This is a genomic window from Rossellomorea sp. FM04394, assembly GCF_041889765.1.
In the GTDB taxonomy this organism is placed as follows: domain Bacteria; phylum Bacillota; class Bacilli; order Bacillales; family Bacillaceae_B; genus Rossellomorea; species Rossellomorea aquimaris_B.
Window position 1 is genome coordinate 869213 of the sequence record NZ_CP168654.1, and the last position, 57154, is coordinate 926366.

Below are 57154 nucleotides of genomic sequence, written 5' to 3' on the forward strand. Positions count from 1 at the left end.
ATGGTTTGTTCATGGTTTGGTCATGGTTTGGTCATAATTCCCGGAAATACTGTTAGTGCAGCTGCAACCTATAAAAGGAGGAAATCAAATGAACAATAAGAAAACACTCACGTTGGCAGGCGTATTAGCAATCGGGATCGTGGGAGCTCTTCCCGCCTTTGCCGCTGAGGAGGATGGCGGAAAGTTGAACGGCTCGGCAGTTGTTAGCGAAAAGTCGGATCGGGCATTTGGCGGACACCACGGCGACGGGCACGGGAAGTTCCATCTGAATGAGGAACAATTGAAGGAAAAAGCCGAAGAACTTGGAATTGACAGCACCGATAAAGATACACGGGAACTCGCCAAAGAGATCATGGATGCTGAACTCGAAAAAAGAGCGAAAGAATTGGGTATTGAAACTGAAGGAAAAGATCATCGTGCCGTCATGGATGAAATCCGCCAGGCGGAACTGAACAAAAAAGCGAAAGAGCTGGGGATTAAAACAGAAGGAAAAGACCAGGAAGAGATCTTCCAAGCGGTGAGGGAAGCATTGCTTAAACAGAAAGCCAAAGAACTTGGAGTGGAAACCGAGGGCAAGGAACTAGATGAGCTTGCTGATGAAGTAAGGGAAGCAGCACTTCTGAAGCAGGCAAAGGATCTGGGGATTGAGACAGAAGGAAAAGAGCATCATGAATTGAAACATGAAGTCTTTGAAGCTTCCATTCTGAAAGCCGCCAAAGAACTGGGGATTGAAACAGAAGGCAAAACGTCCAAAGAACTGATGGAAGAGATTATGACCGATCATGCCGATGAAGCGAAGGAACTGGATTTCTTCCCATTCAATAAGAAAGAGGGCTTCTTTTTCCTCAAGGGCGGTAAGGGCCATGGAAAAGGTCCTCATGGATTTGCGCCTGAGGCAGAACAGAGTGAGGCACCTGCAGCCGGATCTGAAAGTGATACATTATAAAGGATGGAAATCCCCGCCAAGTGAGCGGGGTTTTTCGTTAGGATGAAACAATAGAATGAATCAGATAAAACGGCTATACTTTAGGTAGGGAGCCATGGGGACAGGTACCTTGGCACAGTCTTGTATAGGGGGCCACGGTACCTGTCCCCATGGTTCTAGGGAAAGGAGCGATATTTATGAACGTGTTGGTGGTTGAAGACAATAAGAGTGTCACGTCGATGCTTGAGATGTTCTTTATAAAAGAAGGCATTCAAGGGGAGTTTGTCCATGACGGGGCTGAGGGGTACCAGCGTTATAAGGAAGGGAATTGGGATCTTGTCATTCTGGACTGGATGCTGCCGGGGATGGATGGTGTGACCATTTGCAGGAAAATCAGGGAGGAAGGCTCACAGGTCCCGGTCATCATGCTGACGGCGAAGGACAGTGAATCGGATCAGGTGCTCGGGCTCGAACTCGGTGCCGACGATTATGTGACCAAGCCCTTCTCCCCCCTTGCCCTGATGGCCAGGATCCGGGCGGTCACGCGGCGATATCAAGGGGAGAAAAACAGTGGATCAAATGTCCACGATGTCACAACGTCCGACTTCCAAATCAGCAAGGAAACCCGGGAAGTTCTCCTGAAAGGCGTTCCCCTTACCAATCTGACGCCAAAGGAATTTGAATTGCTTTATTACCTTTCACGTCATCCTCGTCAAGTGTTCTCGAGGGAACAGCTTCTCGAACGGGTGTGGGGGTATGATTTCTACGGGGATGAACGGACGGTCGATGTCCATATCAAGAGGCTCCGCAATAAAATCGGCAGCAAGGAAAAGCCTTATCTTCATACGGTCTGGGGAGTAGGGTATAAATTCGACGAGACGGCGGTCGGGGATGAAAATTAGATATCTCTATCAACTGCTTCTAAGTCACACTAGCGTACTCATCATCGCCTTCATGATCCTCGGTCTCCTTTTTTCCCAGTATGTCGAAAATCTTGTTTACGAAAATAAGGTCACGGAGCTCCGGACGTATGGGGAGAAAATTTTGTCAGACCTTGAAAGACCAGGTCCGAGAAGACCTCTGTATCTGGAGGAATACAGCAACTTGCTTCATGCCCGGAACATCGATGTGATCACTTTCAACCGACAAGGGGAGGTATCCTTCTCCAGGGGAGGTGTGTACCCGCGGATTGAGCTCTCACAAGAAGAGTGGCAAAAAATCGAACGCGGTGAAACCGTCCCTCTGAAGAAAGATTTCGGACGGTTTGATCAGGCTGTATCCCTCGTCATCATGCCAAGGGTCATCAATGACCAGCTTGCCGGCGGACTGATCCTGATTTCCCCGATCAGCGGGACGAGGGAAATGCTGAGTGAAATCAATAAATATCTCCTGTATATCGTGCTCCTGTCACTGGCCATTTCACTTTTGATCAGCTTGTTCTTATCCAAGCTCCATGTAAAAAGGATTCAGCGGATCAGGGATGCCACTTCACGTGTGTCATCCGGTCATTACGATGTCCACGTCCCAAGCTCCAACTTCGATGAAATCGGAGATCTGGCCGAAGACTTTAATGAAATGGTGACGAAACTACGGGCATCCAAAGAGGAAATCGACAGCCTGGAGAACCGTAGAAGGCAGTTCATGGCGGATGTTTCACACGAGTTGAGAACACCTCTGACAACGATCCGGGGTGTCATCGAGGGAATCAGAAACGACATGATCCCCGAAGAACAGAAAGAGAAAAGCTTTGGTCTTGTAAGCGAAGAAACGAGGCGCCTGATCAGACTGGTGAACGAAAACCTGGATTATGAAAAAATACGCTCCAATCAGGTTGCGATCACGAAAGTAACCTTACCATTACTGGATGTATTGGAAGTCATCAAGGAACAGCTCGACTTGCAGGCTGAAGAAAAGGGGAACACCATCAATATTCTTGCAGATTCAAATGCCTTGGTGCACGCCGACTATGATAGGTTAATTCAAATATTGATAAACATCACGAAAAACAGCATCCAATTCACCTCTGGAGGAAGGATCACGATAGGCGGCTCCTCTTCCGGTACAGAAACCGTCATCGAAATCGAGGACACCGGAATCGGCATGGACCCCGAAGAAATCCGTTCGATTTGGCGCAGGTTTTATAAAGCAGATCTGTCTCGGACGAATAATCCATACGGGGAATTCGGTATCGGACTCTCCATCGTGAAGCAATTGGTGCTCATGCATGAAGGGACGATTGATGTCTTCAGTGAGAAAGGCAAGGGGACGAAGTTTGTGATTCGGTTGCCGCTATAAAGGGTTATGGGTGGGCAGGGAGGTACCTGGTTTTGTGGAGCCGCGGTACCTGTCCCCATGGTTCCCCATGAAAGTGAAATTTTTTTTAGTTGATAACAAAATCCATTCATTTTCGTTATAATAGGTAAAGAGTGAATTTTGCTACTATTAAAAATACGGAAAGTAGGGAAGAAATGCCGATGTATCATTCTGAGTTACTGACGGGTTTACTTCTTAACCTCCTTGTCATTTTAATCATTATTTTACTTATCAGCTTTCAGTATCTTTCCCGAAATAAAGTACATAAGCTTCACATTAAACCACTGTCGATCTATATAGTCAGCTCGCTACTCCTGTTGCTTAGTCTCGCTTTGAGTGTTCGATTGGAAGATGGATTCGTCTATGATTTGCGGTTCGTCCCTTTTTTACTTGGGGGGATTTACGGTGGGAACCGGGTATTACTTTGGCTAGCGATCACGATGATTGCGATCCGTGCGCCGATGCTGGGGCCGGGACTGTGGGTGACAGTGGTTATGGCGATTGTCTTCTCGGTATTGATCATTTATATGCGTCCGAGATTGGAGAACAAAGCATGGAAGACGAGGGTTTACTGGTATACGCTCTTTGCGTTCACTTACTCGGTTCTTTCATTGTGGATCCCAGCCCAGATCTTTGGTTTCGATTATTCAAGCTCGTTCCTGGTCTATTCTGCCGTTCTCAGCGGGTCGACGTTTTTTGTCTTTTACCTGTGCGAAATCATCAGAACGATTTATACTCTTCAGTTGGAAGCGATTAAATATGAAAAAATGCAGGTGGTCAGTCACCTGGCTGCGAGCATGAGTCATGAGGTGCGGAACCCGTTGACGACGGTGAAGGGGTTTCTTCAGCTGATTAATGAAGACCCTTCCAACGTAAGCACCAATAGCGAATTGTCCAAGGTGGCCGTCAGTGAAATCGACCGTGCCACAGAGGTGATCAACCAATACTTGAACTTTGCCAGGCCCCACCCGGAGCTTGAAGAGGAGGTGGAGATCCGGGAAGAAATCAACCGGACAAAGGAGATCATCATGCCTCTGGCAATCAAAAGAGGGATCGTCCTGAAGGCGAACATCCTGCATCACCATTCAATTGTAGGTGATCCCAACAAGCTTCAGCAGGTCCTCATCAACGTGATGAAAAACGGGCTGGAAGCCATGGGTACGGGCGGTACGCTGCGAATCTTCAGCTACCATGAAGGAAACAAGGTGTTCATTGTCATTAACGATACTGGAGTCGGGATGACTAAGGAACAACTCATGCGCCTCGGGGAACCCTACTTTTCCATGAAAGGAAAGAACGGGACTGGCCTCGGGATGATGACTGCCTTCCAACTCACAGAAGGCATGAAGGGCACCATCAAAGTCCTAAGCAAACCCGGCAAAGGAACCTCCGTCATCCTTTCCTTCCCGATCTATGAAGGAGAGCGAAACCCAAGTAGCCTTACACAAACAACCACGGTCCGTCCCTCACTGCGTTAATGCTTTAGTAGAGTGAGGGACGGACCTTGGTTTTGTGGGGGGGGTCATCAGTCCCGTGCGATCCCTGCGATACAGGTCCATTATTTTTCTGCAATGACCGCGACAGTTTGATACTTTCTTGAATCCGGGCCATTCACTAGTGTTATATTTTTAAAGCCGGCCTTTTTCATTAAGGGGAGTAATTGGTGGTCTACCATTTGATTTACTCCGCTCCAGGTCTTTCCATTCTTGCCGTTACAGAGTGTGATCGTTATGGAGCCGTTGTTCTTCAGGACCCTATGAATCTCAGAGATGGTTTCGAACGTCAGGTCCCAGAAATAGATCGAGTGAATACTATACACCTTCGTGAACATGTCACTGCCTAAAGGGATCTTACATACATTGCCCTGTATGAATGCAGCCCGCCCCTCATTGATGGCCAGTCTATTCCTTATCCTTGCCGAGCGGAGAATGGACTCTGACAGGTCGAGTCCTGCAACGAATTCGACATCGGCTAGTTTAAGCAATTGTTTGATGGCGTAGCCTGCTCCACACCCAAGCTCCAATACCCTTTCTTCCTTCGTTATCTTTAGTAAGTCCAGTGTCCATTGTGTTTCTGTTCGGTGTTGAATGGCCATCTTTTCCCCAAAGTATTGTCCCAATATCCCCTTAGGCAATCGATATTGATGATCAGCATACTCCATTAATTTTCTTACTATCATCTGATACATGTCCTCCCTATATAAGGAATCTTAAGATAAGAAAAGTATAGTATACTCAATTTATTAAACAAGATGATGATAGTTATAGTTAGTATAAATTTTTTTAATAGAAGAGGGGGGTTTTCTTGGATATTAATCAATTAGAGGCTTTTGATCATGTCGTACGGTTGGGGAGTTTCAGTAAGGCTGCAAGGCATCTGAATCTTTCTCAACCTACGATCAGTGTGAGGATACAGGGATTAGAGAAAGAGGTCGGAAGTGGTCTATTTCATAGAGTTGGGAAAAGGGTTGAATTAACAGATGCAGGGAAGGGGTTCTTACCGTATGCGAGACAAGCCATCGAGCTAGTAGCGAACGGGATTGAAAAAGCTCGCCTCATACAAGAGGGGAAAGCTGGTCATGTTACAATCGGAACCCTCTCTACATTCACTTCCGGGGTATTCAGTTCCGTGATGGCTCATCTCAATACACGGTTTCCTGATGTTCATGTCGAAATACACACGGGGCATAATCAGGAAATCATTGAAATGCTGTATGACGGATTTATCAAGCTGGGCTTAGTGACAAACCCCTACCATAATACAGATCTAAAAACGATCCTTACGATGAAGGAACCGCTCACTTTAGTTGCGCACCCTTCTCATCCACTTGCCTCTGTATCGGATGAAAGTCGTACATCCCTTGAGATTATAGAGAATAGTGATCCCTACATAATAGTGGACTGGAGTACAGAAAGTAAACATTGGCAAAAATCAATGACTCATCCAGGTCTGAACTTTATGGAATTACCTCCGTCTACTGCTTTCGATTTGGTTCTTTCAGAAAATGGTGTAGCACTTTTAACAGAATCGATGGTTAAAAAAGAATTGGAAACAAACCAGCTAGTGAAATTACAACCAGTGGATTTTCCCTTATTATATCGAGAGATTGCTTTGGTAAGTCTGGATTCTGAAAGGAGTTTGTCCCCTGCTGCTAAGACGATTGTAGAGATCTTTAGATCGCGGTCCGCGATAACCTCAATATGAAATAGTCTCCAATAGAAGGATTGTAAAGAGAAAAAGGAGAATGATAATGTAAGTTTGTTTCAAAGGAGGAGGGCCAATAAGTGAACTGTAAAAAGGTAAAAGAACACTTCAGATTTGTAGGCATGAAAGGAAAGGGAGCTTTTGCGGATTTCGGTGAGGAGATCCCGAGGGCAGCCCAACAATTTCTGCTTCGTTCAGGTGAAATGGAACAGAGCTCCGGTACGGAAATGGCCATTTATGAACCAAAAAGGGATGCAGCTCATCTTGAAGGCACTTATTATGTAGGCATGATGGTGAACCGGGTCCCGACAGATGTGCCGACAGGGATGGATACGATGGAATTAAAGCAAGACTATGCTACCGTCAGTGGACCTATCAGCCAAATCGGCAGCTTGCACGACATGTTAGTGAAATGGACAGTCGACAATGGCTATAAAAGAAATCCGGACGCATTTATTGTTGAGACGTATCATCCATTGGAAAATGGAGAGGAGAACGTTGAGATTTTCTTGCCGATTCATTCATGAAATCAACAAAAATTATAGGCGATGTGCTCTGTAACTCAGTTCTAATGACTGAGTTTTTTTGTGACTGGCCGGGACAGTGGGGACAGGTCCCTTGTCCCAGCACATCTACTCCGTTCGGATGTTAGTGAAGAGATTAAGAGATTCACACTTTCATGACCATTCCCACGATTTTCACCGGGCAAATGGATGTTACTTCTATGTATTTTACATAAACAAAACGGCTATTCCAATAAACAGGAAAATCATGAGGATCGATAATAGGATTACTCTTCTATTCATGGTAGCAACCTCCTCAGGTGATGAAGTTATACTCATTTTACCATAGATTCTTTGGGCCTTGATTCAGGTTTACTGATAACACATCGAAAGACGGAGGAGGGACGGTGTCATTTGACGGGTCCGGCAAGCAGGGAGCCCACAGGTTAAAACGCTGAAAGGAAGGTGCCATCTTGCAGGATATAAAAAGCTACAGTACATTCAGGAAAATTGAACCGATCAATAAGGGTTGGTCTAGCGACAAAAAATACTACATTGAAACCGATACGGGGGAGAAGCTGCTGCTCCGTACGGCTGATCGTTCAGCATACGAGATGAAGAAAAGCGAGTTTGAGATGATAAAGCGGCTCTCTGTTAAGGGCCTTCCCATGTCGCAGCCGATCGAGCTTGGCATATGCGATAACGGCCATTCTGTCTATTCGCTTTTTACCTGGTGCGAGGGAGAAGACGCTCAAGTTATGCTGCCGAAACTCACGGATACCGAGCAATATGAACTAGGGCTTAAATCGGGGCGTATCCTGAGGGAGATCCACTCGATTCCCTCGCCTGATGACCGAGAGGATTGGGAAAAGATATTCAACCGTAAAGTGGATAGCAAGATCAATCAGTACAAAGACTGCCCCATTAAGATAGAGGGGGGCGACCTCATTATTGCCTATATAGAGGCGAATAGGCATCTCCTTCGAGGGAGGCCGCAATCGTTTCATCACGGTGACTATCATGTTGGGAATATGGTCATTTCACAAGATAGGGAACTCTCCATCATCGATTTCAACCGTCATGACTTCGGTGACCCGTGGGAAGAATTCAACCGCATTGTGTGGAGCGCTTCTGTCAGTCCTCATTTTGCCACCGGCCAGCTTAATGGTTATTTTAACGGAAGGCCGCCGGAGGAGTTCTTCAAGCTCATGGCTTTTTACATAAGCAGCAATATGCTGTCGTCCGTTCCCTGGGCCATGGCTTTCGGTGAGGATGAGGTGAATGTCATGAAGGAACAGGCGAAGGAAGTGATGAGCTGGTTTGACGGGATGAATCATCCGGTGCCGACCTGGTATTTGGAGAACTTTTCTATTCAGTACATCAATCAGATCCCATACAAATTAAAGTCTCCCTTCGACCTCTCGTTCATCGAAAAATACGGGGAGGTTTTCAAAGTCTACGATGATCAGGATTCAGGCAATATCTGCTTTGGGGTGAAGGACGGAGATGAGAGGTATTTCATTAAATTTGCCGGTGCACCGACAGAGAGGTATGCAGGCAAACCGGAAGAGGCCATAGTGGATCTTAAATCCGCCGTTCAGGTTTATCAAGATTTGGCACATCCTCATTTGATCAGGTTGATCCGAACGGAGGAGGTCGGCGGAGGGTTTGCCGCCATCTTTGAATGGACAGATGGAGCGTGCATGGGGAAGATGTATCCACTATCCAGGGAGAGGTTCTTGCAGATGCCGGACAATACCAGGTTCGAGGTATTCGCCGACATCCTGGACTTTCATATCCACGTGATCAAGCAGGGCTATGTAGCCATCGACTTTTATGACGGCAGCATCCTGTATGATTTTGACAAGGAGGAGACCTTGATCTGTGATATCGATCTCTATTCCAAAAGACCCTACATCAATACGATGGGAAGGATGTGGGGTTCGTCGCGCTTTATGTCGCCGGAGGAATTCACACGTGGTGCAGAGATTGATGAAGTGACGAATGTGTATGGCATGGGGGCTACCGCCTTTGCTTTGTTTGGCGGGGAAAAAGACCGGTCCATGGAAAAATGGCGGTTGAGCAAGGAGTTATATGAGGTAGCGTTGAAAGCGGTCAGTGATGAGAGGGAGATGCGCCAGCAGTCGCTAGCGGAGTTTAAGTATGATTGGAATCGGACGAGGATTGTTAGGCGTTAGGATAGTAAATACAAAAGAAACCAACAGGGGGACGCTTGTGGGGCAGCCCCATTCCTTCATCGCCCATTAATCGTCACATTTAACAAAAATCCCCTAACCAACTACCCGGACCTTCCTGTTATAGTTATAGTACAATGAAGGTTGAAATAGAGTAGAGAATGAATGTCTATTAATATAGCGATGGTAGGGGAAATCACTCATGACACTAAAAAAGGTGAAAAGCATCCTGTTCATGCTTCTTGGATCGGTATCCCTGGGGCTCGGGATTGCCGGTACTGTGTTACCCGTTCTGCCGGGCGGCCCGTTTTACCTATTCGCGGCTTACTGCTTTGCAAAAAGCTCCAAGCGGATCGATCGTTGGTTTAAGGGCACAGTCATATATGATAAATATGTTCTAGCCTTCCTTCAAAAGAAGGGGATGACAAGGAAAGAGAAGATCAGGATCAACGTGACGGCCGATTTCTTTATTCTGCTTTCAGTCGTGTTCGTGGATATCCTGTTCGTCCGGATCATCTTGATTGGACTCGCTTTGTATAAACATTATTATTTTATCAAGAAAATCGAAACGATCTATCCGGAGTCGTATCAGGTGGGGAAGAGCCAGTAATCAATGGGGATTACTGGCTTGCAATGAGCCGAGGAGTTACTAAAGACAATGCTGAAAAGATATCAATTAAAAAGCGATTTCAGAGGGTTCACAAAGGGGTCCGAATTTTATTTGATTGCTGAATCTGAGTATATTGGCATCAAGGAATTTGTTTTGCGAACGAAAGATCTATCCATCAGAATGATTATCTCTGAAAGGGAAATGGAGAAATATTTTTTTCCTTTGAAATGATGCAGCTTAAAAGATTCGTCGATGAGACGAGTCTTTTTTTATGGCAAGATAAAGAACCTTTGAACCTGGCATGATTATGAAGGAGCCAAGGGACCTGTCCCCCTGGTCCCCCTAATTCACCCTTTCACCAAACCATCCAAAAATCCGCGAATCTCCTTATAAGCTTTCATCTCATTCCTCTTCTTCGAAAATCCATGTCCCTCATCCGTAAAAAGAAGATACCTCACATCAATCCCTTTTTCCTTCAGGTGGTTTACGATACGCTCGGATTCCTCCGTTTTCACTCGGGGATCGTTCTGTCCATGAATGATGAACATAGGTGTATTCATATGATCTATATACGTAATTGGAGAATCCCTTACCAGTTTGTCGTAATCTTTCTCGGGGTTTCCCACCAACTGATTCATGAGGGGCTTCCAGCTAGCCGGAACGTTCTGTAAGAAGGTGAGTAGATTGGATATGCCAAAGATGTCGACGATGCCACAGAAATACTCCGGGTGTCTTCCGGCAAGGAGGAGGCTCATGTATCCGCCGTAGCTTCCACCTAAGGAAAAGATCCTGCCTTTTTCCGCGATTCCTTCCTGCAGCAGCCAATCCATTCCTGCTACACAATCGAGCCTCGGTCCATCCCCCCAGTTCTGTTCCACCATCTTTTCAAAGGAGGCACCGTAGCCCTTGCTGCCCCTGAAATTCGGGGCGAAGAGTGTGTATCCGCTTTGTACAAGGTATTGAAATAATGGTCTGTACTTCATGCGCACTGCCTGCTGGGGACCCCCATGAGGCAATAAGATTGTATAGCCGTTCGGATGTTGAGGTCTGAAAAGCAATGCTTCGATAGTGAGTCCATCATAGCTTTCATAGTGGACGATGTCCGGCTTGATCAAACTTCTTTCCTGTATGCCAAGCACTTTGGTATTGGTCACCCGGGTCCATTCACCGTCTGGATCCCTTTTGAAAATCGTATCGGTCCTGTCGGCGGACTGACCTAAAACAAAAAGCATTCCTTTCCTTGTGACCATCATTTTTTTGATGATATCACAGGGCGTGTCGATGGGTTCCAGCTCCCCATTCGTAACATCATATTCATATAGCCGATCACTCACACCCTTTTCCGTGGAAACGACCAAGGAATTCGCACTGAACTGGATGGAGGTGACTTCCTCCTTTTCCAAGGTAAAGACGGGCTGAAATTCGTAGGTTGAGAGATTAAAAGAAGCGAGATATGAAAATTCCTTTTCGTAGTTGGTCGTAAAATATACGGTATCGTCAGCAATCAGAACATCACGGATGATATGGGTGATACCGGGATCCGGGACAAGTGGGATTCTTCCTTCAGTGGATTGATAGAATGCTGCTACATGGGTGTTGGAGTAAGTCTCCGTAAACATATATGTCCCATCGGGAGAAACGGCTGCAACCACGATTGGAGCGCTTTCCCCTTTTTGGATCAGGGTGGTTTGGTTGGTTCGTACATCCGTTTTGTAGATATTCAATAGTTGGTTTTCGTGATTGGTAGAGTAGACGATTTCATGATTCGTGGTAAAGCAGGCATGATAACAGGTGGAACTTGATTCTCCTTCATTGAGAGGCAGGGGCGTTCCTCCTGACATGGGCAAATAATGCAGCTGATAATTTTCATCACCATCCTTCTCAAAGGTAGCGACTATGTAATCTGAGCCGATATGGATGAGGCTGCTGTTCTGGTTGATGGTCGTCAGCGGATAGGGAAATGAATGGGGCAAATCCATGGCCCACAGGTTATATTCCCCGTTCAGGTTGGTGCTGAAGACTAGCTTCTCCCCGTTTTCATTTACACTAAATGTGTTGATTTCAATGGTTTGAAAGTATTGTTCAACTTCAGGTGATGGCATACGGATAGGACATTCCTCCAGATGGATTAGGTATAGGTATATTATTCCATTTATAAGTGAGGGATTCAATCATTAATAGGTGTTGCCCAACACCTGAATATTTGAAATAATTGACATTGAGGGAACATAAAAAGTAAGGAGGGGAGGAAATCCAATGATGTATTTTTTTATTTTTGTCGGAATTCTGGTCCTTTACTTTGCTATCAGGATTTGGATCGGTTCCAGGAAGATGGAGTTTTACGGAGATAGCATAAAGAATACGTCCCGAAATCCAAGGGATGAAGCATACGAAAAGTCCGCCCGGCATTCCCAGCAGGCCATGAATCAGAATCACCATTCAGGAGGCGGACCGAATGTTTGACGGGTATGGGAAGTTTCATTTAAAAAGAAGTATGATGGCCGTTGTAATCTTTATAGCCATCCTTTCATCATTAGGCTGCCAGAATGATGGAACGGGAGTCATTGAAAGTGAGAAAGCTGAAGCCATTGCCATGGAACAATTTGAAAAAGATGTACAGGAACATAATGATTCAAGCTTCAAAAAAATCAGTTTGGATAACGTGGAACTCCTTTCGAAAGAAACCCATTTCAGCAGTAATTCAAAGGCTTGGGAAATCACGTTTAACTACAAGGATGGGCTTACGGGAGAAGGGTCCGCGACCAACTCGATTGCTCATTATAGTGTTGGACCTGGTGGAGAAATCATAGAAAAGTCAACTTCATTCCAGTGAATGAACGCAAGAACCACTCCTTTCATGAGTGGTTCTTGCGTTCATTTTTTTTCTAAGCGACCTGCCCCATGTGATAGAAAATCCGACACGCAGGCTCAATTATGACTGGAAGTGGCCCGATTATTTAAATCCGGCAAGATTTAAAAATGATCAGGAGTTCCTATCCCTGATCATTTTTTATAACCCCAACCTAACATGACGATTGGACCAAAAATGATTCTCTTTTGCAGGCAAGTGGGGAGAGAGGTCTTGGATGGCCCTATTTCTATCGGTAAGAAGTGCGGAATAAAAACCCCAATTGTCCCACGTGCTAAACCATTATAGAATTCTACTAACATCATTCGTTTTGAGTACGATCACTTCTTGCTACTTATCTATCTTCTATCATTCTACATCACTGCATCATCGCGAAGACCTGCTACTTCTTTATCTATCGACATCATACATACCTTCAGCGAGACTAATTTATTATTTTTCATGAAATGAAAAGTGAATGTAGGAAGAGGAGGATAACTGATGGAGAGCCAATGAGAGGTACGCACCGATACAAAACAAAGTCAATCCAATCGAGAAAGGAAAGATGGAATTGAAACCATTCAATGCAGTCACAACGAGTTTCCTGGCAACGAGTTTACTGGTAGCGGGGATTACGCCTGCGTTTGCCGAAGGGAACTCAAAAGCGGAGGACAAGCTGGAACAGTATTTGCAACATGCGACACAGGAGGATCGCGAGCGTATTCATGAGGGGCAGAACCAAGCGGGAGAGAAATTCGTTTCTCCGGAGATCAATGTACATTCCAATGAAGAGATTGCAGTCATCGTTCAGTTTTCACAAGATCCTGCAGAGGTGGAAGTGAAGAAGAAAGAGATGAAGGGGGAGAAGGTATCTCTTCAAGCAGCCAAAGTGAAAGTACAGAAAGTTCATCAACAATTTAAGGAAAAGGTGAAGAAGAAGCAGGCGAAAGCCAAAGGAAAGTCTCCGGTTCAAATCGGTACGGAATACCGTCAGGCCTTTAACGGGGTCGCGATGAAACTGCCGGCCAGTGAAGTGAAGGAGCTACTAACATACGATGAAGTCAAAGCGGTCTATATAGATGCGGAGATAAAGGTGGATCCCGTTCCTTTTAGCGGGGAGACCACGGATTCTTCACCAGCGATGGATAGCCTTTCACAGATATCCGCACCGGCTGCTCACGCTGAAGGCTTTACAGGGGAAGGAATTAAAGTGGGGGTACTGGATACGGGGATTGATTACCACCATCCTGACTTGAAAGAAGCGTACAAAGGTGGATATGATCTCATCAACAATGATGATGATCCGATGGAAACGACGTATGAAGACTGGCTGGATTCAGGTCTATTGGAGTACCATCCACTGGGGGGATCAACGTATTACACCTCGCATGGCACCCACGTAGCTGGAACGATTGCCGGTCGTGCCGGGAATCAGGATGGAATCGGGGTCAAAGGAGTGGCTCCCGATGCAGATATTTATTCGTATAAGGTATTAGGTCCTTACGGAAGCGGGGCTATGTCAGTAGTCATGGCTGGAATCGAGAAGGCCGTAGAAGATGGGATGGACGTCATCAATCTATCACTTGGCGGTTCCTCCTTCAGTCCATTGGATCCTACTTCGATTGCCATCGACAATGCCATGCTGTCAGGGACAGTAGCCATTGTGGCATCAGGAAACTCCGGGGATGACCAGTATACGTTGGGCGCACCCGGTACAGCGAGTCTCGGAATCACCGTAGGGGCAAGCGATTATTCAGTCACCGCTTCCAAAGCGGAGGGAGCTCTTGTAAATGGATCAGATAGCATGGAACTTTCAGATATGCGTTTACTTGGGAAGGATTTTGGCTCTTTAGATGAACTCCTGGGCTCAGAAGCTTCCATTACTTACGTAGGGATAGGACAGGCAGCTGACTACGAAGGGAAAGATGTAGAAGGTAAAATCGTCTTGATTTCAAGGGGAACCAACGGTGTGAATGAGAAGATTTATATTGCCAAGGAACATGGAGCGAAGGCAGCGCTTATTTTCAATAACAACCCCGATGAAGGGCATATCCCATATTATTTTGGGGAAGAAGTGAAATTCATTCCGGGATTCTCTCTCACATATGAAGATGGACAAGCCATCCTGGAATCTATAAAAGATGACAGCACTTTCTCCTTCAACCATTTCGAAGAGTTTCAATCTGAAGGGGACCATCTGGCTGGATTCAGTTCCAGGGGACCGACGAGAATCACCCATGATATCAAGCCGGAAATCGTTGCACCGGGTGTCGGTGTTTATTCCTCTGTTCCAAGCTATATGCAGGGAAGCGAGAATATCGGCAATTATGATGTCGCATACAAACGGGCGTCCGGAACATCGATGGCAGCGCCACACGTAGCGGGAGCAGCTGCTTTACTTCTTCAGGAAAATCCTGACTTGAAGCCGGAAGATGTGAAAACTGCCCTGATGAATACAGCGGATGAAGTAAAAGGGGACACAAGTGTATTTGAGCGGGGTGCCGGGCGGATCGATGTGTATGAAGCCATGCATGCCGATGTGGAAATCGAAGTGGAGCATGAGATCCTGACGGCATCTCCTCATTCCGAGGAAACTCATGAGGATGAAACGCACGATCACACAAGTCACTTGGTGGACCAGATCGTCGAGCATAGCGGTGACCTGAGCTTTGGAGGTATAAGCAAAACAGGACAGAATCTATCTGAACGTCTATCGGTCACCCTTCATAATAACAGTGAGGAGCAGAAAAAGTTTGCCATCTCGTTTGAAGAGAATGGGATCGAGGGAAACCAAAGCATGAAAGAAAATGGTGTCAGTCTGTCGTTTCCTAAAGCTGTGAATGTGAAAGCCGGAAAAGACAAGGATCAGAATGTGTTCTTGAACATCCCAAAAACGGCTAAGCCGGGATTCTATGAAGGGATGGTGACGTTCACGAATAAAGAGAACCCGGATGAGGTGTATCAGCTGCCGGTGGGGTTCCGCCTGCTGGATACAGGAATCAAAGAAGTTACGGCCCACTTCACTTCCTTCACGACTCGACGCGATTTCAATCATGGTTATATGGGGTTCTCACCGATTACCTTCTCACTGAATAACGGAATGGAGAAGGTGGATATTGTCCTGAAGGATGCAGATACCGGAGAGGGCCTTGGGGTGATCGATTCATTCCCATTTTATTTACCGGAAGACTATCTCTATGGAATTGAATTTGGATTCGTCGGTCTGTACTACCCGTTCACGGGAAATGCAGATAACCCGGTAGCCTATTCAAAAACATTGGCTCCTCCCGGAAATTATGAAGTCGAAATCGTCGGGACGGATTCCAATGGGAAGACCTATCGAAAAAACGACAATCTGTTTATTGAAAACACGCTGCCGGAAGTGAGCACAGAACAAAAGGGCGGAGTGTACGAAGTATCAGATGAAGGTCTTGTGATAAAAGGGAACATCTATAATGAACAGATCGATAAGATGAAAGCATACGGGGAAACCTTTGATCAGTCCACGAATACAGTCAATATGCTGTCTTCCAGTCCGTACAGCATGACTCCTGTAAATGTGGATGGGGAAGGAAACTTTGTAGCTCCACTGCAACTGCCTGAAGGAAAAGAGACAGGGAAATTCACCCTGCATCACTATGACCAGGCCGTGAATGGAATGCAGGATCATCCGGATCAGACGTATGATCTGATTAAGGAAGGGACGCCATATGCAAAATTGACGTCTTCCAAGAGCGATGTGAAATACGGGGAATCTGTCACCTTGCACCTTTCCTCTCATCACACTTCCATTCATGGAGGTACCTTTGATGTCCGTTATGACAATACGGTCTATGAAGGATTTGACGTAACCATCAGCGAAGAACTTCGGGCATTTGCAGATGAGCAAGGAGTAGAGATTGTGACAGAAACAAACGATTCCGTTGTATCGGGAACGAGAACGACCATCCCTGTGACCTTGACGGTAAACGGGGAACTGAATGAAGCGATACCAAACGGGATGAACCTGCTCGACATTCAAGTGAACGTGAAACAAACACCGGATACGTATAAAAAATGGATCTATCCGATCGAATTGACGAAATCTGAAGTCACTTCTTCACAAGGGGAAACCACCATCATTCGATCATTCGGCAAGGGAATCAACATCCTTCCGACCCATTCCCAACTTGAAGGCGGGTTCTTACCGGAAGGATTCACCAATGGCGTTTGGTTCCGACCTGGCCTGGATATGTCTTCAGTTGGAGCCAAGGTAAGCTTATCGGATCAATCGGGGAATGTTCGTGATGGCAGCATCAATCAAAGGGCTAGATATACCTTTAAAGAACTCCCGGATACGGATGAGGAATATGATATCAAGATTACCCTCCCCGGGCACTTTACACGTCATGCAACCGTCAGCCACTTAGGAGACGAATTCAACGGTGAGCCGACTGGACGGATGACCTATATCTTCTACGCAGAAATCCAAGCGGGGGATGTCACCCAGGATGATGTCATCGACGTGATGGATGCCATCGAGGTCCAGAAGCATTTTGGAACCGACCACCGCGCGGCAGATATCAATTATGATGGCACCGTGGACAAGGCCGACCTGCAGTATATCATTGACAACTACCTGGTGCAGAATCCGGATGTTCCACATCCTCCTGCAGCAAAGACAGAAGTGGATGGGAAAACATTAGATGATATCGTTGCAGAATTGAATTAAGATACGTTAAACGTTTTTTAAATTAGCTTTCTAGAATGAAAAAGAGGCTGTCGATCACACATTGACAGCCTCTTTTTCTGTTCTTCCTTTATCTGAGGAAGGGGGCAAGTATCAAGAAAATTCGACATCAGGGATCAATTATGTAACGAAGTGAATCAATTAATCAAATTAAGGTTCAATAAAACTAAAATGGGATTAATTATCTGAGAGAAGGATTGAAAATCATCCAAACCGGATTAATTACTGGTCTTGTCCTTGAAAGGGAGGGGAGATTTCAGACTTTTATTGAGATGGACTCTTCATATAAGGCAAGAAAGAAGGAATTTTTTCTTCAAAGGGAGTATATATGCCATAGAAATAAGAATAAAACGCTTAAATAGGATGTGAAACATGTTAAAAAAATGGATGCTCCCCATCCTGATCGTACTAATGTCTGCCATCTACCTATTCGTCATTCCACCAGAACCTTTGTCATTGAAAATCGTCTTTAAGCTGATCCCGATGGTGCTCATCATTCTCTACGCATTACGTCAGCTGCCTGCCAGACCAGCACCGGCCATGCGCCTCATCGTCATTGGCCTGTTTTTCTGCATGTTGGGTGACGGGTTTATTGCCTTGTCATTTATAGCGGGTCTCGGAGCTTTCCTCATCGGACACGTCTTCTATTTGATGGGCTTCATCAAAATGTCCCGTATCAACAAGTCACGCCTCACCGCTTTACTGCCGATTGGGATGTATTCCTTCATCATCGGCCGACAATTGATTGCCGCGCTCCAAACAAATGGAAATGAGGGACTCGTGCTCCCCGTCGTTGCCTACATGCTGATCATTTCCCTGATGGCCCTATCCGCGATCCTGACCGGCAACCTATGGGCAGCTGCCGGAAGCATCCTGTTTGTCATCTCGGACTCCATCCTGTCATGGAATATGTTCGTGTCAGCCATCCCTTATTCGGATGTCTTGATCATGACAACCTACTACTCGGCACAGTTCCTGATCGCCACCAGCCTCGCAAGCATAGGGGATACGGTCAGGTATGAAGATGGAAAAAGGATCTCCATGTAATCAACGCGTGCGTCTGGCGAGAAATTCCGTCAGGCGTGTTTTTATGACAAATTGTGAAATAATCCAAACTTTTTCTAAATAAGAAACGTCTTATTTAGTGAAGATACATACAAAGCAGGTGAGCATTTGATATCCGGAAATATCTCCAAATCGGAAAAGGATCGACTACTAGAGAAAGCCATGACCGAATACGGAAATGATGTTTATTACATTGTCTATTCCTATGTGAAGGAACATGGCCTGGCTGAAGACCTGACACAAGAGATCTTCATCAAGTTTTATCAAAAGATGGATACCTTTCGCGAGGATTCCACCCTTAAAACATGGATCATCAGCGTGGCTGTCAATCACTGTAAGGATTATTTAAGGCGCTGGGATACACGTATGATCAGCATATCCAATAAAATCAATGACATGGTGAAAGGAAGGATGGGGGCTCCGGAACAAACCGTGATCGAGAAGGAAAAGAATTCCGAGCTGATCCAAAGCGTGTTGTCCCTGCCCATAAAATATCGGGAGGTCATCTTTCTTTACTATTTTGAAGAAATGAAGCTATCCGAGATCGGGGCCTGTATGGATCTGAACACAAATACCGTCAAGACCCGATTGACAAGAGGAAAAGCAATGCTCGGTTCAGCGATTAAACGGAACGAGGTGTATAACAATGGATGAACTTAAACATTTGCGGGGTCTGATGAAAGAAGAGACCTTCAAAGACCGTGGTTTTACCAATAAGATGAGGGAAAATATTATGAATGAGATCCATTCGAAACGGTCAAGATCGTTCACTTTCAATAAAAAACCAATCCTGGCTCCTTTCATGTCCTTTTTATTCGTTGCCGTATGTCTCTCTTTATTCGTTTATTTCGGTGGAACCCAATTGGGACTCATTGACGGAAATAACGCCAGTGCCCCTTTTTATCAATACGAAGCCAAAGATCGTCCTAAATCCCTAAGCGCAGAATTCAAGTTTCTCACCAAGGCCCCATTTGAGGTAGCGGAGGTTACGACCAAGACAAGTGAGGATTCTTCAGGGAAAATAGAATGGGTGACTTTGACGGGAGAGGAAAGGCAAACGATCAGACTGTCGTTTCAATCCATTGATCCGAGTGAAGAACTGACCTTGTCCCAGGACCCAGTGGAAGTCGGCGGGTCCAACGGAAGCTATTACGAGTCAGAAGGCCCGGCAAAGGTCAATCGACTGATATGGATTGAAGGGGGGACCATTAAATATGAAATGGAATACCTGCCCGGGGGATCTGACGTCACCTTGTCCAAAAAAGATATGATTAAGATGGCGGAGTCGTTTCGTTAAAGGCTCTCGAATTGTATATAAGTAGGTCCTGCACCACTAGCAGGCAGACAGACCTTTGGAGGTATATCTCATGTACTATTTTATCGCTTATATTGTCTTCTTCCTGGCCTTGTACTTTATTGTTGAAAAGATTGTCAGGAGATGGTGGAACATCCCGTATAACAGAAAATCCCACTTAGAAAGGGCTGGACCGATTCACACTTGGGTTATGAGAATCAGTTGGACTATTTTTTTTATATGTATTGTGTTTTTTCAAGCAGAACTGGTTGGGGCGCTGATTATTTTCTTCATTTGGGGATTCGAGGCCATTATACAATGGAGAATGAATAGAGACGAAAGAGAGTATATTATTACACTTCTGGGTCTTGTATTCTTCATCCTATTTTTAACGGTTGGTTATACATTTGATTTCTTAGTGTAGAAATATTCGATTCACTTGAAGAAAAGGATGACGGATCCAGAATCCATCATCCTTTTTGATAACTAGTATGTTCCATACAAAACCTTAATGATGTATCCATATTGATTATAGGTCACTTCCTTCCACTGATTCCCACCGTTTGCACTTCTATACATGATGATGGAATAACTGCCTGAATATTTCCGATAATACTCCGTCCAGGTGACGCCCCCTTGGTCGCCGCCATCTTCTATGACCTTTGTACCGTCATTCTCTGCGCTGAATGTCTGCGTCACCCCTGCGGCAGCACCAGCAGAAAGAACCAGTGAACACGCAATCACATACTTCACTGAAGATTGAATGAAATCCACCACTATCGCCATCTCCTTTTGTTAATAAATGTAATTATGTAGTCAATCATACTATGGATATCCTTATTAGGTATAGGTCATATTCTCTATTGTATGTAGATAAATACCTCAGATTAGGAACATATCTCTAGAATTCTTGGTAGGATATAAATATTTTAATAATTTGTTGTTATATAAATGTAACAAACGTAACATTGAAGGTGAGGATATTAATCTGGATGTCTACCTATTTATCATATATAGGCTTTATTTAAGGTTCTTTTAATCATGCTTACTCTCCTGTTAGAATTGTTTTTTAACCTGAAAATGAGACTCTTATCATGGTTAAGCTTGATTTAAGCCGTTGGGTTCAGGTGCGTTTCTTCCTGTGAAATAATCTATTTGTAAAATAGTAGAAACAAGGGAAGATATTTTCTTATATATAATGGAAGTATCACATTTTGACAGGGGAGTTAATGATGACAGAAACGGTTAGAAATTACGGGGATTTAATGAAAGTCCTGGATTCACTACTGCGGGATCCGGCCATATTTTGGGATGGCTTCTATGCAAATCGGGAGAAGGAAATCCCCATTTTTGTCAATTTACCAGATGAAAATTTAGTGAGCTACCTCCGGGGAGGAATCATACCTCCAGGGAAGGTGTTGGATCTCGGATGTGGAGCGGGAAGGAACGCCATTTTCTTAGCTGAAAATGGCTTTGAGGTTGATGCCGTGGACCTATCGATCAATTCACTGGAATGGGCAAAAGAGCGTGCGGATGAAAGGTCACTCTCGATCAATTTTATTCATAAAAATATATTTGAATTGAACGTAAAGAAAGAAGAATACGACTTCATCTATGACTCCGGGTGCTTTCATCACCTGGCCCCTCATAGAAGGATTACCTATCTCGAACTATTACAAAAAGGTTTGAAAAAAAGAGGACATTTTGGGATCACTTGTTTTCTTGTAGGCGGCAGTCTAGGCGGGGCTGACCTAACCGACGTAGAAGTGTACAAAAAAGGTACATTAATGGGTGGATTGGGATATACAGAAGAATCCCTGGCTCAAATCTTCAGCGAGTTGGAGCTGGTGGAAATCAGAAGAATGAATGAAGGCAGTGAGGAAGAGGGGACATTTGGTTCCAATGAACTTCTGGCCGGTTTATTTGTTAAATGAGATTTTCGTGAAGGTTGTTACTCTTAAACGATCATAAATAGTAGTCAGGAGGTAATTGAATGTACCAAACGCGGTGGGCTATCAATGACGAGATTCCTATTATGGCAGATTACTGGTACAGAATGGCTTGTGAAATGGGAGAAACAGATGGGATTCCGAAGCCGGATTCACAGAGGGTTGAGGAAGTGAAGGGCATATTTTTAAAAGAATCTAAAGCAGGTCATCTAAAGTTCAGAGTTGCTGTTGATAGCAATGATCGTATCGTTGCTTGTGCAGGAGGCCTGATCCGCATTGAGTATCCCTACCCGCTTGCAGAAGAACAAAGCCTTTTTGGCTGGGTGATCGCAGTATATACGCTGGAGAATCATCGTAATAATGGCCTGGCCTATACATTGGTGGATGACGTTTGTGTATGGCTTAAACAAAAGGGGGCAAAGCGGGCAAGATTGTGGTCGAGTTCGACGGGGAGGAAGGTTTATGAAAATCTCGGATTTGAACAAATGATGGATATGTCGAAGCCACTGTCTTAAATGTGACTGGAAGGGCCTCTTGCTCTTTTGCACTATATGTTTCCTCCAAAAAAGCTTATCCAAAGGGGTAAGCTTTTTTTGGAGGAAATTTTTCTTGAGTATGATTCAATGATTTGAAATAATTGGAATTGACCTGGACGAGTTTCCCATTGTGTAAGTAGAAACGTCGGGTAGTATGTCTAAAAGGAATGGTGATAAATGGTGGGGAAAATAAAAGAAATACCTGAAAAGGTGGCCTTTACAATAGGGCTATCTTTACTATTAGTCAGTCCACTAATGTTTCTAGTATTATCTACAGGCACCTTAACCATGATACTACAAGCAATTGTCATCGGGATTGCCACCTTATTTATACTAAGTGCTGCTGATCAGCGACATGCGCGACTGAGAAAGGATAAGTGAAGGATTACTTAATATGAAGGGGAAAGTTTTATACGAAAGATGTTTCATATGAAATGATCATTAATAGAGTGGACACCAATAAAGTTCCTGTAAGGGTGAAAAGAGTGAAAGAAATAATCCGTGAAACCGATTTTTTTAGCTTATGTATCTTAAGTGACGGAGTTTATGCAGCTATCGCCAAGCCGGGCCAAGGTGCCTGGAGTAATGCCGGTATCGTTGACCTGGGAGAGGGATTGCTGATTTTCGATTCATTTGCCACTCCTTCCGCTGGTTATGAGTTGAGGAAACAAGCGGAAGATCTGACTGGGAAAAAAGTGAGGTATCTGATCAACAGTCATTATCATGGGGATCATGTATTCGGAAATCAAATATTTTCAGATACAACGATCATTTCCACTTCCCTTACAAGGAAATGGTTTGAAGAGAACAATAAAATAGTAGATTTGAATCAAGAAATAGAAGAAACAGAAGAATATTTGAAGAAGCTAAAAGAACAAATAGGGGTAACTGCAGACAGATTCATGAAAGAAAGTCTCACAAGTCAGTATAAAGAAATGTCGGCCATTCTAAAAGACTTACCAACTATGAAGCTCGTGTTCCCAGCCGTTCTTTTTGAAGAAAAACTGGTGATTGAAGGCTCTAAAAGAAAGGTGGAACTGAACTGCTTTGGAGGAGGCCATACCCCAAGTGACACATTTCTGTACTTGCCAGAAGAGAAGGTCGGGTTTATGGGTGATCTGGTCACCGTTGATTTACATTTACCCATTTATGATCCTGAAGAATTTAGTACCATTCTAGAAAAGGTGAAGCTATTGGATATGGAGACTGTCGTACCTGGTCACGGATATCCAGGTGGGAATGAATTACTTTGTACCATGGAAAAATATTTGGCCTTTTTGATTGGAAAAACGAAAGAAGCAGTGAAGAATAACGTGTCTTTGGAAGACTTTGTTTCTAACTTGGAAATACCTGATCCGTATACTGAGTGGAGAGGAGTTAACGGAATTAGAGGTAACTTATCTAAAGTCTATGCGTATTATTCAGAGTAGAATCTGCAGGAATGATATTTATAGAACCGTCACTGGACATCCGGATTCCATAAATTGAAAGGGAGTATTCAAATGAGTGACATTAAACTGCTTATTACTTTCAAAGATGACCTTTACAATTATTCAATAGAACAGCTAAGGTATATTCCGGTAGAAGGGGTGTGGTCAATTGGCCAGATGTATGACCATTTGATTGTTGTTGCCCATGAGTATCTTGATCGTATGGAAGAATGTGCTGCATTGAATGAGGAACAGCCCTTTGGGAAAACCCAGTTTGGTGAGCAATTATTTGAGGACGGAGGGTTTCCACCTATCAAAATAAGGTTACCAGATGAACTGAATGCTCCACCAAATAATTCAGACAGCAAGGAAGAACTCATTAGCAGGATGGAACAATTAATTCAACGAATGACGCATTGGGAAACGAAAGTGGATTATATTCACCCAACTAAAAAGAGTGAACATGGGGGATTCGGCTGGTTGAATGCAAAAGAATGGTATGATTTGGTCGGAATGCATTTTCGTCATCATTTACGTCAAAAAGATGAGTTGGAACGTTACTTGGCATAGGTGGTAATTACATAGCGCTTGGGTGCATCTCGTGCTTCTCTTGCATTCAATTACTTGAAAAAATAAGTGAAAGGAGTGAGAACCAGTGAATTTAGGAACTCCTATTGCAATTGGAAATACAGCAAAGGTATATCTTTGTGAAAACAAGGTGTTTAAAGTTTTTAATGATTCATTACCAGATATGGAATCTACTAATGAAGCTTATAAGCAAAAGTATGCTTATTCGTGTGGACTCTCTGTGCCGGAAATATTTGATGTAACCACAATAGATGGTAAACAGGTCATCATAATGGAACATATAAAAGGGAAAACGATGGGGGATCTTCTAACTGACAACACGGAAAAAGCGGAATATTATCTTAACATGTCTATTGATGTACAAATGAACATGCATAAGATGAAAGCTAAATCTATTGAACCTATGTCCGAAAAATTACGTAGACAAATAGAATCTGCACCAGGACTGGATAATAAACGTAAGTCTGCATTACTAAAAAAATTAGATTCGATGACCTTCGACGAAAAACTCTGTCATGGGGATTTTCATTTGTTTAACTTAATTCTGTCCCATCATAAGGTCACCATTATCGACTGGGTGGATTCTAGTGCAGGGGATATTCGTGCTGATGTATATCGAACGTATCTTTTGTATTCACAGGTTTCGGTGGAATTGGCTGATATGTATATGCGTGTTTACTGTCAAAAAAGCGGTTTGTCTAAAGATGATATTGATCAATGGGCGCCAATCATAGCTGCAGCAAGGTTATCTGAATGTGTTACATCAGAAAAACCTAAGCGTCTATTGGAGATTGTCAATCAGCATTGTCCTATTTAACAGGGAAGAGCCATTTCATCAATTGTACTGTAATCGGAAGTGATTCAGTAAAAAAGATGGGAACTGAACATGGGAAGTAATAACATATGAAAAGATAGGTGGTGCAAGAACAATGAGTGACCAATGGTTAGAATGGGCCAAAAGAATTCAAGCATTATCTCAATCAGGACTGGCCTTTTCAAAGGATGTTTACGATATTGAGAGATATGAAGAATTACGGTCGATCAGTGCGGAGATCATGCAGGAATACACAGGCTTAGAGATGAGAAAAGTAAGGGAACTGTTTACGAATGAATCAGGTTATCAGACACCGAAAGTGGATGTGCGCGGTGTCGTATTCAAGGATAATAAAATCCTGATGGTCCGAGAGAAAGTTGATGATAAATGGTCTTTGCCAGGTGGGTTTTGTGATGTTGGCCTGTCACCAAGTGAAAACATCGTCAAAGAAATAAGAGAAGAATCAGGCTTTGATGTAACCCCTGTAAAATTACTCGCAATACTCGATATGAACAAGCATCCCCATCCCCCGCAACCTTACCATTACTATAAGCTATTCATTCAATGTGAGGTGACGGGTGGAAGGGCAGAAAGTGGAATCGAAACAAAAGGAATCCATTTTTTTGAAAAAGATCATTTGCCTGAGTTATCAGTCGGAAGGAATACAGAAACTCAGATCAACCTGCTGTTTGAATTCTTGAGGAATCCATATAAAGAAACGGTTTATGATTGATGGTCATGAAGTTTGCTTTTTTATTAGAACAATGGAGTGAGTAAAGAATCTGAAATATTCCTACTAAGGGGCAGTTTTTTTAAAATAGATAAAAGGGGATGAGGCAAATGAAAGAAGATCAATTATTTAATCAAATGAAACTGTGGCGCAGTTGGACTGTTGACTTCCTGCGCACCATACCGGAGGAAATCGCCGATCAGGTCCCTCATGGTCATAATAATAGTATCCGATGGAATGCCGGTCATATTTTAGTGGGTTGGGATCACACCATGTTTCCAGCTGTTGATCAGGAAAGGCAAATGCCGCAGTCGTATCACAAGATGTTTCCGAGAGAGAGTAAACCACAAGAGTGGACAGAACAGCCTCCCTCAATGAATAAGCTTATTATGGAATTGGAAGCACAGCCGCTTCTTATCGAACAAGCGTGTAAGGGTCACCTTGAAAAACCACTGAAGGAATCATTTTTGGGAATGAACACAGTAGGGGACATGGTTGTATTCCATATGAACCATGAAAGTCTGCATATGGGAATAATTAAAAGTATGAAACAGGCACTTGCAAGTAAATCTTTCAATTAAGGGGTGTTAATGCTGGAGTATACAATTCGCAAAATGGAGAAAACGGACATAAATCAAGTTCAGGAAGTAGCAAGAACTAGCTGGAGTACGACATACGAGGGTATCATTCCACTTAAAATCCAAGAAAGTTTCTTAAACTCTGCTTATAGTGATGAAATGATGCGAAAGCGCTTAGAGGTTTCTTCGCTGTACGTTGCTGAAAAGGACGGAAAGATTGTTGGTTTCGCTAATTTCTCTCCTGTAAAAGAAGAGGGGGAAGTGGAATTGGGGGCCATTTACTTAGATTCGGAACATCAAGGTGGAGGAATTGGGACTGCCCTGCTTCAGGAAGGGATAAAGGACTTGAGTGGTGCAAGGTCAATCTACATAAGTGTTGAGAAAGAGAATAAGACAGGAACCCATTTTTATCGTGCAAAAGGTTTCAGAGTTGTTTCTGAGTTCGATGATGATCTTGAAGGTCATATAACAAAGATGTTTAGAATGGTATTGAATGTATAAGGTTGACTATTTAGTTATAGGGCAAATCCTGAATTGGGGGGATTTAATTGAAGAATGAAAACGAAGAAATGCTAACAGGCGGGAATGTCTCGAACGTATACCGTTCGGGAGACACAGTCAGACGGGATGTAAAGCCGGACAGTCCCAAAATTCACAAGCTATTAAAGCATTTGGAGAGTAAAGGGTTTGGTTATGCACCGAAGCTTTTAGGCATCGATGAAAAAGGTAGAGAGATATTATCATTCATTGAAGGGGAAGCCGGCCATTATCCTTTAAAAGAGTACATGTGGTCAAATGATGTATTGATAGGAATAGCGAGGATGCTTCGTCAGTACCATGATGCTGTTAGTGATTTTCCTTTAAGTGATGAATGGCAGCCCATGGACAATACTCCACCGAACGTGGAGGTGATTTGTCACAATGACTTTGCCATCTACAATATTATCTTTCATCACGAAAAACCAGTAGGAATCATAGATTTTGATGTTGCCGGCCCCGGCCCGAGACTTTGGGACATCGCCTATACCCTTTACACCTGCGTCCCTTTAAGCAGGCACTATCATAGCGAAGCGGGTGAAGCCGTTCACTATCATCCTACACATGATGCGGACCGTATCAAACAAAGAGTGAGACTGTTTTTTGAATCCTACGGTATGCCGGGAATGGAAGAAGGGTATTTGGAGATGGTATTGCTGCGCTTGGAAGGGTTGTGTAAATACATGAAGAGAAAAGCCGGTGAAGGTGACCCTGCTTTTCAAAAGATGATTGATGAAGGGCACCATGAGCATTATCAAACAGATATAAAGTTTATTCGTGAACATGGGAAAGAGTGGGTTTATTAAGAAGTTTGGCAATCGGGCGCGATTATTTGATATCACGCTTTTTTGCTGGATGCAATCATTGCTGATTGGTAGGTAGCTTAAGCAGGATATTACCGAGGTTTCACCGAATATATAGGTAAAAAGTGGAATATGGGTGATATGAATGAGTAAGATCATTGAGTATTACAATCAATTTGATGAGTGGGGAAGACTTGAACGTGAGCCAGTTGAATTTCAGGTGAATTGGCACTATATAAGGAAATATATGCCCAAAACGGGATATGTACTCGATAATGGTGCCGGGCCGGGGAAATATTCAATGGAACTTGCCAAAGCCGGTTATAAGGTAACACTGACCGATTTGACCCCAAGATTAGTTGACATTGCTAAAGATAAAGCGAAAGAACTTGACTTAGACGAACGATTTGAAGGGTTCCATGCAGCAGATGCCAGAGACCTTTATATGCTTGAAGATGAACAGTTCGACTCCTCATTCATGCTCGGTCCCATGTATCATTTGCAGGAAGAAAATGACCGTATAAAGGCAGTGCAAGAATTAAAGAGAGTGACTAAACAGGACGGGCTGGTCTTTGTTGCCTTTATGCCCAGAATCAGACACATCCTTAACTCGCTCCTATCTCCTGGCAATTGGAAGCCGAACAATGATATGGATACCATTTTGCAATTTTCCCAATCGGGCTGCTTTAATCATGCAGATGAAGGACGTTTTACAGGAGCGTATTATTTTAATATAGAAGACATCAATCCTTTTATGGAAGCAAACGGATTTGAAACGATTGAGCTGATCGGATCCAATGCAGGAACGGTTTTGAATAGTGGCAATTGGGATTACTGGAGAGAAAAAGGGGAAGAGGAAGTAACGAAAATAATTGACTTGATTATAGAGAAGGCAACAGACCCTTATATTCTTGGTATTTCATCTCACTTGCTTTATGTGGGCAGGAGAAAGTAAAACGGGTTATTTTTTAGGATATACAAGGTTACGTACTTATCATGTCGGAGGGGATTATACATGAACGAAAAATTATTAAGGATCGGTACCACTTATATCCCGGTCACAAATGTGGAGCTTTCAACTGAATGGTATGTCAATAAATTGGGTGCAGAGTTAAGCTATAAAGATGAAGATAAAGCGATCTTGAACCTTGCAAACCAAAGTGTTTTTCTTGTTAAATCAAAAGCAGATCAACGTGCTAATTTCATAGATATTCATGGTGAGGAACGTTTTTCGTTAACATTCGAAGTGAATGGTTTGAATGCTTTAGAAACCATGCATGGGGACTTTATCGATAGTGGGATTCGGGTCGGTGAAATTGAAAACAGGGGTCACTCCGGAAGGAATTTTGTTTTCTACGATTTAGATGGGAATAAATTCGATGTGTGGAGTGAGCTTAGTCAGGTTTTCAGAGAGAAATATTTGAGTTCCCATAAGAGTTAAAGGGAAAATTGGATGAGGGCCATACATATCATATGTGTGGTTTTTTATTATCAATGGGTTCTGGTTTAGGTATGTCGAAGCGTGGGACCAATAAGAACCACGCATCCATGGTGAGAGTAAAAGAAGCGCCGGGCCCGTTCGACAAAGAGGAGAAGGTAGTTGGAGGGAGATATGTATGACTCTTACGTTTGAAACAATGACTCAGGAACAAGCAGAAGATATTGCTTATAATTGGCACTATGATGGTGAATATTCTTTTTATGATATGGAAGCCGATAAAGAAGATTTGGATGAATTTTTAGACTCTGACACTAGAGGTGACTCTGTGTTTGCCGTTTTGAAAGAAGATGAACTTATTGGATTTTTCAGTGTTGGTATAGTGGGTCCGAACATATGTGATATTGGATTAGGGATGAGACCGGATTTGACTGGTCAAGGAAAAGGATTAGAGTTTCTGAATTCTGGTATTGATTTCGTCCAGTCAAGATTCAGTCCTGGTAAGATTACCTTATCAGTCGCAACTTTTAATCAAAGAGCTATAAAAACCTATAGAAAGATAGGGTTTAAGGATATCGATACTTTTATGCAAGATACGAATGGAAGCACGTATGAATTTGTGAAAATGGGGTTTGAGTGCTAACTTGAAGAACGTTTGGAGGTGAATGCAGAGTTGCATTTTCTCCTTGGAATAAGTTATGCCTATAAGTGTTTAATAAGCTATTGCGAGTTTAATATATTGAGAGGATGAAACAGATTTGGAAATTATCACAGGTAATAAAAGCTTTGATCTCGATGTATTTCTTAAAAAGCCTTTATTTGCGCACCTTTCTACATTATCCAAGGAAGGTCCGCGAGAGTCACCTGTTTGGTTTTACTGGGAAAATGAACATATCTATATCATTAGAACCCCTTCTTCAGATACTTTTCCCGGAAGAATCAAAGAAAACCCTGAGTGTGCCATTGGTATCGTAGATCTCGATCATACTACAGGAAAAGTATTACATGCAGGGTTTAGAGGGAAAGCCACGGTGGAGGCTTTTGATAAAAAGATCGCCACACGGTTACTCGAGCGTTATCTTGGAACAGAAGAAGAGAAGTGGGATCCAAGATTTCGGGGGTTAGGCGATAGCAATATTTTAATAAAGTTTGTGCCTGAAACAGTGGTTGTAAGGGATCAATCTTTTATACCAAGCATTTAAGTTTTATATCTTGCATTTTTAAGAATGTCAGGCAAGGGAGGTGCACCGATGATAGATTTATTTGAAAGAATGAAAATGGGAACAAAAAAACAACAAGACGCTTATACGGTAATCATGGAACTGGATATTATGAACGAATTGAGTACCTACACTCCTGTTCTATGCGGAACGTTTCCCATTGGCATAAACATATCGGGTTCAGACCTGGACATTATTATGGAAGTACAGGCATTAGAGCCATTTGAGGAATTGATCCAAACGTTATACAACAAACAAGATGACTTTACAATCAAAAGGAAAACGATTAATGGAAAAGAAGTCGTAAAGGCGAATTTTACCTTTAGAGATTTAGAGTTTGAGCTGTTTGGCCAAGACCAACCGGTACATAAGCAACGTGCCTATCTCCATATGATGGTTGAACATGAACTGTTGCAAAGATATCCTGCTCTTAAACAGGAAGTGATACATGTCAAAAACCAAGGTTACAAGACAGAGCCGGCATTTTGTAAGATTTTTGATATTACGGGAGATCCTTATGAAGGTCTGATTCGGTTGGGGGTTGAAGAAGGGATTATCATGGGGTAGGTTGTTGAAATCCATTGAAGAGGTGAGCTTAAATGAAGAATAATCTATTACATATACTAGAACTCATCAAACTTGGAGAAAAGTTAAAATCTGAGATGAGGCACAGCTGGCTGTCCAATGGCAGACAAGAAAGCGTCGCGGAGCATACGTGGAGAGTTTCCCTGATGGCGATGTTGATCGAACCTTACTTAACGCAGAAGGTGGATTCGGCCAAATTATTAAAAATGATCATCATACACGATCTGGTTGAGGCTGAAGCAGGGGATATCCCGGCTTTCGATACGATGAACGATCGATTAGCTAAGGAACAAAAAGCAATCAATGAGAGAAAATCCATTGAAAGAATGAGAGATATGCTTGGGAATGCTTTAGGAGAAGAGCTATATAATCTTTGGTTCGAGTTTGAAGAAAAGGAGACCTATGAAGCTAAAGTAGCTAATGCATTGGATAAACTGGAAGCCCAGATTCAACATAATGAAGCTGACATCTCCACCTGGATAGAGATTGAACACGGGATGAGTTTCATGATGGATAAGCATGTTGAGTTTGACGGGACGCTTCAGGTGTTTAAGAACATCATTGAGGACGAGGCGGACTTGAAATTAAAGGATGCTGGGATTGATACAAAGAAATTAAAAGTCTGATGAAAACTAATTGACTTTCCAACTCCAAAAGAAAACGATGAAACCAAAATAAAGGGGGTGAACAACTCATGATAAAAGGAAATCTTATCACTAAGAATCACATTGTAAAAGATTTAAAGGAACTAGGTGTCACGAAGGGAAAGACCGTCATAGTCCACTCATCCTTAAAATCACTTGGAAGGGTCATAGGCGGACCGGTTTCCGTAATCCTGGCACTTGAAGAAGCAGTCGGTGCCGATGGAAACATCGTGATGCCGACCCAGACCGAGCATCTTTGCGACCCAGCTGAATACGGAAGTGGATATACCGATGAAGAACTGGAGCTCTTCAGGGTGAACATGCCGACTTTTCATCCTGATTTAACCCCGACCTCATACATGGGCTTCATCCCTGAGACGTTCAGAAAGCAAGACGGGGTGCACCGGAGTCCGCACCCTCACACCTCTTTTGCCGCATGGGGGAGAGATGCACTTTTTCTGACACAAGAACATGGTCTCGACTTCTCCCTGAATGAACTTTCCCCATTAGGGAAAATGTATGAGCTTGGTGCCTACATCCTGCTTTTGGGTGCGCCAACAAATTCAAATACCTCTTTGCATCTCGCTGAATATAGGCAAAACAACTCCTTTGTAAAGGAGAAGATTTGGGATGTGAAGGTGAAAAGAGGGGACCAAGAAGTGTGGACAACGTACCGCGACATCAACAATGAATCCGATGATTTTGACCGGTTATTTAACGATTTCCATAGTGAAACGGACTATGTGAAAATGAGTATGGTAGGGGATGCACAGAGCTATTTAATGCCGATGAGACAGATGGTGGACTATGCTGTCGGCTGGATGGACAAAAACAGGAAATGACCGGGAGGGATTGAATGGTTGCATTCAACTTACTGGTCGGGGTGGTCGCCGCTTTTGTTTTACAGGCTTTACAAAAATACGGGAAAATCCATTCTTTTTTTAATGCGAAGCTCTTTTTCGTTCTCATCCTTTTATCTACCGCATGGTGGTTGGTCGGTTTAGCGATTGGTGGGTGGGGTGGCATGAGCCTTAACAAAATGGGACTGGTTGCGTTGTTTATATCCTTATCAGGTTTGATGACTTCATTCCTTTTAAATATGGTTATGGGGGAATGAAGAGATTCAAGCAAGTGGCAGAAGAACAGGTTTATTGGGGTGATTTGAAAAAAGCCACGGTACCTGTCCCCGTGGCTTCCAGGATTATTCTATAATGTTTTTTTCAATGACAAGTGATAGGCTATCAGCTATTTGCTGATAAGTAGCATCATTTGGATGGAAGTTGTCACTTGAAAGATCGCGTTTGGCATCCGTTACCAAATTGAAGGTATCCACAACTTGAACTTCGTATGTTAAGCCTAATGTGCGGGCGGCTTCATTCCATTTTTGGATGACAGAATCAAAGGAATCCCCGTCCGACAATTCCTTAAAGGGATTATATAGTCCCATATAGAGGATGACGGCATCCTTATTAATGTCACGAATGGTTTCAAACGTTTTTTCCAAGTTCGGAATTTCGGTTTCCAGAATTTCAAGGGCGGCAGCTTCCGAATAATTATTTAAAATCTCACCAGAATTAAAGAGATTGTTTCCCCCAATCGTGATGGAAATGATTTTGGCGTCCTTAAGAGATCTCTTGACATCCTTTTGCTCTAACTGGGCCAGTAAATCTTCAATCCTTGCACCTCGTATGCCTAAGTTTTGGTACCGCTCCACGGTATTCGTTTCTTTAAGTGGATTTCCGACCAGCGGGACAAAACCTTCTCCTTTTGATGATCCTACCCCCCTTGTCAATGAATCGCCAAGTGCAATATACGTTTCTCCAGGAGTGACAGGGGCTTCTTCTGCTTCTGCTACTATCTTCTCTTGGGGAGGGTTGGTGACATCCCAATAGGCTCTTGTAAATCCATATCCAAATAGGACTGTCAGTGCAAGGGAAAGGGTGATAAATAGTTGCCACATCCATTTTTTCATCTCTTAATCTCTCCTTCTATTATGATTGTACCAACTTTTACTCCTGCTGAGTATTTAAAAGAGCAATTGAGAAAAAAGTTCGCTAGAATAGATATAGGGTGATGATATGAGCATAAAGCCAACCGTTCAATTGAAAAACGTTACGAAAGTAATAGGGAAAAAGACGATTATTGATAATATATCATTTGAAATCTATCCAGGAGAAGTATTTGGATTCCTTGGTCCCAATGGTGCTGGAAAAACAACTACGATTCGGATGCTCGTCGGTCTGATCAAGCCAACATCGGGAGTCATTAAGATCTGTGATTTTGATGTGAGAAAGCAATTTGTACAGGCGATGCAGCGTCTTGGTTCTATCGTTGAAAATCCAGAATTATATAAGTATTTGAGCGGTCGTGAAAATCTGCAACTATTTGCACGGATGCTGCCTAATGTGGATAGTGAACGAATACAAGAGGTAATTGATCTCGTTGATTTGACTGCACGGATCGATGACCAAGTACAGACCTATTCACTTGGAATGCGTCAGAGGCTCGGGATTGCACAAGCATTATTAGGCCGTCCGGATGTGCTTATATTGGACGAACCTACGAATGGATTGGATCCAATGGGCATAAAGGACCTTCGTACATTTATCAGGAAACTGGTCGACGAAACGGGTCTTTCCGTTCTTGTATCCAGTCATATATTAAGTGAAATCGAGTTGCTTGCGAATCGAGTGGCTATTATGAGCCATGGGAGAATCGTGAAGGTAGGCACGGTAAGTGATTTAGTGGATGCATTGTCATCAGGTGTGGACTGGAGAGTCAATGATGCTTTTCGTGCACTTGATCTCTTTAAAGCATCTCCCTATGTCCAAGCTGCAGAACTGTACGATGATCATACGGTCCATACTCTTATGGATGAAAGCAAAACTTCGATCCTGAATGAATCTTTACTAAAGGAAGGAATCGAGGTATGGACCATTGAAAGGAAGGTCCAGACATTGGAGGACTTATTTATTAGTTTGACAGGGGGCGATCATATTGTCTAACCCAAATATGATTGGTCTGATTCATAATGAAGTAATGAAAATCGCTTCCAAAAAACGCTTTGCGGTTGTCATCGCCATATTAATCATTCTAGTCTCCATGTTTACATATGCACAATACCGGGAGATACAAGATAAGTTGGAAAAGCAGGGTACTCTGGACTGGCGAGTGGAGCTGCAGCAGGAGATAGTCGATCGGCAAAACCGGCTTGCATCAAGTGGGATCCAGGATGAGGTCAGACAATTCCTTGAATTTGATTTGAAGCAAAAGCAATATTACTTGGACAAAGACATCAACCCTAATTATCCTGGAGCACCTACATTCATCCGCATTTTTTTCTCACAGGGACTCACACTAGTCCTGCCTTTACTCATCATTATTATTATGGCTGATGTTGTGAGTGGGGAATACAATGATGGGACCATCAAGACATTATTGTCCCGGCCGGTAAAACGATGGAAGATCCTGATGGCCAAATGGCTGACGGTTTTGCTGTATACATCGATGCTGATGGCATCTACGGTAATTGTCTGCTATGGGATTTCAGGAATTGTCCTCGGATATGATGGCTGGACAGCACCCATTCTGACAGGCTTTCAAGCTTCTCCATCAGGTGAATTTTCAACGGCAAATATCCATACCCTTCCGATGTGGGAATACTTGCTGATGTCAGCGGGTCTCGCATGGGTCGTTACAGCGACTGTTGGAACCATAAGCCTGATGATTTCAGTACTTGTAAAAAATACAGCAACCGGTATCGGGGCCATGATGGCTGTATTGATTGCAGGCACCCTCTTATCTTCTATCGGTTCAAGCTGGACGAGCTCAAAGTATTTGGTGAACTTGAATTTCGATCTGATCAATTACTTAGAAGGTCAAGCTCCTCCAATCGAAGGGATGTCCTTGCCGTTTTCATTAACAGTACTTGGAGTATGGACTGTCGCTTGCCTTGCCATTGCGTTTTGGAATTTCACTCAGAAGGATATGTATTAAAAGGATTTTCCCTTCCTTTAGAAGTTTCGGTGGGGACAAGACCCTATTTTCTTGAAGAAAAGCAGCTACATTCATTTCTTGTAGCTGCTTTCTGTAATCATTATTTCAATAATCAACTTTTCCCAGAACCTAAACCTATCATTCTTCTAATGAAAGCTACTCGCATTACATTAATAGATATTTACGCTAGTTAAAGGATTTAATTTCATCAATCAATCTTTCCATTTTACTGCTGGGACCACTGTCAGATAAAGACTTCCTAAAGTCAACATAAAGTGCTCCTTCACCCAATAAGCTATCCACCAACTTTTTTTGGGGAAGACAAACTGTGATCATTTCATAAACGGTATTCCAACCTGCATCCCAATGATTCCAAGTGATTAATATAGAGTCGTTTTTATCTTCTTTTATTAATTTCATTTCCCAATCCAACGTCCGCCTCGAAAAGCCGCTAATACCATGACCATATTTCAAGCAGTGTTTCAAAGATTCTAGAAGTGAGAGCCATAATTCATCAACATCATCCCATTCATTAAAGGTAGAAAGAGGTTTTTGATAGATGGAGATCTCAACAGCACCATAGATTGAATTTCCATCTGATTTCTTTAATTGATTATTTCCATACTCTTTTGACAAAGGTGTGTCAAGATGTGAAAAATCACGAAAGATCACACCACTTAAGGTCATCTCTTTGCAGTCTTTTTTTGAAATGTATGTCTGAATTGTTATCATTCAAAAATCACCTTTTATAAAGTATTTAGATTTCTCGATTGTATTTATGGGTATCAATTGGTCAATATTGTCATTTTCACTCGTGTTTTTCCAGAAACCTAACTCTGGATTCTTAAGGGGAGTTTTTTGTGATATTTTTACTCTGGAAGATTGCCGTACCGAGTAAGGAGGTTATTAGGCCTAATTCAAAGAAATTTGTGATGGCTCCGCTATCAATCGGTAAACTTACAGCACTTCCGATGATCATTGCAAGGGAACCGGCAAAAAACCACTTCCATTTTTGTTTAATCCAGATGATGATTGAAGCCACAAGTAATACAAGTGAAACTACCAATACCATTAGGGGCGGGCCGGTTGAAGGTTCGTCAGAGCTATAGCTTAGGACGCCGTTTTCCATATTTGCCACTAAGTGAAGTCCTGATACCTCAGAAAAAAATTCAAATAATACCAATGAAAAAGTCAATGCATAGGCAGAAAATGTACTTAAAGGTTTCTTAGCCCACAATACTCCTCCTTGTTTCAATGTTTTCCAAGAAAATAACACGAGAAGAGGTGTGAAGCATGCATGTATCCAAAAACGTGCGAGGTTTAATCGTTCTAATCGTAACCCTTCTCCTATAAACTGACCTATTGCTATGATTCCGTTGTCATAAATAAGGCCGACAACAACTGGCAATAAAAAAACTAAACTTTTTATTTTGTAAGTTCTAAGACTGATCACTCCAATAACCAAAATCGCGACGTAAGCAATTGAGAAGAAGCTAAAAAGAAATGTATCGATTTTATTTCCCTCCATTCTCGTATTCTTTTAAATAAATACGAATTGTTACTTATGAATAAATCAATTTCCAAAGGTAAAGAGCTGACTCACACCACCGTTTAATGTCAGGCTATCTCTGAGCGAGATGAATACTAACGTTTCTTTTGTGATAGCCCTTACTTTATACTTAGTATGAGCATCACAAACGTAATCGTTTCACTTTTTAACTGAAACGATTTTGGTGCACATATTACTAATCATTCGCTTCTAGCCAATTATAAGTAATTGTTTCAGTCGGGTTGAACATGATCCAATCTTGTGATCATGTATAAAAGGCTTATTTCTACATTTGTTTTTTCACCTAAATTTATTACAATGGATTCAGTCAGTATATCTTCATTAATTATATATACTCGAAGGTTAATTAATCAAATGATTAATAATGGATTTTTTTGAACATCAAGGAGGTACCGATGAATAGCGAGTTACCTAAAAAACCTGGAAGACCAAAAATAAAGATCGAGAACAATCTAACGAGGGAGAAAATCTTAAAGACATCTGCACATCTATTTTTAACATATGGATATGAGGGTGTTTCCATGGAGCAGGTGGCTGAGGCATGCAGTGTGACCAAAGCTAGTGTTTACTATTATTTTAAAAACAAAGCAAACCTATTCTCAGTGGCTGTGTCAAGTATGTTCCAACGAATCACAATACAAACAGAGAAACTGTTACATAGTTCTAATGGCTTGAAGCACAAATTATATGAAGTCACACTGGATCATCTAATGAGACCCCACATTGATTTTGAAACGTTATTAAAAGAAGCTGCTTTCTCACTGACAGAAAATCATATTCAGGAAATTCGAGGTGCTGAGAGGGAAGTTCATAAGGCGCTGGAGGATATATTCAAGCAAGCCATGGAAAAAGGGGAGATAGTGGTGACAAATCCATTACTGCTTGCGCATGCATTTTCTACAGTGGCAATGATTCGAAATAAAACAGATTTAATAGAGGAACTAGGTGGTCCCCAAAAAACAGCACAGGCTTTGGTTGACCTTTTTTGGGAAGGTATTGGTCCAAAATAATTAGAATATGTAAGACTGTGGAGGGTCATCAGTGTCCAACTGTCATCATACACGATCTGGTTGAGGCGGAAGCAGGAGATATTCCAGCATTCGATACAACGATGGAATAGCAAAGGAACAAACAAAATAAGTAGCCACCCTCAACAATCATAGAGGGTGGCTACATTCATCTTATGCTACTTCTGTTTCTTCCTTCTCCCCAGTACCCTTTGACTTAAAGCTGATGAAGAAGAGGACGGCAAGAAGGACAATGATTGACGCGAAAACAATTATATTCGATTCAATCAAGGTAACAAGGTTTCCAAGCACGATGCCGACCAATCCGAAGTCTGCATCTCCAAACGTTGTTCCCTGGAATCCTAAGTTTCCTAAAACCGGTAACAAGAGGGCCGGCAGGAAGCTTATCATGACACCGTTCGCCATCGACCCGATGACAGCACCCCTTCGTCCGCCGGTTGCATTGCCGAACACTCCGGCAGCTGCACCTGTGAAGAAGTGAGGGACAAGACCCGGTACGATTACTTTTAATCCTAATAAAGGTAAAAATAACATGCTGACAAGACCAGCAATAAAGCTGAATAAGAAACCGATGATGACGGCGTTCCCTGCGAATGGGAAGATGGCCGGGCAGTCTAGAGCGGGTTTCGCATTCGGGACGATTTTGTCTGCAATCCCTTTGAAGGCCGGGACGATTTCACCGAGGAGCATGCGTACCCCGGCTAAAATGATGTATACACCAACGGCAAATGTGATCCCTTGCATAAAGGCAAAGACCAGGAAGTTTTGTCCGCCGCTCAATTCTCCTTCAACGAAAGCTGGACCTGCTGCACCTGCCACGATAAAGAACAGGATGACCATCGTCAGTGATACTGAGACGGATGTGTCCCGGAGAAAGCCGAGTGACTTCGGAACTTTAATTTCTTCTGTCGATTTAGAACCTTTGCCAACCGCTTTGCCGACCGCAGCCGAAACCAAGTAACCAATCGATCCGAAGTGGCCGACGGCAAAGTCATCAGACCCGGTGACTTTGCGGGTGAATGGCTGAAGCATCGCAGGCGACAGGACCATCAGTGCACCAAGGATGATCGAACCGAGAATGATCAACGGTACTCCGGTGAATCCTCCTGTGGTCAAGATGACAGCGATCAAGCAAGCCATGAACATGGTATGATGTCCGGTTAGGAAGATATATTTAAAAGGACTGAATCGTGCAATGAGAATATTGACAACCATACCGAACAGCATGATCATCGCTGTCTCCGTACCAAAGCTTTCCTGTGCAAGTGCGACGACGGCTTCATTGTTCGGGATCACCCCGTCGACTTCAAAGGCATGATTGAACATGCTGCTGAATTGCCCGAGGGACTGGACGAGTACATTCGCACCCGCCCCGAGGATGACGAAGCCCATGACCGTTTTAAGGGTTCCAGACACGACATCCCCTGAATTCTTGCGTTGAATCAGGAGCCCGATTAAGGCGAATAAACCGACAAGGATCGCGGGTGTACCGAGTATATCCTTCATTATGATATCAACCATTTGTATCGCTCCTTCCGTTTTAGTGGACTAGATATTTTGTTCCAGTGCTGCGCGGAGTTCATTCTTATCCATCAGGTTCTTCAATTTCACGACATTCTTGCGGCCGTCTTCAAGACTTTCGACGATATCCTCAGAACCCAGGAAAAGATCCGCCTGTTCCGTCTTGGCTGTTGTCAGGTCCGTGTGGGAGACTTCCGCTTCTTTCCCCATATCTTTAAGTGCTGCTTTCACGTTCATCTCTACGATCATGCTGCTTCCTAATCCATTTCCACATACGACTAATACTTTTTTCATTTTAATTTCCTCCTCTGATTTATACTTCTACTGTTTGATTGATTAATTCAATAATCGTTTGACGATCACTTGCTGAGATTAACTTTTCCACGTTGTCTTCATTGGATAAGAGTTCCGTAAGCTGTGCGAGTGCCTTTAAGTGGGTTTGATTATCGATCGCTGCCAGCACGATGATGAGCTGCGCGCGATGCTTTTCTTTATCGGAAAAATAAACGGGTTCCTTGAGTCGCAGGAAGCTCATACCCAGTTGTTCGACGCCTGTCTCCGGACGTGCATGGGGGATCGCGATATTTGGTGCAATGACAATGTAAGGACCCAGTTCCTTTACGTTCGTGATCATGGCCTCAACGTAATCCGGGCGAATCGACTCCTGGTCGATCAGTGGCTGGCTTGCCACCTTGATGGCTTCCTCCCAACTCGAGACACGGTCTTTGAGTTGAATCGTCTGTTCTGTCAATAATTCATTGAGCATAGGCTTTCTGATCTCCTTTATTCGGGGAGTATTTTGGTCTAAAATGTGGACCAATTCTTTTTTCAATGCATCCTCTTGATGGATCGTCGCATGGCGTTTGATGACATCCATCAGGTGATCGGTCATATTCTTTTCCTCAGGCTGCGAATCGAAAAGCTCATTCATACGCTGGATGACCCGTTCCTTTTCCAGATTCGTCAAGATGGCTGGGACATGGACAACGGGAATCTTCTTCTCCTTGATATAATTGGTGGAAAAGATGACGTCTGCTTTGTACTCTTTCGTTCGATATTCCCTCATGGAGATTGTGGTGATGACATTCAGCCCGGCAATCAAGTTCTCTAATTGGGTACGGAGCATATTCGAAGTCCCGATCCCATTCTCACAAACAATGACGGCATGGAACTTTGTCTCCACCTTTTTTTTCTCTTTCGTCAACCATCCACCAAAATGCAGGGTAATATAAGCGACTTCCGCGTCGGGTATGGTCTTCCCGACATACATTTCCAAATGCCTCATCACGCGTTTAGTCAAATGGAAGATGTCCGGGTAGGTCTTTTGAATGCTATCCGCCAGATCATTCGCGATCGATAGCCCGTACTTCAGACGATAATACGTCGGTTTAATATGGGAAATCAGATTTTCTTCCAGTCCATTTTTATCGTCGAACACCACACAGGAGTAAATTTGAAAATCATCAATCATCTGTTGAACGACTTCCTTCAGACCGGATAATTCCCGTTCCGTATAGCGCTTGAAGTTATCCTGCTGAACTTTTGATCCCAACAGATTCATCGTAATGAAGCAAACCTCATCATCTGGAAAAGAGACTTCCTTTACGTTCCCAAGTTTATTCGTAATATGCAGGGCTGCCCTGTATGCTTCTGTTTGCTTGAGGACCTGCTTTTCTGCTTCTGGAACAAGAATATACTCCTGCAGCTCGATTCTCTTCATGATCATCAAGATCTGCAGGGACAGAATCTCGACCATTTCATCTGTCAGCGTCAATCCCAATTCCTTCTCAGCTTCGTAAAGAACCTCTCTCACCAGGCGCCTTTGATCCGTTTCATGTGACCATGTAGCGGCTTCCGGCTGGATCATCTTATGGACCTCGTTCCGGACGTTCTGCCAATCCGGCTGAGAGAAGATGGTTGCCAGGATATTGGAAAGCACCGTTCTTTTAGCATCCTCAGGACCACTCAATCGATATCCGGAACCTTTCTTGTAATACAACCGCAAACCGGCTTCCCTGAACTCTTGTTTGATCTCTTTAATCTCCTTGGCAATCGTCCCCCGGCTCATACTGGTCAGGTCCATGAACCGTTGCATCGAGGCATCCTGTTCTTCTAATACTATTTTGGCTTTAATCAGGACTTCGCGTTCCTCTTTCGATAACTGATACTGCCAATCTTCGAAACCTTGATCCTTCGAAACCATTAACTTCGATTTCGATGCAGGAGGCAAAAACAATCCCTTGCCATGCTTACTTTCAATGGGTTCTAACCCTTGAGACCGTAACCAACTATTAATCTGATCCAGGTCGTAATAAATGGTCCGTTGAGACAAATTCATCCTGGCCACCAGATCCTTGGTCGGAATCGGGGCCGTCGAATGTTGAATGATGGATAATAAGTGTGCACGCCTTTTATCCAGTACCATGGGGATCCCCCTCTGTTATCGTTTTTGCATAATTGTATTGTTAGTTTATTAGATGATCATCTTATGAGTTTAGTATAAGGGCTATTCACGTGTTGTGAAAGGGTTTTCAATGTGTAGAGTTTGTATGGGGTAATTTTGCAAAAATGAACAGTAAGGGCGGATGGGCGGCAGAACGGGGAGTTAGGATTGTCAAAAGGGGTGGGGTTTGAAATAATTGGTATTGAGAAGATGGTAAATTAAAAATAAGAAAGGAGAAGTGTTATGAGCGATCAAGAAACCTGTCCATTCTGCAATCCAGATGAGGACAAAGACCAAAACATCGTATTTGAAAATGAATCCTGTTATTTCCTGCAGCATAACAAGCATCAGGATGTATTAGAAGGGTCCGGCGTCATTGTTCCGAAAAACCATCATGCGGATGCATTTGAATTAACGGAAAAAGAGTGGAACGATACATACGAACTATTACAAAAGGCAAAGGAATACGTAGACCAAGAGTTTTCCCCAGATGGCTATACACTTGGATGGAATGTAGGGGAGGTGTCCAATCAGTTTATTTTCCATAGTCACCTGCACGTCATACCGAGATATAACGACGAACCCTTGGCTGGAAAAGGAGTCCGTTATTGGCTGAAGCAACCTGAGAATAAAAGGAAAGGGCTGAAAAAAATAAACAAATAAATCGCCGGCAGGAGTATGTACGTTACTGCAACCGCCACCTGCTGTGCTTGATGCTTTTTTTTAAAAATAATCCTTTTCGTTTTTCTTACTCTTTAATAAATCACTTTCTTTCTTCTTCCATAAACTGTAGAAAGGAGTGATTTTTTATATGCAATGGTTAAATAATGACCGATTTAATAAAACCGTCAATATCCCTAACCCCTTGTATCAATCCTTAGAGGGGAGATATTTTGTTGGGCAAACGGAACACCTTTGTTTCGGAAGTGGAAAAAATGCGTGGGGAGGCTTGATGAATCCGGGTAGATCCGATGTCAATTTCTTCGTCAACGCCTTTACCATCACGAATCATTCCGATCAGCCGTTTGAAGCTGAGATTTGGTTTAACCCCATTCCTCCGGGGAAGCCGATGATTTCGAGAAATGTGACGCCCGCAAATACAGCCCTTTCGCCACTTCCAAAGCCCGAAGTGAAAATTGCATATGCGGATGATGTCGAAGGGCTTCCAAGAAAAGGGGTAATGGCTTTCAGGAGGATTGTCCCCCCACAAAGTACATTAGCCAGTGATGAAGATGGGAAATTCATCTTTCCACCGGGCGGATCATTTATCCTTTTCTTAGTAGCACCAGATCATGAAATCATCCAGGCGGAAGTGGCGTTTGGCTGGTTTGAAAAAGCTGAGTTTGATATTTGTAAATAATGATGATAGTGAGGAAAAAGGACGATTCTCCTGCTTGTTGGAAAAGCAGGAGAATCGTCCTTTCATGAAGTCAGCAATAAGGAAGCTTTAGGGGCAACCCTCTGATTGCCGTTACCAATTCTTTTTAAAGGATTCCTTCACATCGCCAACCTTTTCTTGCATCTTCCCTTTATCCTTGTCGCGTTCGCCTTCCGCAATTTTAGAATCGTCGTTAATAAGTTTACCTAAACCTTTCTTCAAATCTCCCTTTGTCTGCTTTCTCTTCCCTTTTACTTGATCTTCATTTACTCTCATTTTCACTACCTCATTTCTATAATTTTTTTTCTTATTATTCAATATCCAAATGAGATTAGAAATAAACTAAACGGTAGTTAAAAAGTAATAGCAATTTATGCTAATTGAGTAACAAGAAAGAAATATCCGGCTTCGCCGGTAGTTTATCCAGAATAGGGTATGCTTCTTTTTTAAAAAATTAATGATTGAGTTTAATGGGATGTTTTGGAATAATTGGTAGTAAGTTGATGGGCGGTCTAGTTAAAGAGAAGCATATTACATAGATTCATTAAAGTGTTGAATGTTCAAAGGAGAGGAAGAATGAAAGGACTAATCATAAAATCACCTTGGATCGAATTGATATTGGAAGGGAGAAAGTCTTGGGAAATCAGGGGTTCAAACACAAAAATGCGGGGGACCATAGCTCTGATAAAGAGTGGTTCAGGTATGGTGTTTGGTGAAGTGAATATAAATGATAGTAAAGAGTTGACCTTGGAAGATTACCAGCTAAGTAGGGGATTTCATTGCGTGGAAAGTGAAGCTTCTCAAGAATTACCTTATAAAAGAACCTACGCTTGGATGCTTGAAAAGCCTAAAATTTATAAAAAGCCTATTCCTTATAAGCATCCTATGGGAGCGATAATCTGGGTCAATCTTTCCGAAATCCACTAGTAGGCCGATTGGTGAACTCGAAGTGCCATTGAGCAGGTTTTTAGAATAGATACATAAGGTAAGGGTGGGAGAATGACAACAATCGGATTGATTCGGCATGGAATAACTCATTGGAACTCCTTAGGCAAGGCACAGGGAGTAAGTGATATTCCTTTAAATGAGATTGGCAGAAAACAAGCATCTGATATTGGAGATAGACTGGCCCAGGAAGAAAAGTGGGATATGGTTATTTCGAGTGACTTATCAAGGGCGATTGAAACCGCAAAGATTATTGGAAGTAAAATAGATTTACCCATCAGTCATATGGATGAAAGGATCCGAGAAATTAACTGTGGCGAAATTGAAGGAACGACAGAGGAAGAGAGAGTTAAGATATGGGGGAGTAAGTGGCGTGATTTAGAGCTTGGAATGGAAAAATTTGAAGACGTATCTAACAGAGGAATCGATTTTTTGAAGGATACAGTTCATTCATATAAAGGGAAACGAATATTGGTCATAAGTCACGGCGCCTTAATCGGATTAACATTGCAACAATTACTCCCGCAGAAATTCCAGACGACTTATATCCATAATACGTCTATTACTATTTTAAATCATGCAGAAGAAAGGTGGGAGTGTAGTTTATTTAACTGTACGAAACACCTAAACTGATTTTTGATGATTAATAATGAGAGAAATGTGGATTATCGGGACGATTCTTGTTTAGGAAGATTAGGAGGTATGTATGATGAACTTGTTTCTTTCTGGAGGAGGAGATAAGGAACAGTCAGAAATGATAGATAAGGAATTTGTTGAAACATTGGATCTTACTAAGCCGATGCTGTATATCCCAATTGCAATGCAGGGGGAAGTTCCATATGAAGGTTGTTACAAATGGATACATAATGTGTTTAATCCTCTAGGCATAAATGAAATAGAAATGTGGACTGATTTAGAGGCTAAGTCTTTAGAGGATTTAAGTACTTTCTCCTCCATCTACATCGGCGGGGGAAATACGTTCAATCTGTTAAACGACTTACGGGAGACAGGCTTTGATAAGATTCTAAAAGAGTATGTAGACAACAATGGAATTGTATATGGCGGGAGTGCCGGGGCCATTGTTCTGGGGAGGGATATTTTAACATCCTCGCATATGGACCCGAATCATACGGATTTGATGACCTTTGAAGGCTTGAATTGCTTTGGTGGCTATTCAATATGGTGTCACTATGAAAATAGCAGCGATGATTCAATCAAAGAATATGTGAACAAATATGGGTATTCTGTCATCGCGCTCCCGGAAGAAACGGGTGTTTTTTTACATGACGGAATAGTGAGAGTCGCAGGCTCATCTCCTGCTACTATTTTTAGGGAAGGTGATATAAAAGTCATCAATCCCGATGAGATCGTAAAATAGATCAACAGAAATACAATGAAGAGAGGTATTCCTGAATGAGCAAAAATCCACATGAAATGAAAATTGTGATCGGAGCAGGAGAATACGTCAACAATCCCGACTGGATCCATACACAGGAAGAGGAAGTAGACTTATTGGACGAACGTACTTGGGAAAACAGGTTCGATGAATGTTCAATCGATGCTATTTTGGCTGAACACGTTTGGGAACACCTTACGTACGAAGAAGGAATAGAGGCTGCTGAAATATGCAGGAAATACCTGAAACCTTCCGGGTATATTCGATGCGCTGTTCCGGACGGCTATTTCCCCGATGAAACGTATCAAAGCATTGTGCGGGTTGGAGGACCTGGTCCAAAAGATCACCCGGCTGCGAGTCATAAGATCGTTTACAATTATCAAACGTTGACGGACATGTTTGAATCTGCCGGGTTTACAGTGACCTTACTGGAGCATTTCGATGAAGAAGGAAATTTTCATCAAAACCATTGGGACGGAGCTGACGGGGTAATTTTTCGCTCCAAGAAGTTCGACCCTAGAAACCAGGGGGACAAACTTGCTTTTCCTTCCTTGATTGTTGATGCTTTTAAAAGAGTCGTGAATCACGGAGAAAAACGATGAACACATTCATTTATATGGTCAGGCACGGAGATTCACCTAAGGAAGGCAATGAAAGAACAAGAGGTTTAACTCAAAAAGGTCTACTGGATGCCGAACGGATATCGGCCATTTTGAAAGAGGAAGAAATCGATGCTGTGATATCAAGTCCCTACCTGCGCTCCATGTTAACTGTTGAAAAGGCTGGCCACCAAATAGGACAAGAAGTGGCAGTGGTTGAAGATTTAAAAGAGAGAATCTTTTCTGCCGGAGACGACCGGATTTCTGATCAGGAATTAGTTCCACTGTTGGAGAAGTCCTTTTCAGAACCGGACTTCGCTTTAAAGGGTGGAGAATCAAATGACGAATGTCAAGAAAGAGCCATAAACGCACTAAAAGAATTATTAAATGCCTATAGAGGAAAGAAAGTGGTGGTAGGTACCCACGGAGCGATTATGACGTTGATGATGGGATACTACGATAGCAGATTTGGTTTGGAATTCTTACATCGTACATCTAAACCTGATATGTATAGAATGGAATTCAAGGGTCAGGAATTCGTGGGTGTTCAAAGATTATGGGAGTGATCAACACGAATTCCATTTCAGCGAACTATTCAACGAACAACCAAGGGGGAGAATCATCATGTTAAAAGTTAGACCATTAGAAGATAGAGATTATGAATTGATCAGGGAAGCGGAAAAAGTCATCGAAAAGAATTATCGATACGGACGCCATCACATTGGTTCGGCAGTCAGGTCGACATCCGGACAGGTTTATTCAGCCGTCCACGTAGAAGCAAACGTTGGAAGGATCACGGTATGCGGGGAAGCGATGGCTATCGGGAAGTCTATTTCTGAAGGGGATCACGAGTTTGAAACGATTGTAGCGGTGGCTCATCCCCATCCACACGAAGATATAGAGAAATGTTGGGTTGTTGCCCCCTGTGGAATGTGCCGGGAGTTGATAAGTGATTATGGAGAAAAGACCGATGTCATCATTTCTTACAAGGGGGAACTGGTTAAGTGCCGTGTGTTGGAATTGTTGCCGGAAAAGTATAGTAGTGACGGTGAAGGAAAAAGGAATGACTAGGTAGAAAGATGTCTATCTTTCAAGTAAAGGAAACGTTGTTATCCAGATATCAAAAAGATTTCCAGGAAAATCGGCGCTTCATTGTAGGGATCGATGGATTAGGAGGAGCAGGTAAGTCCACGATTGCAAATGAGCTTCGACATGCATCAGAGCTGGAGGGTTTTGATGCTCACATCTTTCACCTTGATGATTACATTGTTGAGACCCATAAACGATATGGGACCGGGAATGAAGAATGGTATGAATATTATTTTCTTCAATGGGATATTGGAATGATCGAAAGAGAGTTGTTTGAAAAGTTGCATGTTAGCGGTTCTATTACTCTGCCATTCTATCAACCTTCAACCGATACCATCAGAATCAAACCTATCCATCTGGCCCCGTCTGCTGTCATTCTGATCGAGGGTGTTTTCTTACAAAGGAAAGAGTGGCGCCGATATGTTGATTTTATGATCTATATGGATTGTTCACATGAAGTAAGAGCTGAAAGAGTTTTGAATCGTGACCTATATCTTGGTGATGATCAAGCAAGGCTTGATAAGTATAAAAGAAGATACTGGTTAGCCGAAGATTACTACATTGAGCATGTAGAGCCGAAAGAGAGCGCTGATTATATATACAGAAGTTAATAATCATTTTGGTAGTTTATCCAATACGGGACTAGTGAATAAGACAGTGAATTTAGAAAGGGGACTGAACAAAATGGCGACTTGGATGGTACATTTCAGAATTGCGGAGAATTTGCTGAATAGGGGCTTACTGGTATCTGAAAAGGAGTTTGTAGTAGGTAATATCGGACCTGATTGTGGATTGCCTGATGAAGTCACGGGAGAATTTTTTCCTGACAAAAGAGTAACCCATTTTAAACAGGATGGGGGGATCAACCCAGGTCTGTTTCTGGATCAGTACATAAAGAAAGATAGAATCGATTTTGACAGCCCACGCTGCTCATTTTATTTAGGATATTATCTTCACCTCGTAACCGATGTGGAATGGAGCCAACTACATCGGCGGAAAAAGAAAGAGCCCATTTATCAAGATATACTCGGAACACCTGAATACACCAGAAAGATAAAAAGTGATTGGTATGGTTCGGATTTTGTGTATGTAAATGAGAATAAGGATACGATTTTTCAACATGTATTTCAACATATCAAAAGTTTCCCGGATTATCTGGATATTTTTCCTGAAGGACAGATTTCAAAACAGATCAGTCGGATTACAGATTTTTATTTAGGGAATTCCTATGCTTTCGCTTTGGATCCTACATATAGGTTTGACTATTTAACCCCCGATGAAATTTCTCACTTTGTTGACAAGACGACCGAGAAGTTAGTAGCCCATCTAAAAGCAACTTTTGATGAGGGGATTTTATGGGATAAGCGACAATTATCAGTGAGTGAAGGATGAGAGTGTTTGCAATGATTGCAATCGAGGTGGGGAACTAAAGCTATACCTGTGTAAGGGGGACGTACATATGAGATTTCTCTGGGCGAGCTTGAACCTTTTACTGCCTGTGCTGGTATTATTTTTGGCATTTGCCACCTGGATAGGATACATTGCTGAAGATATCCGGGTGTCATATCACTATAAGTGGGGAGCCCTCCTTCTTTTCTTAGTCGGTTACGGCTTACAGTTTTATAAGAAAACAATCGGCTTAGTCATCGTAGGATTGAGCCTAGTCATTTGGTTTTTATTGTAGTGGGGATTTTATTGAAAAAGTAGATTAAGAGGTGTTTAGTTGAACGTTTTTGCGACTAGTTCAGAGACTGAAAGATTGATTATACGACCATTGAAGGTTGCTGATTATCATAACTGGCTTGCGGAATTCGAAAGCAGATCTGCTTCCTCCAGCAGGCACGATGAAGGAAAGATCGATATGAGCGAATGCACGGAAGAATGGTTCGATCAATTGGTGAAGAAACACCAAGAACTGGCCAGTAACGATATTGCTCACGTTTTCGGGATTTTCAAAAAAGCAGATCATAAGCATTTGGGAATGGTGGACTTTTCAACGTTATCAAGGAATGAATTTCAATGGGGCAGGATAGGTTACACCATACATAATCAGCACTGGAAGAACGGGTACGGCAAAGAGGCAGTGAAAGCTGCATTGAATATGGCTTTTAATGATCTGAATTTCCACCGTATCGAAGCTCATATCAACCTTGATAACATACCCTCCATCAAGCTGGCTGAAAGTACCGGAATGAAGTTTGAGTGTATGAGGAAAGGGTTTATCTATGAGTTTGGTGAGTGGACGGATCATCTGATCTATTATCTTAATTCAAAATAAGGGATGTGGAGCGCGGGGGTGTACTGCTTCGGATGCAAGAGAACCGGCACCGCGCTTCCTCGAGGGTGAAAATCGAACAATATCATTCACGAAAGGATTGTTCCTATTGAAACTAAACAAAAAATCCTTTCTCGTAATAGCTTCAATTATAGTGGGAATAGTCATCCTATTTTTAGTTTATGATGTAGTAAATCAATCGCCCAAAGAAGTAGTAACGAATATTATGGAGGATATCCAGGAAAACAAGAAAGTAGAAGAAATATCAAAAGAAGATCAAGAAAAACTACAATCCTTCTTTGAGTATTCTCAAGAGAAAAATCTTGAGAAACCGAACCTAATTATAAGTGACTATCCTGGTAGACCGGATATTGTTAAAGTCACGTTTGAAATCATCCATAATAATAAAAAAACGGGTCTTGAAGCAATTTATGAAGGTCAGGCTGACTTTTACTTAAAAAAACAAGGTCTTCATTGGGAGGTCGAGGGAATTCAAGTTACACCTTATAGGAAAGAATGGTAACCTCCACATAGTAGGATCTATTCTTCACTTAAAATAGTAAACAATCTAATCATATCAGGGAGCAGGGAGACAGTTCCACGCATAACGGGTTTTGACCCTCCAAATTAGCCTTGGGAGAATCGAAACCCGTTTGGATTATCTGGAATTCCGGTTACAGTATAAAGAAAATTCGACACTGAGGATTAATTAATTGAAATCAGGATCAATTAATTAAGATGAGGATCAACAAACCTGAACCAGGTTTAATTATTTTCATTTAGGATTGAAAGTGGTTGGAACGGGATGAATTATTAAGAGGGACAATTTTTTCTAACCGTTTAACACGGTATAAATGAAAGATTTGCAGGCTTATGTTAAAGAAAGGTTTATTTTTAGAGCATTTTAGTGTTTTTTATGCCCTATATTTCGAACAGAAAAAAGGCTGTCCCGGGACAGCCTGACTTTATTCCGAAAAAGCTTCTGAATAATGAACGACACCTTCTATATGTTCAAGAGAACGTTCCGTTAATTCAATGGCCATAAATACTTCATCCGGTACTTCAAACGGAGGCTTGATATTCCATAATGCCGCTCGCTTAAAGCCGAACTTCGGATAATAGTTTTTATGCCCTAACACAATCACGGAATGATAACCGATTTCCTTAGCCTTTTCAAGGGCTGCATGAATTAATTGGCTACCGATTCCTTTATTTTGATAGTGGGGAGCTACAGACACGGGAGCAAGTGCCAAGGAGTCTGCAACTTTATCGTGGTCTACGATCGTGATTTTAGATAAAAGGATGTGACCGACCAGTTCATTGCGATGATTGATGGCAACCAATGAAAGCTCGGGAATAAAGGCATCTGATTTTCTAATGTTTCTTACAAGCAGATGCTCTTTTTTATTGCTATATTCCTCATGTGAAAATGCTTGCTTCGTCATTTCTTCTGTCTTGCCATATTCTTCAGGGCGTTCTTGTCTGATGAATATATCCATCCATATTTCCCTCTTCCATCATTCAATTCATCGGGTTGAATATTGCTATAAATGGTATGCTCCATTTGTACCTGGTACCATGAACCTCATGTGTACCAGGTACAAATTATATATACTATTTTGCTATGTCTTTATTTTATTAAGTGGGGAAATCCGGGTCAAGGATTGCTTGTCCGGGACCCGAAAGAATTATATAATAAAAAAGAATCTTAAACATAAAGGAGGGAAAATTCATGCATTCGTTCACTTTAGACATCAAAGCTGAGAAAAAATATCTTGTCTTCATGATGTCTATTTTTGGAATTTCAGCCATCCCAGGGACAAGTCTGTCCTTTTTCAGCTGAAATTTCAATCATGTGAACGTACGTATGATTTCCTGAAAATAGCGAAAGCCACAGGGAATGATTCCCTGTGGCTTTTTTGATCTAGCTGCGGCGGCTAGAGGCTCGAGTCATAAGCTAAACATGCCAAAAAGGCAAAAAACGCCTTTCCGGCATGTTCCTCTTATGCTTGTCGCCTCTGAACGAGCCGCCTCCGCTTTTCTTGATCTAGCTGCGGCGGCTAGAGGCTCGAGTCATAAGCTAAACATGCCAAAAAGGCAAAAAACGCCTTTCCGGCATGTTCCTCTTATGCTTGTCGCCTCTGAACGAGCCGCCTCCGCTTTTCTTGATCTAGCTGCGGCGGCTAGAGGCTCGAGGTCATAAGCTAAACATGCCAAAAAGGCAAAAAACGCCTTTCCGGCATGTTCCTCTTATGCTTGTCGCCTCTGAACGAGCCGCCTCCGCTTTTCTTGATCTAGCTGCGGCGGCTAGAGGCTCGAGGTCATAAGCTAAACATGCCAAAAAGGCAAAAAACGCCTTTCCGGCATGTCCATCTTATGCTTGTCGCCTCTGGGCAAGCCGCCTCCGCTTTTCTTGATCTAGCTGCGGCGGCTAGAGGCTCGAGGGTCATAAGCTAAACATGCCAAAAAGGCAAAAAACGCCTTTCCGGCATGTCCATCTTATGCTTGTCGCCTCTGGGCAAGCCGCCTCCGCTTTTCTAGTAACTTTGTGTTTAAGAAAGGACGAAATGAAATGATGAAAACAAAAAACAATATATATCTGCTGTATTTTTATCTCTTTTTTGCCCAGTTGTTCTTTGATCGAGCGTTGTGGGTCATCTACCTTGGGGATAAGGGGATGACCTTCGGTGAGATCGGCATATTGGAGGCGTTCCTCCATTTGGCCATTGTCCTGTTTGAGGTTCCGACCGGGATGATCGCTGATTTGTATGGGAGGAAGGTCAGTCTGGTGATCGGGAATGTGTTCAGCCTTCTTTATGGGTTGTTCATGCTCATGAGCGGCTCGTTTTCGATGTTTACCCTGGCCTTTTTATCCATGGGGCTCATGGTCACCTTCCATTCAGGTGCAGAGCAGGCATTTGCTTATGATTCGTTGAAAGATGAGAAACGTGAAAAGGATTATACACGGGTGATTGGAAGTATGACGGCGATTTCCCTCTTATCATTGAGCCTTGCCAAATTCATCGGGGGATTCATGGCCGAGATCAGCTGGGAATGGGTATATGGTGCAACCATCGTCACTCATGTCCTTGCATTGTTTCCGCTGTTTTTCATGAAGGAGCCGGAACGTGAAAAGACGGAGGATATTGGCGGACGCTGGTATAACCAGTGGGTTCATCAATTTAAATTAGGTGTTGCGGTTTGGAGAAATAATACGGTGATTCACCAGCCGGTTGTGCTGTTTGTCCTAGCGAGTGCCGTCATGGTGATCATGGTGTTCTACGGACAGGAATACTTCATTCAATTAGGCTACTCCCCTGTGGTCGTCGGAGCTGTGTTTACGATCGAAGGCCTCTTGGGCGTCGTGATGGCGAAGGTCGCTTATAGGGTGGAGGCACGATTTAAGTTTTTCAATATTTTATATTATGGCTTAGGTCTTTTTCTCTTCTTTTTCATCCTGTTTATCTTTGCCACGGACTGGGCGATCCTGGTATCATTTCTGATTCTTGCGCAGCTCCTGAGTCTGTTCGAACCAATCTTTAGCTCATTTGTGCAAGGCTTTCTAAAGAGCAACATCCGATCTACTTTTCTTTCGTTGATTGGATTAATGGAAAGCTTCGTCATCATGATCAGCTTCCCGTTATTCGGATTCGCCATCGAACGTACAGGATTTACCGACGGATTTGCCGGCCTGCTGCTACTCTTTTTCGTGCTTGCAGGTGGGTATCTGGTTGTTGAAAGGCTTAAAATGGAAAGAAAGAGTTAAGATAGGGAGCTTCTCATTTAGTTGAGGAGCTCCTTATTTTGTTGCAGGATAGATGTTTTTATTTCTGACCGGCAACTTCTTCTATCCCAAAAAGAATAGCATACTATGTTATAGTGTATGGGATATATGTAACAGAAAGAGGGATTTATTATCAGCAGTGTAAACGAAAAAACAGAGCCATTGTTATCATTGAAGGGTGAATTGACGTTGGATGATTATAAGTTATTCAATTCTCTCCACACCAAGAGGACGCTCCGGATCATTTCCTTGTTATACTTTGTTCTCATCTTCGTAGTTTTTGCCTGGACGACTTCTTCAGGTTTGGAGAACGCCTTGGACGTTGTCATTGTAACCGTCTTTAACTTGATCTTTTCATCAGTAGCCACTTTGCTTTTGTTTCTTTTGGCAAAGGTCGTTCTAAGATGGAGAGGAATCAAGGAGTTTAAAAGTGATCAATTAATGAAGAGGGACTATACATACCACTTTGATGAAAACGGCATTACCCAGTTCAGAGGGAGATCCACCAGTTATTTTGAATGGACCGATATTCTTAAAGTTCAGGGCCAAAAACGGATATTTTTGATTTACCTTTCCAAAAACAAAGCCATTCCTCTTCCTGAACGTTTCTTCAAGTCTCAAGTGGACATAGACTCATTTAAGAAAGTCGTTACTGAAAACATGGATTCAAAGAACATTCATTTTAAGTAAAACATCGTCTCTATGAAAGAAATCTGGTGCCGGCCCCCCGCATTTAATTGTGCATGGGGCTGGCCCTTTTAAGGGATTCTCCGAGTGCCTGGTGGAATCCGAACGACCATCTTGGTGTGGATCGCTAAGTAATCATGAGGGATCGATTGACGGAGGATCAAGTGGTGGGAATGCTTTTTAAGCAGGTGGGACGTGGGACCGGTTTACTATCCCAAAATCAAGAAGATCTTCCACAGATGCTCAAGTAATGAATAACTATGACAAAGATTATAAATTCCAAATCCGGCTTGAAAGTCGGTCAAACCGGATCGATTATCCGTTCGGGTGGTTTATCTACCTGGGAATCCAAAGCTTAGAAAAATCAAAATGCCCGAACGAATGGAATTTCACATCCTTGATCATGGGGTGAAAGGTCCTTGTCTTAATCGGATGATGTTGAAAGAGTAATAGATTATTCTCACGGATATGTGCTTCGATTTCCGCCATGACCAGCTCCCTGTTTTCCGCCTCTTCCTGCTTGAAGATCTCGAGTTTACCGTCGATCCATTCCAGGGACTCGAGGGGGAACATCCTTCTAAATAGAAGGGTGTCGTTGTAGAAGGCAGCCAGGAAGGACAGGTGGGGATCCAGGGAAGAAACCTCGCCCATGAAGATCAGGTCTGCTTTCCGGTCCATTTCCCGAAGATAGAAATCAGGAAAAGTAAACGGATGCAGCACGAAGTTGATTCCATATTCTTCACCCTGCCTTTTATACCAATCGGCAACCTCGAAGGCTTTCTGGTAGTACATATAATAAAGTGTGATCGGCTCTCCCTTATATCCCGCTTCTTTCAAAAGAGGGAGGATGGCTTCCGGGTCCCTGGCTTGAGGCGAGGACCGTGTATTCACGAAGCTGCTTGCTTCCACCCAATGCTCCCATCCGAGGGCACCGGCCATCCGGTTGATATCCATCAGATGATACAGTGCCTTTCGGATGGAAGGGTGCTGTATCACGGTTTGTCTTCTCATGTTGCACATGAGGAATCGGAAGCCTGTTTCAAGTTCGTGCTTACTCAACACCTCTTCCGACGGTGGATTTTGTACAGTGAAATCCACAATGGTGGCGGCATCCTGACTCACTTTGTAAAAATGGAGTTCATCCAAGAGGGGCCGTTCAAGAAAGTAGCGGTCAAATGCTTCGAGCACCACTTTGTTTTCTGAACGCTCTTTTAATAAAAAGGGACCGGTGCCAATCCATTCCTCTTCATTGAAAGACTGACTGGAAGGAAGAATGCAAAAGTTGGGCGAAGCGATGTATCGCAGGAAAAATGGATTTTCTTTTTTCAATGTGATGACGACTTTATAAGGACCAGGACATTCCACTGAATCAATGTCTTCCGCAAGCCATTGATGGGAGGAGTCACCACTGCTTTTGATCCGTTCCACGGTATAGGAGACATCTTTGCTTGTCAGTGTTTCCTGATGATGGAAATAAACCCCTTTCCTCAAGTGGAAAATCCACTTCCTTTCATCAACAGACTCGAAATGGTGTGCGATATGGGGGAGAATCCGGTCTTCTCCGGCATCATATTTGACGAGGGTATCTCCCAGGTATTCAATTAAATGGGCTTCAAAGGAGATGGATACCTTCAGGGGATCAAGGGTAGTGAAGTCCCTTGAAATAAACGCGTGAAGCACATCCTTGGATTCCGTTCCCTGCTTCAGCCCGAACATATCCCGGATATCCGAAGAAACCTTTGCAATCCATGACTTCGGAATCGGGAGTCTGAGGAGATGGGCTGCCTGATCGAGCTTGCCGTTTTCCATACAGTCTTTCATGAAATCTTCTACTTCTTGCTGGAAAGGGTGTCTGAACGTTACCTTCGAAGGATTTCCTCTCCCTGCACCGGGAAGGTAGGTGAGCCTGCCAGACTCCTCGAACTGGTGCAGGATCCTTTTCACATTCTTCAGCGAACAAAACCATCTTTCTTCAAGCTCCTTTAATTTAAAGAAGCATTCCCCATTTACTTCACGTTCGAGAAAATGAGCTCTCATGGCAAAATAGCGATCATTCATATCCATTCTCCTCCTAAAAGGGGACATTATTTCCTTTATTGTACCCTTTTTACCCCTTTTCTTCTAGCACATAATGGAAGCATAGAGGAGATGATACGATGTTTTCAACATTACACCCAAATATCAAAGTCAGGATTTATACTTCATTTTTAAGCCGGGTAGTGGGCTCAGCTGTTTTCCCATTCATGGCCATCTACTTCACGAAGGAAATCAATGCATCCGTTGCAGGGATCCTTCTTCTGATTCAAGTGGCTATACAGTTTATCGCGGGACTGTATGGAGGGTTCCTCGCTGACATCATCGGCAGGAAACAGCTGATGGTAGCAGGTGAAATCATGAAGGTCGGTGCATTTGCCGGGCTGCTTGCAGTCAATTCACCAATCTATACATCCCCGTGGATCACCTTTATCATGTTGCTCGTGATCGGCATTTCATCCGGGATGGTCAACCCTGCATCCGAAGCCATGCTCATCGATGTAAGCACGAAGGAAACAAGGGCATTCATGTATTCTGTCAATTATTGGGCCGTCAACTTATCCATCATGATCGGGTTGATGATCGGGGGATGGTTCTTTGAACATCACTTTTTTGAATTGATTGCGGTACTCCTCCTTATGGGCATCGTGACACTGTGGATGACGGCAGCGTTAATCGTCGATACGTATCAAGTCAAAACTGTAAAAGGCGAAAAAACTTACGGGATCAAGCCCCTCTTGAAAAGCTACAGCATGGTCATGAAAGATTGGACGTTCATGGCGTTTACCTTTGGAGGAATCGCGATTCTATCAATCGAATTTCAACGGAATAACTTCATTTCTGTGAGGCTGGAGGAAGAAATACTCCCTCA

Annotated in this window: 65 protein-coding genes and 1 pseudogene (1 of these 66 only partly in view); 54 read left to right on the plus strand and 12 right to left on the minus strand. The window is 42.9% G+C overall.

The genetic code is table 11. The features are described 5' to 3' along the window. Window positions 1–88: 88 nt before the first annotated feature. From ACCB35_RS04370 to ACCB35_RS04385, 4 genes are all read left to right on the plus strand, one after another. The gene (locus ACCB35_RS04370; protein ID WP_374055911.1) at window positions 89–946 is read left to right on the plus strand and encodes a hypothetical protein; all 858 of its coding nucleotides are present in this window, start codon (window positions 89–91) and stop codon (window positions 944–946) included. A gap of 176 nt (window positions 947–1122) precedes the next feature. After that, window positions 1123–1827, plus strand: coding sequence for a winged helix-turn-helix domain-containing protein (locus ACCB35_RS04375; RefSeq protein WP_374055912.1), 705 nt, complete (start codon window positions 1123–1125; stop codon window positions 1825–1827). Beyond that, window positions 1817–3220 (plus strand): sensor histidine kinase, encoded by a 1404-nt coding sequence (locus tag ACCB35_RS04380; protein ID WP_374055913.1) that lies wholly within the window; start codon window positions 1817–1819, stop codon window positions 3218–3220. The genes ACCB35_RS04375 and ACCB35_RS04380 overlap by 11 nt, the downstream gene beginning before the upstream one ends. 179 nt (window positions 3221–3399) lie before the next feature. Beyond that, entirely contained in the window at window positions 3400–4716 is a 1317-nt protein-coding gene (locus ACCB35_RS04385; RefSeq protein ID WP_374055914.1) for an ATP-binding protein, read from the plus strand. Between the two features lie 80 nt (window positions 4717–4796). On the opposite strand, the gene ACCB35_RS04390 is transcribed toward ACCB35_RS04385, so the two are convergent. Then, window positions 4797–5417: a class I SAM-dependent methyltransferase gene (locus tag ACCB35_RS04390; RefSeq protein ID WP_374055915.1), complete on the minus strand. Its 621-nt coding sequence runs from the start codon at window positions 5415–5417 to the stop codon at window positions 4797–4799. Window positions 5418–5542: 125 nt separating this feature from the next. Here ACCB35_RS04390 and ACCB35_RS04395 point away from each other — a divergent pair, with 125 nt between their 5' ends. The 5 genes and pseudogenes from ACCB35_RS04395 to ACCB35_RS04415 all read left to right on the plus strand — a co-directional run bounded on the left by ACCB35_RS04395 (window position 5543) and on the right by ACCB35_RS04415 (window position 9750). Continuing rightward, the gene (locus tag ACCB35_RS04395; RefSeq protein WP_374055916.1) at window positions 5543–6442 is read left to right on the plus strand and encodes a LysR family transcriptional regulator; all 900 of its coding nucleotides are present in this window, start codon (window positions 5543–5545) and stop codon (window positions 6440–6442) included. 80 nt (window positions 6443–6522) lie between these two features. After that, window positions 6523–6969 (plus strand): effector binding domain-containing protein, encoded by a 447-nt coding sequence (locus tag ACCB35_RS04400; RefSeq protein ID WP_374055917.1) that lies wholly within the window; start codon window positions 6523–6525, stop codon window positions 6967–6969. Window positions 6970–7418: 449 nt separating this feature from the next. Then, window positions 7419–8129: pseudogene (locus tag ACCB35_RS04405) on the plus strand (aminoglycoside phosphotransferase family protein); the annotation flags it as partial. A gap of 171 nt (window positions 8130–8300) precedes the next feature. Beyond that, the gene (locus ACCB35_RS04410) at window positions 8301–9143 is read left to right on the plus strand and encodes a serine/threonine protein kinase (protein ID WP_374056946.1); all 843 of its coding nucleotides are present in this window, start codon (window positions 8301–8303) and stop codon (window positions 9141–9143) included. A 199-nt stretch (window positions 9144–9342) separates the two neighbouring features. Then, complete coding sequence (locus ACCB35_RS04415; RefSeq protein ID WP_374055918.1) at window positions 9343–9750, plus strand: YbaN family protein; 408 nt, start codon at window positions 9343–9345, stop codon at window positions 9748–9750. Window positions 9751–10097: 347 nt separating this feature from the next. On the opposite strand, the gene ACCB35_RS04420 is transcribed toward ACCB35_RS04415, so the two are convergent. Continuing rightward, window positions 10098–11852 carry an alpha/beta fold hydrolase gene (locus tag ACCB35_RS04420; protein ID WP_374055919.1) on the minus strand — a complete coding sequence of 585 codons (1755 nt, stop codon included), beginning with the start codon at window positions 11850–11852 and terminating at the stop codon, window positions 10098–10100. A gap of 154 nt (window positions 11853–12006) precedes the next feature. Between ACCB35_RS04420 and ACCB35_RS04425 the strand changes: the two genes are divergently transcribed. The 7 genes from ACCB35_RS04425 (at window position 12007) to ACCB35_RS04455 (ending at window position 20110) form a co-directional block, all read left to right on the plus strand. Beyond that, window positions 12007–12213: a hypothetical protein gene (locus ACCB35_RS04425; RefSeq protein WP_374055920.1), complete on the plus strand. Its 207-nt coding sequence runs from the start codon at window positions 12007–12009 to the stop codon at window positions 12211–12213. Further along, on the plus strand, window positions 12206–12583 hold the full coding sequence (locus ACCB35_RS04430) for a hypothetical protein (RefSeq protein WP_374055921.1): 378 nt from the start codon (window positions 12206–12208) through the stop codon (window positions 12581–12583). The genes ACCB35_RS04425 and ACCB35_RS04430 overlap by 8 nt, the downstream gene beginning before the upstream one ends. Before the next feature lie 586 nt (window positions 12584–13169). After that, window positions 13170–17309, plus strand: coding sequence for a S8 family serine peptidase (locus tag ACCB35_RS04435; protein WP_374055922.1), 4140 nt, complete (start codon window positions 13170–13172; stop codon window positions 17307–17309). A gap of 390 nt (window positions 17310–17699) precedes the next feature. Then, the gene (locus tag ACCB35_RS04440; protein ID WP_374055923.1) at window positions 17700–18374 is read left to right on the plus strand and encodes a lysoplasmalogenase; all 675 of its coding nucleotides are present in this window, start codon (window positions 17700–17702) and stop codon (window positions 18372–18374) included. 126 nt (window positions 18375–18500) lie between these two features. Further along, window positions 18501–19046 carry a sigma-70 family RNA polymerase sigma factor gene (locus ACCB35_RS04445; RefSeq protein WP_374055924.1) on the plus strand — a complete coding sequence of 182 codons (546 nt, stop codon included), beginning with the start codon at window positions 18501–18503 and terminating at the stop codon, window positions 19044–19046. Next, entirely contained in the window at window positions 19039–19689 is a 651-nt protein-coding gene (locus ACCB35_RS04450) for a hypothetical protein (RefSeq protein ID WP_374055925.1), read from the plus strand. Before ACCB35_RS04445 ends, ACCB35_RS04450 begins: the two co-directional genes overlap by 8 nt. A 70-nt stretch (window positions 19690–19759) precedes the next feature. Further along, window positions 19760–20110, plus strand: a complete 351-nt coding sequence (locus ACCB35_RS04455) for a DUF4181 domain-containing protein (RefSeq protein WP_374055926.1) — start codon at window positions 19760–19762, stop codon at window positions 20108–20110. A 62-nt stretch (window positions 20111–20172) separates the two neighbouring features. Here ACCB35_RS04455 and ACCB35_RS04460 read toward each other — a convergent pair whose 3' ends face one another. Then, on the minus strand, window positions 20173–20463 hold the full coding sequence (locus ACCB35_RS04460; protein WP_374055927.1) for a hypothetical protein: 291 nt from the start codon (window positions 20461–20463) through the stop codon (window positions 20173–20175). Between the two features lie 455 nt (window positions 20464–20918). On the opposite strand from ACCB35_RS04460, the gene ACCB35_RS04465 reads away from it, so the two are divergent. From ACCB35_RS04465 to ACCB35_RS04550, 18 genes are all read left to right on the plus strand, one after another. After that, entirely contained in the window at window positions 20919–21620 is a 702-nt protein-coding gene (locus ACCB35_RS04465; RefSeq protein WP_374056947.1) for a class I SAM-dependent methyltransferase, read from the plus strand. Between the two features lie 59 nt (window positions 21621–21679). Continuing rightward, complete coding sequence (locus ACCB35_RS04470) at window positions 21680–22150, plus strand: GNAT family N-acetyltransferase (RefSeq protein ID WP_374055928.1); 471 nt, start codon at window positions 21680–21682, stop codon at window positions 22148–22150. A gap of 198 nt (window positions 22151–22348) precedes the next feature. Then, a complete protein-coding gene (locus ACCB35_RS04475) occupies window positions 22349–22552 on the plus strand; it encodes a hypothetical protein (protein ID WP_374055929.1) in 204 nt (67 codons plus the stop codon). Between the two features lie 53 nt (window positions 22553–22605). Beyond that, window positions 22606–23601: an MBL fold metallo-hydrolase gene (locus tag ACCB35_RS04480; RefSeq protein WP_374055930.1), complete on the plus strand. Its 996-nt coding sequence runs from the start codon at window positions 22606–22608 to the stop codon at window positions 23599–23601. Window positions 23602–23673: 72 nt separating this feature from the next. Further along, on the plus strand, window positions 23674–24171 hold the full coding sequence (locus ACCB35_RS04485) for a DinB family protein (protein WP_374055931.1): 498 nt from the start codon (window positions 23674–23676) through the stop codon (window positions 24169–24171). An 85-nt stretch (window positions 24172–24256) separates the two neighbouring features. Continuing rightward, window positions 24257–25006, plus strand: coding sequence for a phosphotransferase (locus ACCB35_RS04490; protein ID WP_374055932.1), 750 nt, complete (start codon window positions 24257–24259; stop codon window positions 25004–25006). 112 nt (window positions 25007–25118) lie between these two features. Further along, the gene (locus ACCB35_RS04495; protein WP_374055933.1) at window positions 25119–25736 is read left to right on the plus strand and encodes an NUDIX hydrolase; all 618 of its coding nucleotides are present in this window, start codon (window positions 25119–25121) and stop codon (window positions 25734–25736) included. Between the two features lie 107 nt (window positions 25737–25843). Continuing rightward, complete coding sequence (locus tag ACCB35_RS04500; protein ID WP_374055934.1) at window positions 25844–26314, plus strand: DinB family protein; 471 nt, start codon at window positions 25844–25846, stop codon at window positions 26312–26314. Between the two features lie 12 nt (window positions 26315–26326). Then, window positions 26327–26812: a GNAT family N-acetyltransferase gene (locus ACCB35_RS04505; RefSeq protein ID WP_374056948.1), complete on the plus strand. Its 486-nt coding sequence runs from the start codon at window positions 26327–26329 to the stop codon at window positions 26810–26812. A gap of 68 nt (window positions 26813–26880) precedes the next feature. Further along, the gene (locus tag ACCB35_RS04510) at window positions 26881–27654 is read left to right on the plus strand and encodes a phosphotransferase (RefSeq protein WP_374056949.1); all 774 of its coding nucleotides are present in this window, start codon (window positions 26881–26883) and stop codon (window positions 27652–27654) included. Between the two features lie 142 nt (window positions 27655–27796). Next, window positions 27797–28606: a class I SAM-dependent methyltransferase gene (locus tag ACCB35_RS04515; protein ID WP_374055935.1), complete on the plus strand. Its 810-nt coding sequence runs from the start codon at window positions 27797–27799 to the stop codon at window positions 28604–28606. Between the two features lie 60 nt (window positions 28607–28666). Beyond that, the gene (locus ACCB35_RS04520; RefSeq protein WP_374055936.1) at window positions 28667–29092 is read left to right on the plus strand and encodes a VOC family protein; all 426 of its coding nucleotides are present in this window, start codon (window positions 28667–28669) and stop codon (window positions 29090–29092) included. A 175-nt stretch (window positions 29093–29267) separates the two neighbouring features. Then, window positions 29268–29732, plus strand: coding sequence for a GNAT family N-acetyltransferase (locus ACCB35_RS04525; protein WP_374055937.1), 465 nt, complete (start codon window positions 29268–29270; stop codon window positions 29730–29732). A gap of 115 nt (window positions 29733–29847) precedes the next feature. After that, window positions 29848–30291, plus strand: a complete 444-nt coding sequence (locus ACCB35_RS04530) for a pyridoxamine 5'-phosphate oxidase family protein (protein WP_374055938.1) — start codon at window positions 29848–29850, stop codon at window positions 30289–30291. Window positions 30292–30339: 48 nt separating this feature from the next. Continuing rightward, window positions 30340–30876, plus strand: a complete 537-nt coding sequence (locus ACCB35_RS04535; RefSeq protein ID WP_374055939.1) for a DUF4269 domain-containing protein — start codon at window positions 30340–30342, stop codon at window positions 30874–30876. Between the two features lie 32 nt (window positions 30877–30908). Beyond that, the gene (locus ACCB35_RS04540; protein ID WP_374055940.1) at window positions 30909–31520 is read left to right on the plus strand and encodes an HD domain-containing protein; all 612 of its coding nucleotides are present in this window, start codon (window positions 30909–30911) and stop codon (window positions 31518–31520) included. Between the two features lie 68 nt (window positions 31521–31588). Further along, on the plus strand, window positions 31589–32380 hold the full coding sequence (locus tag ACCB35_RS04545) for an aminoglycoside N(3)-acetyltransferase (RefSeq protein WP_374055941.1): 792 nt from the start codon (window positions 31589–31591) through the stop codon (window positions 32378–32380). A 14-nt stretch (window positions 32381–32394) separates the two neighbouring features. Next, window positions 32395–32655, plus strand: coding sequence for a hypothetical protein (locus ACCB35_RS04550; RefSeq protein ID WP_374055942.1), 261 nt, complete (start codon window positions 32395–32397; stop codon window positions 32653–32655). An 84-nt stretch (window positions 32656–32739) separates the two neighbouring features. Here ACCB35_RS04550 and ACCB35_RS04555 read toward each other — a convergent pair whose 3' ends face one another. Further along, complete coding sequence (locus tag ACCB35_RS04555; RefSeq protein ID WP_374055943.1) at window positions 32740–33510, minus strand: SGNH/GDSL hydrolase family protein; 771 nt, start codon at window positions 33508–33510, stop codon at window positions 32740–32742. Between the two features lie 106 nt (window positions 33511–33616). Between ACCB35_RS04555 and ACCB35_RS04560 the strand changes: the two genes are divergently transcribed. Continuing rightward, window positions 33617–34543, plus strand: coding sequence for an ABC transporter ATP-binding protein (locus tag ACCB35_RS04560; protein ID WP_374055944.1), 927 nt, complete (start codon window positions 33617–33619; stop codon window positions 34541–34543). Beyond that, window positions 34536–35534: an ABC transporter permease gene (locus ACCB35_RS04565; RefSeq protein WP_374055945.1), complete on the plus strand. Its 999-nt coding sequence runs from the start codon at window positions 34536–34538 to the stop codon at window positions 35532–35534. The genes ACCB35_RS04560 and ACCB35_RS04565 overlap by 8 nt, the downstream gene beginning before the upstream one ends. A gap of 186 nt (window positions 35535–35720) precedes the next feature. Here the strand turns inward: ACCB35_RS04565 and ACCB35_RS04570 are convergent, their stop codons facing one another. Together ACCB35_RS04570 and ACCB35_RS04575 are read right to left on the minus strand one after the other, a co-directional pair. Next, a complete protein-coding gene (locus ACCB35_RS04570) occupies window positions 35721–36266 on the minus strand; it encodes a hypothetical protein (RefSeq protein WP_374055946.1) in 546 nt (181 codons plus the stop codon). Between the two features lie 112 nt (window positions 36267–36378). Further along, the gene (locus ACCB35_RS04575) at window positions 36379–37062 is read right to left on the minus strand and encodes a hypothetical protein (RefSeq protein WP_374055947.1); all 684 of its coding nucleotides are present in this window, start codon (window positions 37060–37062) and stop codon (window positions 36379–36381) included. Window positions 37063–37499: 437 nt separating this feature from the next. Between ACCB35_RS04575 and ACCB35_RS04580 the strand changes: the two genes are divergently transcribed. Beyond that, a complete protein-coding gene (locus ACCB35_RS04580; RefSeq protein ID WP_374055948.1) occupies window positions 37500–38114 on the plus strand; it encodes a TetR/AcrR family transcriptional regulator in 615 nt (204 codons plus the stop codon). Window positions 38115–38131: 17 nt separating this feature from the next. Next, window positions 38132–38224 (plus strand): HD domain-containing protein, encoded by a 93-nt coding sequence (locus ACCB35_RS04585; protein ID WP_374055949.1) that lies wholly within the window; start codon window positions 38132–38134, stop codon window positions 38222–38224. Between the two features lie 61 nt (window positions 38225–38285). Here the strand turns inward: ACCB35_RS04585 and ACCB35_RS04590 are convergent, their stop codons facing one another. The 3 genes from ACCB35_RS04590 to ACCB35_RS04600 are packed head-to-tail and all read right to left on the minus strand — an operon-like array spanning window position 38286 to window position 42078. Next, window positions 38286–39653 carry a PTS ascorbate transporter subunit IIC gene (locus ACCB35_RS04590; protein ID WP_374055950.1) on the minus strand — a complete coding sequence of 456 codons (1368 nt, stop codon included), beginning with the start codon at window positions 39651–39653 and terminating at the stop codon, window positions 38286–38288. A 27-nt stretch (window positions 39654–39680) separates the two neighbouring features. Beyond that, window positions 39681–39947, minus strand: a complete 267-nt coding sequence (locus tag ACCB35_RS04595) for a PTS sugar transporter subunit IIB (protein WP_044338820.1) — start codon at window positions 39945–39947, stop codon at window positions 39681–39683. A 19-nt stretch (window positions 39948–39966) separates the two neighbouring features. Beyond that, complete coding sequence (locus tag ACCB35_RS04600; RefSeq protein ID WP_374055951.1) at window positions 39967–42078, minus strand: transcription antiterminator; 2112 nt, start codon at window positions 42076–42078, stop codon at window positions 39967–39969. Between the two features lie 261 nt (window positions 42079–42339). Here ACCB35_RS04600 and ACCB35_RS04605 point away from each other — a divergent pair, with 261 nt between their 5' ends. Then, entirely contained in the window at window positions 42340–42759 is a 420-nt protein-coding gene (locus ACCB35_RS04605) for an HIT family protein (RefSeq protein WP_374055952.1), read from the plus strand. Window positions 42760–42907: 148 nt separating this feature from the next. Further along, window positions 42908–43456, plus strand: coding sequence for a DUF6143 family protein (locus ACCB35_RS04610; RefSeq protein ID WP_374055953.1), 549 nt, complete (start codon window positions 42908–42910; stop codon window positions 43454–43456). Window positions 43457–43567: 111 nt separating this feature from the next. On the opposite strand, the gene ACCB35_RS04615 is transcribed toward ACCB35_RS04610, so the two are convergent. Beyond that, window positions 43568–43750 carry a CsbD family protein gene (locus ACCB35_RS04615; RefSeq protein ID WP_044338823.1) on the minus strand — a complete coding sequence of 61 codons (183 nt, stop codon included), beginning with the start codon at window positions 43748–43750 and terminating at the stop codon, window positions 43568–43570. 300 nt (window positions 43751–44050) lie between these two features. Here ACCB35_RS04615 and ACCB35_RS04620 point away from each other — a divergent pair, with 300 nt between their 5' ends. From ACCB35_RS04620 to ACCB35_RS04670, 11 genes are all read left to right on the plus strand, one after another. Next, on the plus strand, window positions 44051–44401 hold the full coding sequence (locus tag ACCB35_RS04620; protein ID WP_374055954.1) for an ASCH domain-containing protein: 351 nt from the start codon (window positions 44051–44053) through the stop codon (window positions 44399–44401). Window positions 44402–44473: 72 nt separating this feature from the next. Further along, window positions 44474–45052 carry a histidine phosphatase family protein gene (locus ACCB35_RS04625; protein ID WP_374055955.1) on the plus strand — a complete coding sequence of 193 codons (579 nt, stop codon included), beginning with the start codon at window positions 44474–44476 and terminating at the stop codon, window positions 45050–45052. 73 nt (window positions 45053–45125) lie between these two features. Next, window positions 45126–45797: a Type 1 glutamine amidotransferase-like domain-containing protein gene (locus ACCB35_RS04630; RefSeq protein WP_374055956.1), complete on the plus strand. Its 672-nt coding sequence runs from the start codon at window positions 45126–45128 to the stop codon at window positions 45795–45797. A gap of 35 nt (window positions 45798–45832) precedes the next feature. Beyond that, window positions 45833–46417 (plus strand): SAM-dependent methyltransferase, encoded by a 585-nt coding sequence (locus ACCB35_RS04635; RefSeq protein ID WP_374055957.1) that lies wholly within the window; start codon window positions 45833–45835, stop codon window positions 46415–46417. Further along, window positions 46414–46980, plus strand: coding sequence for a histidine phosphatase family protein (locus tag ACCB35_RS04640; protein WP_374055958.1), 567 nt, complete (start codon window positions 46414–46416; stop codon window positions 46978–46980). The genes ACCB35_RS04635 and ACCB35_RS04640 overlap by 4 nt, the downstream gene beginning before the upstream one ends. 58 nt (window positions 46981–47038) lie before the next feature. Further along, a complete protein-coding gene (locus ACCB35_RS04645) occupies window positions 47039–47485 on the plus strand; it encodes a cytidine deaminase (protein ID WP_374055959.1) in 447 nt (148 codons plus the stop codon). Between the two features lie 8 nt (window positions 47486–47493). Continuing rightward, window positions 47494–48114 carry a kinase gene (locus ACCB35_RS04650; protein ID WP_374055960.1) on the plus strand — a complete coding sequence of 207 codons (621 nt, stop codon included), beginning with the start codon at window positions 47494–47496 and terminating at the stop codon, window positions 48112–48114. Window positions 48115–48187: 73 nt separating this feature from the next. Then, complete coding sequence (locus ACCB35_RS04655; protein ID WP_374055961.1) at window positions 48188–48895, plus strand: zinc dependent phospholipase C family protein; 708 nt, start codon at window positions 48188–48190, stop codon at window positions 48893–48895. 67 nt (window positions 48896–48962) lie between these two features. Continuing rightward, window positions 48963–49187, plus strand: a complete 225-nt coding sequence (locus tag ACCB35_RS04660; RefSeq protein ID WP_374055962.1) for a hypothetical protein — start codon at window positions 48963–48965, stop codon at window positions 49185–49187. Between the two features lie 39 nt (window positions 49188–49226). Then, a complete protein-coding gene (locus tag ACCB35_RS04665; protein ID WP_374055963.1) occupies window positions 49227–49781 on the plus strand; it encodes a GNAT family N-acetyltransferase in 555 nt (184 codons plus the stop codon). A 106-nt stretch (window positions 49782–49887) separates the two neighbouring features. Further along, a complete protein-coding gene (locus tag ACCB35_RS04670; RefSeq protein ID WP_374055964.1) occupies window positions 49888–50301 on the plus strand; it encodes a hypothetical protein in 414 nt (137 codons plus the stop codon). A gap of 442 nt (window positions 50302–50743) precedes the next feature. Here the strand turns inward: ACCB35_RS04670 and ACCB35_RS04675 are convergent, their stop codons facing one another. Beyond that, window positions 50744–51277, minus strand: coding sequence for a GNAT family N-acetyltransferase (locus tag ACCB35_RS04675; RefSeq protein ID WP_374055965.1), 534 nt, complete (start codon window positions 51275–51277; stop codon window positions 50744–50746). Between the two features lie 1073 nt (window positions 51278–52350). Here ACCB35_RS04675 and ACCB35_RS04680 point away from each other — a divergent pair. Then, complete coding sequence (locus ACCB35_RS04680) at window positions 52351–53544, plus strand: MFS transporter (protein WP_374055966.1); 1194 nt, start codon at window positions 52351–52353, stop codon at window positions 53542–53544. A gap of 180 nt (window positions 53545–53724) precedes the next feature. Further along, window positions 53725–54252 carry a YcxB family protein gene (locus ACCB35_RS04685; protein ID WP_374055967.1) on the plus strand — a complete coding sequence of 176 codons (528 nt, stop codon included), beginning with the start codon at window positions 53725–53727 and terminating at the stop codon, window positions 54250–54252. Window positions 54253–54585: 333 nt separating this feature from the next. Here the strand turns inward: ACCB35_RS04685 and ACCB35_RS04690 are convergent, their stop codons facing one another. Next, window positions 54586–56307: an ABC transporter substrate-binding protein gene (locus tag ACCB35_RS04690; RefSeq protein WP_374055968.1), complete on the minus strand. Its 1722-nt coding sequence runs from the start codon at window positions 56305–56307 to the stop codon at window positions 54586–54588. A gap of 98 nt (window positions 56308–56405) precedes the next feature. Between ACCB35_RS04690 and ACCB35_RS04695 the strand changes: the two genes are divergently transcribed. Then, on the plus strand, window positions 56406–57154 hold the 5' portion of the coding sequence (locus ACCB35_RS04695; RefSeq protein WP_374055969.1) for an MDR family MFS transporter. It continues 523 nt past the right edge of the window; only the first 749 of its 1272 coding nucleotides appear in the window; its start codon is at window positions 56406–56408; its stop codon lies off the right edge, out of view.

Bases quoted from the DNA above. Each gene is read 5' to 3' on its own strand.
- ACCB35_RS04370 (WP_374055911.1), top strand. From the start codon at position 89: ATGAACAATAAGAAAACACTCACGTTGGCAGGCGTATTAGCAATCGGG.
- ACCB35_RS04375 (WP_374055912.1), top strand. From the start codon at position 1,123: ATGAACGTGTTGGTGGTTGAAGACAATAAGAGTGTCACGTCGATGCTT.
- ACCB35_RS04380 (WP_374055913.1), top strand. From the start codon at position 1,817: ATGAAAATTAGATATCTCTATCAACTGCTTCTAAGTCACACTAGCGTA.
- ACCB35_RS04385 (WP_374055914.1), top strand. From the start codon at position 3,400: ATGTATCATTCTGAGTTACTGACGGGTTTACTTCTTAACCTCCTTGTC.
- ACCB35_RS04390 (WP_374055915.1), bottom strand. From the start codon at position 5,417: ATGATAGTAAGAAAATTAATGGAGTATGCTGATCATCAATATCGATTG.
- ACCB35_RS04415 (WP_374055918.1), top strand. From the start codon at position 9,343: ATGACACTAAAAAAGGTGAAAAGCATCCTGTTCATGCTTCTTGGATCG.
- ACCB35_RS04420 (WP_374055919.1), bottom strand. From the start codon at position 11,852: ATGCCATCACCTGAAGTTGAACAATACTTTCAAACCATTGAAATCAAC.
- ACCB35_RS04425 (WP_374055920.1), top strand. From the start codon at position 12,007: ATGATGTATTTTTTTATTTTTGTCGGAATTCTGGTCCTTTACTTTGCT.
- ACCB35_RS04430 (WP_374055921.1), top strand. From the start codon at position 12,206: ATGTTTGACGGGTATGGGAAGTTTCATTTAAAAAGAAGTATGATGGCC.
- ACCB35_RS04440 (WP_374055923.1), top strand. From the start codon at position 17,700: ATGTTAAAAAAATGGATGCTCCCCATCCTGATCGTACTAATGTCTGCC.
- ACCB35_RS04450 (WP_374055925.1), top strand. From the start codon at position 19,039: ATGGATGAACTTAAACATTTGCGGGGTCTGATGAAAGAAGAGACCTTC.
- ACCB35_RS04455 (WP_374055926.1), top strand. From the start codon at position 19,760: ATGTACTATTTTATCGCTTATATTGTCTTCTTCCTGGCCTTGTACTTT.
- ACCB35_RS04465 (WP_374056947.1), top strand. From the start codon at position 20,919: ATGACAGAAACGGTTAGAAATTACGGGGATTTAATGAAAGTCCTGGAT.
- ACCB35_RS04470 (WP_374055928.1), top strand. From the start codon at position 21,680: ATGTACCAAACGCGGTGGGCTATCAATGACGAGATTCCTATTATGGCA.
- ACCB35_RS04475 (WP_374055929.1), top strand. From the start codon at position 22,349: ATGGTGGGGAAAATAAAAGAAATACCTGAAAAGGTGGCCTTTACAATA.
- ACCB35_RS04480 (WP_374055930.1), top strand. From the start codon at position 22,606: ATGATCATTAATAGAGTGGACACCAATAAAGTTCCTGTAAGGGTGAAA.
- ACCB35_RS04485 (WP_374055931.1), top strand. From the start codon at position 23,674: ATGAGTGACATTAAACTGCTTATTACTTTCAAAGATGACCTTTACAAT.
- ACCB35_RS04495 (WP_374055933.1), top strand. From the start codon at position 25,119: ATGAGTGACCAATGGTTAGAATGGGCCAAAAGAATTCAAGCATTATCT.
- ACCB35_RS04500 (WP_374055934.1), top strand. From the start codon at position 25,844: ATGAAAGAAGATCAATTATTTAATCAAATGAAACTGTGGCGCAGTTGG.
- ACCB35_RS04510 (WP_374056949.1), top strand. From the start codon at position 26,881: ATGCTAACAGGCGGGAATGTCTCGAACGTATACCGTTCGGGAGACACA.
- ACCB35_RS04515 (WP_374055935.1), top strand. From the start codon at position 27,797: ATGAGTAAGATCATTGAGTATTACAATCAATTTGATGAGTGGGGAAGA.
- ACCB35_RS04520 (WP_374055936.1), top strand. From the start codon at position 28,667: ATGAACGAAAAATTATTAAGGATCGGTACCACTTATATCCCGGTCACA.
- ACCB35_RS04525 (WP_374055937.1), top strand. From the start codon at position 29,268: ATGACTCTTACGTTTGAAACAATGACTCAGGAACAAGCAGAAGATATT.
- ACCB35_RS04535 (WP_374055939.1), top strand. From the start codon at position 30,340: ATGATAGATTTATTTGAAAGAATGAAAATGGGAACAAAAAAACAACAA.
- ACCB35_RS04540 (WP_374055940.1), top strand. From the start codon at position 30,909: ATGAAGAATAATCTATTACATATACTAGAACTCATCAAACTTGGAGAA.
- ACCB35_RS04545 (WP_374055941.1), top strand. From the start codon at position 31,589: ATGATAAAAGGAAATCTTATCACTAAGAATCACATTGTAAAAGATTTA.
- ACCB35_RS04550 (WP_374055942.1), top strand. From the start codon at position 32,395: ATGGTTGCATTCAACTTACTGGTCGGGGTGGTCGCCGCTTTTGTTTTA.
- ACCB35_RS04555 (WP_374055943.1), bottom strand. From the start codon at position 33,510: ATGAAAAAATGGATGTGGCAACTATTTATCACCCTTTCCCTTGCACTG.
- ACCB35_RS04560 (WP_374055944.1), top strand. From the start codon at position 33,617: ATGAGCATAAAGCCAACCGTTCAATTGAAAAACGTTACGAAAGTAATA.
- ACCB35_RS04570 (WP_374055946.1), bottom strand. From the start codon at position 36,266: ATGATAACAATTCAGACATACATTTCAAAAAAAGACTGCAAAGAGATG.
- ACCB35_RS04575 (WP_374055947.1), bottom strand. From the start codon at position 37,062: ATGGAGGGAAATAAAATCGATACATTTCTTTTTAGCTTCTTCTCAATT.
- ACCB35_RS04580 (WP_374055948.1), top strand. From the start codon at position 37,500: ATGAATAGCGAGTTACCTAAAAAACCTGGAAGACCAAAAATAAAGATC.
- ACCB35_RS04590 (WP_374055950.1), bottom strand. From the start codon at position 39,653: ATGGTTGATATCATAATGAAGGATATACTCGGTACACCCGCGATCCTT.
- ACCB35_RS04595 (WP_044338820.1), bottom strand. From the start codon at position 39,947: ATGAAAAAAGTATTAGTCGTATGTGGAAATGGATTAGGAAGCAGCATG.
- ACCB35_RS04600 (WP_374055951.1), bottom strand. From the start codon at position 42,078: ATGGTACTGGATAAAAGGCGTGCACACTTATTATCCATCATTCAACAT.
- ACCB35_RS04605 (WP_374055952.1), top strand. From the start codon at position 42,340: ATGAGCGATCAAGAAACCTGTCCATTCTGCAATCCAGATGAGGACAAA.
- ACCB35_RS04610 (WP_374055953.1), top strand. From the start codon at position 42,908: ATGCAATGGTTAAATAATGACCGATTTAATAAAACCGTCAATATCCCT.
- ACCB35_RS04615 (WP_044338823.1), bottom strand. From the start codon at position 43,750: ATGAGAGTAAATGAAGATCAAGTAAAAGGGAAGAGAAAGCAGACAAAG.
- ACCB35_RS04620 (WP_374055954.1), top strand. From the start codon at position 44,051: ATGAAAGGACTAATCATAAAATCACCTTGGATCGAATTGATATTGGAA.
- ACCB35_RS04625 (WP_374055955.1), top strand. From the start codon at position 44,474: ATGACAACAATCGGATTGATTCGGCATGGAATAACTCATTGGAACTCC.
- ACCB35_RS04630 (WP_374055956.1), top strand. From the start codon at position 45,126: ATGATGAACTTGTTTCTTTCTGGAGGAGGAGATAAGGAACAGTCAGAA.
- ACCB35_RS04635 (WP_374055957.1), top strand. From the start codon at position 45,833: ATGAGCAAAAATCCACATGAAATGAAAATTGTGATCGGAGCAGGAGAA.
- ACCB35_RS04640 (WP_374055958.1), top strand. From the start codon at position 46,414: ATGAACACATTCATTTATATGGTCAGGCACGGAGATTCACCTAAGGAA.
- ACCB35_RS04645 (WP_374055959.1), top strand. From the start codon at position 47,039: ATGTTAAAAGTTAGACCATTAGAAGATAGAGATTATGAATTGATCAGG.
- ACCB35_RS04650 (WP_374055960.1), top strand. From the start codon at position 47,494: ATGTCTATCTTTCAAGTAAAGGAAACGTTGTTATCCAGATATCAAAAA.
- ACCB35_RS04655 (WP_374055961.1), top strand. From the start codon at position 48,188: ATGGCGACTTGGATGGTACATTTCAGAATTGCGGAGAATTTGCTGAAT.
- ACCB35_RS04660 (WP_374055962.1), top strand. From the start codon at position 48,963: ATGAGATTTCTCTGGGCGAGCTTGAACCTTTTACTGCCTGTGCTGGTA.
- ACCB35_RS04675 (WP_374055965.1), bottom strand. From the start codon at position 51,277: ATGGATATATTCATCAGACAAGAACGCCCTGAAGAATATGGCAAGACA.
- ACCB35_RS04680 (WP_374055966.1), top strand. From the start codon at position 52,351: ATGATGAAAACAAAAAACAATATATATCTGCTGTATTTTTATCTCTTT.
- ACCB35_RS04690 (WP_374055968.1), bottom strand. From the start codon at position 56,307: ATGAATGATCGCTATTTTGCCATGAGAGCTCATTTTCTCGAACGTGAA.